The following is a 45,942-nucleotide window of genomic DNA, read 5'->3' as shown; positions in this document are numbered from 1 at the left end:
CATGCCTATCCTTATCGCCATCCTTACAACTATCTTTTGACATGGTGACCTCGTGACGAAACAATCCACGAGATCTTCCTAGCCGACCAGATCAGCCCTCAGTGCGTGGTCGCCGGATGACGCTCACCCTATCCCGGCGATTTCGCGCAGGCCCTGATCGCGCTCGATGCGAGCGTGGACATCACCGGCAAGTCCGGCACCCGGACTATTCCCTTTGCGCAATTGCACAAGGCGCCTGGCAACACGCCGCAGCTCGAGACCACGCTCGAGCCGGGTGAACTGATCTCCGGTTTCACCATCCCCGGCCGCTGGCCGCGCTCGGCCTATCTCAAGGTGCGGGACCGCCAGTCCTACGAATTCGCTTTGGCATCGGCTGCGATCGCGCTCGATGTTCAGGACGGCACGGTGCGAGATGCGCGCATCGCACTTGGCGGTGTCGCAACGCTGCCATGGCGGGCGCGCGACGCCGAAGCTGAGCTCAAAGGCCAGAAGTTCGACGATGCACTGGCAGAACGAGTGGCTGAAATCGCCTTCGAAGGCGCATCCGCGCGTAGCCATAATGAATTCAAGATCGAGCTCGGCAAGCGCGTCGTCGCCCGCGCGCTGCATCAGGCCATGACCATGGAGATCTGACGATGACGACAGCCGCTCCTGCTCCCAAGGCCAATATGGGCCAGCCGATCCCGCGCTATGATGCCGTCGCTAAGGTGACCGGGACGGCGCAATATGCTGCCGACATGCCACTGCGCGATCCGGCCTATGCCTATCTCGTCACCAGCGCGATCGCGAAGGGCCGTGTCGACAACTTCGACCTGTCCGAAGCGCAGAAGGTGCGCGGCGTTGTCGATATCGTGACGCATGAGAATGCGGAGCACCTCGAGCCCGCAAAGTTCTTTAGCAATGGCGGCTATGCGTCCACGACCAATCAGCCGCTGCGATCTCCTGACATTGCCGAGGAGGGCCAGATCATCGCGGTCGTGCTCGCGGATACCTATGAGGCGGCGCGCGAGGCTGCGCATCGGGTCAAGGTGAGCTATACGGCGGCGACGCCGACTGCGAGCTTTCATTCGCCCGGCACGGTCGCGGCCCGCGCCAAGGGCCAGCTTGCGATGTTCAAGGACGACCCGAAGGTCGGCGATTTCGACAAGGCGTTCGAGGAGGCGGAGGTGCAGATTTCCGCCGAGTATGAAACGCCGCCGCAGCACCACAATCCGATGGAGCTGTTCGCCACCAGCGTCGCCTGGAATGGCGACAGCCTGACCATCTACGAACCAAGCCAGTTCGTCCACGGCCTGAAGAACGGAGTTGCCACCCAGCTCGGCATTGATCCGGACCGGGTGCATGTGGTCAATCCCTATGTCGGCGGCGCCTTCGGCTCGAAGGGCTCGATGACCCCGCGCACCGCGATCATGGCAAGCATTTCCCGTCGCCTGCGCCGCCCGGTGAAGCTCGTCGCCACGCGCGACCAGGGCTTCAACGTCTCGACCTACCGCGCCGAGACGCGCCATCGCGTCGAACTCGGCGCGACGAGCGACGGCAAGCTGACGGCGTTGCGGCACGAGGGCTGGGAAATTTCATCGCGCGCGGACGCCTATTGCGTCGGCGGCACCAAGACCACGACACGGCTCTATGACTGCCCGAATGTCGACAGCCTGGTCTGGATCGTGCGTGCCGACCGCAACACGCCGGGCTTCATGCGCTCGCCGCCGGAAGTGCCCTACCTCTTCGCGCTGGAAAGCGCGATGGACGAATTGGCGTATCAGTTGAAGATGGACCCGATCGAGCTGCGGCGCGTCAACGACACGAACCGGGAGCCGATCGGCGGCAAGCCTTACACGTCTCGCTCGCTGATGGCCTGTTTCGATGAGGGGGCCAAGGCGTTCGGCTGGGCGGAGCGCAACCGCGAGCCCCGATCGATGGCGGACGGCGAGTGGCTGATCGGCTATGGCTGCGCCACCACCTGCTATCCGACCCAGATGGCGCCGGCCGCGGCCCGCGTGCGGCTGCGGCGCGATGGGCGCGTGCGCGTCGAGATCGCCGGTCACGAGATCGGCAATGGCGCCTACACCGTCATCGCGCAGGCGGCCGCCACGAGGCTCGAGGTTCCCGTCGAGAAGGTCACCGTCGTGATCGGCGACAGCGACTTGCCGCCGGCGCCGGTGGCCGGCGGCTCGAACTCGACCGCGAGCACCTGCTCCACCGTGATGATGGTGTGCGACCAGGTCAGGCAGCGGCTGCTCAAGGCCCTGATGCCGAACGAAGGGCAGACCGTCGGCCAGACGCCGTCAGGCGGAGCCTCGCGCAGTGACCAGCGGCTCGATCTCGATCGTGAGGCAGCGTTCGACGCGCTCGGCGTCAGCGTGATCGAGGAGTATGGCGAGTGGAAACCCGACGGCGCGCCGGCGGACTCATTCCGCGCCATGCATAACGGCCAGGTGCGCATGGTCGGCGGCCCGGAGTTCGGCGGCAGGATCGCCTACGCTTTCGGCGCCGACTTCGTCGAGGTGCGCGTCAACCGCTTCACGCATGAGATCCGGGTGCCGCGCGTGCTCGGCGCCTTTGCCGCCGGCCACATCATGAACCCGCGCACCGCGCGCAGCCAGCTGATGGGCGGCCTGATCTGGGGCGTGGCCTCCGCGCTGCATGAGGCGACCGAGCTCGACGAGCGCTATGCGCGCTACGTCAATGACAATCTCGCCGACTATCTCGTGCCGGTGAACGCCGATATTCCTGACGTTGAGGTGATCCTGCTCTCGGAGGAGGACACGCAGATCAATCCGGCCGGCGTGAAGGGGCTTGGCGAGCTCGGCAATGTCGGCACCAACGCGGCCGTCTGCAACGCGATCTTTCACGCCACCGGTCAGCGCATCCGGAGATTGCCGGTGCGTTTGGAAAAGATCGAGGTATAGCGCGTCGAAAAAGAGCTAGGGAAATCGCCTGCCTTGCGTTAGAGACGTGCCGCCCTACGTAAAGAAGGTAGTTGCGATGCGCTCCAGCCGACGTACCATCGTCAAGACCATCGCTGCCGTCGCGGCCGCGATCTCCGTTCCCGCCATGTCGAAGATGGCATTGGCCCAACCAGCAGGAAAGACCGTGACGACACCTTCAGGACTGCAGATCATCGATACCAAGGAGGGCACCGGTGCTTTCCCGAAACCCGGCCAGATTTGCGTCATGCACTACACCGGCTGGCTCTACGAGAACGGCCAGAAGGGCAAGAAATTCGACTCGTCGGTGGATCGCAACGAGCCGTTCGAATTTCCGATCGGCCAGCGCAAGGTAATCACCGGCTGGGACGAGGGCGTCGCCACGATGAAGGTCGGCGGCAAGCGCACCCTCATCATCCCGCCCAATCTGGGCTACGGCGCGCGCGGCGCCGGCGGCGTGATCCCGCCGAATGCAACGCTGATGTTCGACGTCGAATTGCTGGCCGTGAAGTAGAGGCCCAGCTCTCGCTCTCCGTCATGCCCGGGCTTGTCCCGGGCATCCACGTCTTGGCCGGTCGCCCGAAAGCGCGTGGATGGCCGGGACCCGGCTACGCCGAGGCTTCGCCGGGCACTCCAGTGTCAGTCCGGCGAAGCGATAGCGAAGACGGGCAAGCCCGGCCATGACGAGCTGTTTCATCTGGCCTATGACCGCGAGTTTCTATAGCGTTACCGCGATAGTCTTTTGAAGGCAGCAGAGATGAGCGGCACCCACGACCACTCGCATTCCCACGATCACGACGAACGCTGGAAGCATGACGGCGTTCGCGTCATTCCCGGCAACCAGCTCGATCCGAACGTGCCGTCGACAGCCGGCATGGACCGCAAGGCCGCGATCAACTTTGCCCGCGTCGGCGCGCAAAAACTCTGGGCCGGCACCGTCACCATCAAGCCCGACGCCAAGACCGGCGCGCACCATCACGGCCATCTCGAAAGCATCATCTATGTCGTGAAAGGCAAGGCGCGGATGCGCTGGGGTGAACACCTGCAATTCACGGCGGAAGCCGGCCCCGGCGATTTCATCTTCGTGCCGCCCTATGTGCCGCATCAGGAGATCAACGCCAGCCCGGACGAAGTGCTCGAATGCGTGCTGGTCCGCAGCGACGGCGAGGCGGTCGCGATCAACCTCGACATCGAGCCGGTGGAGAAGCCGGAGACGGTGCTGTGGGTCGATCCGGTGCACCGGCATCCGGATGAGAAGAAGTGACGGAGCGGTACTCTAGAATTGCCGCGATCGATACTGCTCGTACTCCCGCCGGCACGCTTTGCTGAACCCATGCAGGAGGTCGATGGTGTGGTCTTTGACCATGCCTCGCATCTCGACGAAGCTCTTGTCCGGCTCGGCATAGGTATCGAGGATTCTCTGCGCAACCCGTTCGGCCTCGTCAACGATCTCGGTGGATGACAACACCCGCATCCGCGAGATCTTGGCATAAAGCCCGACCAGATCCGGAACGTCGGGATTCTCATGCTGGAGCGCGTCGATGTAGCATTTTGACGCGATCTCGATGAATTCGCGATAGATGTCCTGCCGGCGCAGATTTTCGCCGGCAGACCATTGCGATTGCACCATGGCGCGCTGGGTGAACCAGGCGGCCGTTGCCGACGTCAGGCCTCCGATGGCGGCACCGGCGAGTGCCGCAAAACCCGAGATCAGCGATGCATCGATCATTCGACGATCATAGCTGGGCGGCGTGGTTTGAAAAGTCCAGCCTATCATTGCTGACGGCTCGGTCGGCTCAAGAAGTCCAGGAGGCGCTGATCTTCGGCGCCGCGGCGGGGCCAGTGTCAAGCCCGGTCTTCCAATGCAGGCATTTGGTGGTTCGCCCAATCCCGGGATTGAAGGCATTGCAGGGGTCGAGCGCCTTGTAGTGTTCTAGCAGCGCAGGCTTTGCGTGATAGAGATGGCCGACATTGTGCTCGGCCGGATATTCGGCGCCGCGCTGATCGAGCAGTTTCCACATCTGCTCCTCGATCGCCGGACAATCATGTCCTTTCGCCACGATGTAGTCCTGGTGGAAGACGTGGCAGAAGAAGTGGCCGTAATAGAGCTTGTGCAGAAGCTTTGCGTCGATGTCGGGCAGCAGGCTTTCACACCACTGCTCGTCGTTGCGGCGGAGCGCGACATCCAGGGCAACGATGTCCTCGACCTCGCGGCCGTGGACGGCGCGATAACGCACCGCAGCGCCTGCGGCGGCGAAGCGGTGGAGCATCGCCTTGGCGCCCTCGTCGTCGGTACAGGTGAAGAAGTCGCCGTTCTCTGAGGGAAAGATCGATTTCAAATATTGAGCCGCTTCCTCGATGCCGTCATCACCCATTTGCAGGATCAGGTGATGCTCGAAGCGATCGCGATACTCCATCATCCGTTTCGGCAGGTGACGCGGAAACAGCGAGCTTGCGAATTGCATGATGCGGTCGCTGAGGTGGCTCGGCAGGCAGGACAGGCGTTCGCAGATGCCGTCAAAGCGTCCCTTGATCGCGAACAGCAGCGGTAGCCAAGCGGTGCCGAGATAGTGGATCGCGAGAAAAGTATCCTTGCCGTATTTTTCCGCGATATCGAAGGCTGTGCGGTGCAGATATTCGCCGGAAATCGGCAGCGAGTTGAAGTTGGCCAGGATGTGCCGGCGGATCGTCTCGAGTTCGGAAGGATCGTTGGAGCCAATATAGAAGGCGCCGGTTCGCGCGGTCTTGGCGAAGGTATCGAGCCGCACCGCCATCAGCATCACCTTGCCGGCGCTGCCCGATGCCTCGAACAGCCGGTGCGGATCGGCATTGAAGCGAGCAGCGGTCGGCGCCTCGATGTCGCGGACATGCGTCGCATAATCATGGTCGGACGCCAGCCGGTTCGGATCGTTTGCGACGTCGGCTTCCGTGAAGGCTCCCTTCTCCAGCCTTTCCAGCATCGCCTCGGGATCATTGCCGAGATCGATGCCGAGATGGTTGACGAGATGAACGTCGCCGGCCTCATCCAGCCGGGCGAACAGGGCGAGCTGCGTGAAGGCAGGGCCGCGGTGGATCAGCGCGCCGCCTGAATTGTTGCAGATACCGCCGAACACGGAGGCACCGATGCAGGACGAGCCGATCACGGAATGAGGGTCCCGTCCCAGCGGCCGCAACCGGTCCTCGAGCTGGTAGAGCGTCGTACCGGGCATGCACACCACCTGCTTGCCTTCGTTGACAAGATGGATGCCGGTGATCCGCATGGTGTTGATCAGCACGATGCCGCGGTCATAGTCGTCGCCGTCGGGCGTCGAGCCACCGGTAAGGCCGGTATTGGCGGCCTGCATGATCACGATCTTGTTCGCGGCCGCGCAGGCCTTCAACACCCGCCACTGCTCCACGAGGGTGCCGGGACGGACCACCGCGACTACAGAACCATGTCCGAAACGGAAGCCCGTGCAGAATCTGCGGGTGCTCTCCATGCCGGTCAGCACATGGGATCTTCCGACGATACCGGAAAGACGCTTAAGGAGGGCGGCGTCATCCGTGACGCTCGTGCGGCCATCATTGATCGAGCCGGGTGACAGACGAACAGCAGGCTCCATGGCGAAGGGCTCCGACTATTTCAACACAGCCGTGGTCGTCTATTCGTAAGGCTGACTTCTCAGGAATGTCAAAAGCCAAGGGCCGGATTTTGCAACCTTGACGCAGGCGTGATGCAAGATCACCGTGCGAATAGACAAGTCATGATAACTCAAAGACGCCATGCGCTCTCCCGTCATTCCGGGGCTCGCGAAGCGAGAGCCCGGAATCTCGCGCCACAGCGTCGGAAGAGAGAGTCCTGAATAACAATTGCCCCGTCATTGCGAGGAGCCAACGGGTCCCGCCTCTGGCGGGCCCGATGACAGGCTCCGCGACGAAGCAATCCATGCCTCCGCAAGTGGTGAGATGGATTGCTTCGCTTGCGCTCGGAATGACGGTGAGCTTGAAGCTCACGCAAACACGCGGTGGTCAATCGTCCCGTTCGGCACCACGTAGCCGTAGCGCATGTTCGACGGCTCCACGCCGGCCTTCTCGTACTCGGATCGCATCATCGCGAAGCGGTCGCCCTTCAATTCCAGCATCGCGCGCTTGGGCTGGATGTCGTAGAGCCGCGCATTGTTGTCGCCGAAGATCGCGCGCTTCACCGGTCCGTCCGCGGGCCCGAGCGGCGGATAGCCGAAGTTCTTCTGCATCACCTCGGGGATCTCGAGTCGTCTCAAGCCCTCGATCTGCCATTGCGGTGCGCCGGTCCAGAGCGAGTCCGAGCCCCAGCAGACATGGTCGACGCCGAGTCCCTTGATCAGCGTACCCATGAGCGCGGCGCAGACATTCGGCTCCGCCACCAGCGTGGTGGCAAACAACTGTCCGACATCGCCATAGACATTGTTGACGCCATACTGCGCGGGGATGTCGGCGAGGTCGCTGGTCCAGGCGATGCGGCCGGTGCGCTCGAATTCGGCGAGCGCCACCTTGGGGTCGCCGCCGACATGGCGATAGGCGGAGTGATAGATGATGAAGTTGAGCTGCGGCCAGTCTTTCGCGGCTTGCCCGACATCGGCGACGTCGGCGAAGCCGCGCAGGTTCGGATATTGCTTCTCGATACCCGGCGGGAACAGTCCCTTGTGCACGCAGACATTCTTGATGCCCGCCTTCAACATCTTCTCGTAACCCTTGTAGGCGACCTTCTCGTCGTCCATCCGCCACGGATAGCGGCTGATCTCCTTGTGGGTGTTGTCGCCGATCGTGTAGCCCTTGCAGGACTCCGGCTTCAGCGCCAGCGCCGCATCGAGCTTGTCGAGCCAGCCGGGCTGGCCGGGCGTGAAGATCGCGTGACAGAACACCCGACGCGAGCCGGCCTCGTCGTTGATCTTCTTGCGCGCGTCCGCCATCTGCTCGTTGGTCAGGAACCAGTCCTGCTCGATGTCCGATGGCGCCGACGAGATCAGCGCGATCTTGGTGTCGGAATCGAGAAACATCTCCTTCTTGTAGTTGTTGAACTTCAGATCCTCGATGGTCTGCTCGTGGTCGCTGAGCTGCTTGTTCCAGCCGGCCTTGCCGACCGCCTTGCGCATCTCGACAAAGCCCATGATGCGGGTGTCGTCACGCAGGAAATGCGTGTGCATGTCCATGATGAACTGGTCTTTCAGCGCGTCCGCGCGTTCCTGCGCCATCGCCGGCGTCGCGGCTTCGGCCCTGCTCACCGCGAACAGCGGTCCATAGACCTCGTTCATCGCCACGAAGGAGGCCGCCATGCCCGCTGCGGTCTGGAAGAATCTCCGGCGGTCCATGCCTTGCTTGATGCCGATCTCATCGGCCATCGCGAGCAGCCGCGCCTCGACCTCGCGCTGCCGTTCGTTCTGCGGGTCGGGATAGAATTCGTCGCTGGAGACGATCTGGGTCGGGATCGGTGTCGGATATTGGCAAAGTTCCGACGGCATCAAAGCTGCAAGTTCTTCTTCGGTGAGATTGCTGCTCATGAAGTGCTCCCTGATTGCGCCGGGTTTTCTCCGGTCTGGCGGCGGCAAAGACTAGGCTCAGTTTTGCAAAGCGTCCGCGACTTCTTCCCGCGGCAATGTTCACAAACGCGTGCGTCGAGTTTTGCAACGCGTGCGTACAGCGCGATTATCTTCAGCTCTCTCGCAACGCCGCGCCAACGCTGCTAAAGTCGTGAGCAACGATCGGACGGAGAATCCGAAACCACCGGGGAGACAAGCGATGGCGCGTTCCGAACACAGGGTCCCACGGCGCACGGTCATCAAGGGCATCGGCGCCGGTATGGCCGTCGGCACAATCGGCGCGTCGCCGCTGCGGGCCGAGACGCCGGTTCCGCCGCAAGGCGAAGAGATCTGGAGCAGCGAATACTGGGCGAAGAAGGGCGATGTTCCGCTCTGGATGTACCGCAAGCGGATCGGCGCCCCGAAGGCCGGGGAGCCGTCGCGGCCAGTGGTGTTCTTCGTTCACGGCTCGTCGGTGACTTCGCGCGTGTTCGACGTCAGCGTGCCCGGCAAGGGCGAATACTCCGTGATGAATGAATTCGCCCGCTATGGTTTCGACTGCTGGACCATGGATCACGAGAATTACGGCAAGTCGGGTCGCACCTCGGGCAATTCCGATATCGCCAGCGGCGTCGAGGACCTGAAAGCCGCCGTCGAGGTCATCGCCGGTGCGACCGGCCGGCAGAAATACCATTTCATCGGCGAGTCCTCGGGCGCGCTGCGCGCCGGCGCCTACGCCATGGCCGCGCCCGAGCGCATCGATCGGCTGGTGTTTGCGGCCTTCACCTACAAGGGCGAGGGATCGCCGACGCTGACAAAGCGCGCCGAACAGCTCGACTATTTCCGCTCGCACAATATGCGCAAGCGCGACCGCGACATGATCCGCTCGATCGCGACCCGCGACAAGCCCGGCACCTCGGACCCCGCGGTGATGGAAGCGCTCGCGGATGCGGAATTGCAGTTCGGCGACCAGATCCCGACCGGCACCTATCTCGACATGACCGCCAACCTGCCGGTGGTGCATCCGGAAAAGGTGCTGGCGCCGGTGCTGCTGGTCCGCGGCGAATATGACGGCATTGCGACCGTCGCCGATCTCGAAGAATTCTTCAACCGGCTGCCGAACGGCGATCGCCAGTTCGTCATCCTCCCCGGGACCGCTCATTCGGTGGTGCTCGCGATCAACCGGCAGTTATTCTGGCATGTGACGCGCTCGTTCCTGACCATGCCGACGCCGATCGCGACGTAATGACGCGACTTTCTCCACCGTCATTGCGAGGAGCGCAGCGACGAAGCAATCCATGTCTTCGCAGGTGGCGAAATGGATTGCTTCGCTGCGCTCGCAATGACGGGTGGGGTTCCTGCCGCAAAAAATTTTGCACCCCCCTTGTCGGACTCCCGCCCGCCCATCCGTCCTTGGGCCGAACCCCATGCAAAGGAGCCCTTGATGTCCAAAATGATCTTCGTGAACCTGCCGGTCAGCGACCTCACCCGCGCGACCGCCTTCTACCAGGCGATCGGCGCCGCCAAGAATCCGCAGTTCTCCGACGATACCGCCTCCTGCATGGTGTTCTCCGACACCATTCACGTCATGCTGCTCACACATGACAAATTTCGGCAGTTCACGCCGAAGAAGATCGCTGACGCAAAAACGTCGAGCGAGGTCCTGATCTGCCTTTCCGCCGACGGCCGCGACGCCGTCGACGACATGGTTGGCAAGGCCACCGGCGCCGGCGGCAGTGCCGACCCCGGGCCGAAGCAGGATTTCGGCTTCATGTACGGCCGCAGCTTCGAAGATCCGGACGGCCACATCTGGGAAGTGATGTGGATGGATCTCGAAGCGGCCGCCAAAGCCGCGACCGCTGGCGCTTGATCGTCGATCGCGTAGAGGAGTTTCTCATGTCCAAGATTACCCCTTGCCTGTGGTTCGACGGCGAAGCCGAGGAAGCCGCCAAGCTCTACGTTTCGCTGTTGCCGGATTCCCGGATCGAGACGGTCCAGAAGAACATCATCGATGGTCCCGCCGGCAAAGCGGGTACAGTGCTGTTGGTGGAGTTCACATTGGCTGGTCAGCGCTTCATGGCGCTGAACGGCGGGATGAAAATGGAATACACCTACGCTGCCTCGTTTGTGATCGACTGCGCGGACCAGGCCGAGGTCGATCGGCTCTGGGACGCACTGCTCGCCAATGGCGGCAAGGCCGAGCAATGCGGCTGGCTCAGGGACCGCTTCGGCGTTCCCTGGCAGATCGTGCCGAGCGTCCTACCCAAATATCTTGGCGGCCCGGACAAGGCCGGCGCAGCGCGCGCGATGCAAGCCATGCTCGGCATGGTCAAGCTGGACATCGAAGGCTTGCGCCGCGCGTATGAGGGGAAGTCAGCGCCATAATCCGCGCAGATGCGTAGGGTGGGCAAAGCGCAGCGTGCCCACCTTTCTTGCACCGAACGTGGATGGTGGGCACGCTTCGCTTTGCCCACCCTACGCGTCTGAGTCCTACAACGCCGTTTCCTGGTGACGATCGGCGCGAAATACGTTCAATGCGATGGACAGAAGAATCGGCGGCGCTCACAATTGACATCCTTGCTGCACCACGATCGCCGAAGACATCGTGCCAAAATCACCTTCCATTTCGTCCGCGCGCACCGTTCTCACTGCGCTCATCATCTTCATCGTCGCGCATCTGTTGCTCCTGATCGGCGTCAGCGCGCCGGAAAAATTCTACTTCGACGAGGTGCATTACGTGCCGGCGGCGCGGCAAATGCTGGAGCCGGTGATACGAGAGCCGATGCTCAACCCGATGCATCCGCCGCTCGCCAAGCAGTTCATCGCGCTGTCGATCAGGACGTTCGGGGACAATCCGTTCGGTTGGCGCTATCCCGCCGCACTGTTCGGAGCGCTGGTGCTGGTTGGGGTCTATCTCGGCGGACTGGCCCTGTTCGCCCGGCAGTCGTCGGCGATCGCCGCAACGCTGCTCGCCGCATTCAACCAGATGCTGTTCGTGCAGTCGCGGATCGCGATGCTGGATATTTTCGCGCTCGCCTTCGGCCTGTTCGCGATTGCGGCGTTCGCCCACGGCTTCAGGCAGGCTCGGCCGCAGCTCTACTTTGCGCTTGCCGGGATCGCATCCGGCCTCTCTGCCGCCTGCAAATGGAGCGGCCTGTTCGTGCTAGCGACCTGCATCGCCATCGTCGCCGTAATTCGGCTGATGCAAGGCTCGCGCACGCGGTTCGCCGATCCCAAGCCGGAGGACTGGTACCAGCCCGACCTCTGGCCCGATTTTCGTCCCCATCACTTTGCCGCATGCTTCGCGCTGCTGCCCGCGATCGTCTATCTCGCGAGCTTTGTTCCGCTGTACGGATTTTCGTTTCCCGATATCCTGGAGGCGCAACGCCGCATCTTTGCCGACAACACTACGACCGCGATCGCCGGCCACACCTATATGAGCTCTTGGCCGTCCTGGCCGTTCCTGGTGCGTCCGGTCTGGTATCTCTTCGACAAGCTCGGCGACAACAGCATCGCCGCGGTGGTCCTCCTCGGCAATCCCCTGATTCTGTGGCCGGCGCTGGCCGCGCTCACCGTAGCCTTGCGCGACTGGATCGTGGTGCGGCGGGCGGACGCGTTCCTGGTGCTCGCGTTCTATTTTGGTCCCTATCTCGCCTGGGCATTGCTGCCGCGCACGCTCGGCTTCATCTATTACTACCTGCCGGCCGCGACCACCGCGAGTTTTGCCCTGGTCTACGCGCTGACCCGCGCCGGCACTCCGCGCTGGCTGTTATGGGCCTTCGTCGCCATCGGTGCGCTGGGCTTTGCGGTCATGCTGCCGATCTCGGCGGCCTTCATCGGCACCTCGACGGCGGCCTTCAATCACCTGATGCTGTTCCGAAGCTGGATCTGAGATGTCGCGGCAGGCTTGACGGGCCGTAACGGCTCATGGATTTTTGCATGCAAAGGTAGGTCCATCGATTTGCGTCAAGGGCAGTGGAACGACCATCATGCTGGAGCGTCTCTTCGATTCGTCAACGCTTTCCCCGCACGGAATGTGCCTGCTGTGCGAGCCTGGGCTGATCTGGCTCCACGTCATCTCCGACGCGGTGATTGCGGCGGCCTACTTCTCCATCCCCATAGCGCTGGTCATCTTCGTGTCGAAGCGGCGCGACGTCGCGTTCGGCTGGGTCTTCTGGGCTTTTGCGCTTTTCATCCTGTTCTGCGGCTTCACCCATGTGCTGTCGATCGTCACGCTCTGGGTGCCGATCTACGGCATCGAGGGCATCGCCAAATTGTTGACGGCCGCCGCCTCCATCGTCACCGCCGCCATGCTGTGGCCGCTGCTGCCGAAGCTCTTGGCGCTGCCCTCGCCGTCGCAGCTCCGCGAGGCCGAGGACTTGCTGCGACAGTCGCAGCAGGTGACCGGCGGCGTGGCGCACGATTTCAACAATCTGTTGACGGTCATCAGCGGCAACCTCGAAATCGCCGCGCGCAGCGTACAATCGGACGGCGGCGCCAAGCGCGACCGGCTGGCGCGCGTGATCGGCAATGCCTCCAACAGTGCACAGCGGGCGGCGGTGTTGACGCAGCAACTCCTCACCCATGCGCGGGGCGAGCCGCCCGATCTCAAGCCCGCCTACCAGCCGCCTCTTCCAACCGCCGTCCCCGTCAAGGAGGACGTCGTCCCGGTCGTCGGCAGCGCCGGCAATGAGACGATCCTGGTGGTCGAGGACGAGGCCAGCGTGAGGTCCTTCCTCGTGGAGACCCTGCAGGACCTCAACTACAAAGTCCGCGAGGCCGCCGATGGCTCGGCCGCGCTGGCGCTGTTCAAGGGCGGGCGGTTCCATGTCGACCTGCTGCTCACCGACATCATCATGCCCGGCCTGAATGGCCGCGAATTGGCCGATGAACTGCACCGTATCCAGCCTGACCTGAAGGTGCTGTTCATGACCGGCTATGCGGGCAACGCCGTCGGCGGCGAGGATCGGCCCGACGACGACGTATCGCTGTTGCAGAAGCCGCTGACGCAGACCGTGCTCGCGGCAAGGATCAGGGAAATGCTCGACAAGCCCGTGACGTAGCCCGGATGCAGCGAAGCGTAATCCGGGTTCATCTCGCCACGCAGCGAGCATCCCCGGGTTGCGCTGCGCTTCACCCGGGCTACGGCGAATGGATTTCGAGGGCGATCTGCAGCTCGGTCGCGGCGAGCTCGGCAATCTCCTGGCTCGTAGCAAATCGGCTCACGACCGCGACCGCTGGTCGCAGTTCGCCTTTGCTTCATCCCACTGCAATACAGGAAAAATAGCTTTCCGCCGGAAACGCGGCCGCGAGCCAATGCGTGCTGTATTGGCCGGTGTCACGCCGGTTTCATTCCAAGGGAGATTTTTCCGATGCGACGATTGATCCTGGCTGCTGCGTTCTCGGCTGTTGCCTTTGCGCCTGCCTTGGCCAAGCCGGTGGCCTGCACCACGGAGAACATGGCCAAATCGACGGCCTCGATGAACACGATGCCGGAAGGGCCCGGCAAGGCGGCGATGGCCAAGAGCATCAGCAAGGCCAATAGCGAGATGAGCAAGGGCAACATGCGCGGCGCCTGCAAGCACTACCTGGAGGCCCAGGCGGCCAAGTAAACAAGACCGACCACCGAGCTTGGGCCGCGCCACCTGGCGCGGCCTTTTCCTTGCCTGCGTCCCGTGGTCGGGAATCCATGATCATCGTCTTCGCGCAAACGCTTGGCTTTGGCAGGGCGGAAATCCAGTGTCCACTTTTCCGGATCATGCACTACATTGCGGGCAATGCCCCGCCCGATTCCATCCCATCCTCTGAGCAGGATCGACGCCCGCCGCATCTGGCTGCGCGCCCAAAGGCTCGACACGCCGGTGCCGTTTGGCGATGGGCCGGCCGCCGTGGCCGCCGCGGTTGAGCATCTCGGCTATGTGCAGATCGACACCATCAACGTGATCGAGCGTGCCCACCATCACATCCTCTATAGCCGCATCCCCGACTACCGCCGCGCCGATCTCCGTCACGCCCAGAGCGTCGACAGGAGCGTGTTCGAATACTGGACCCATGCTCTCTCTTATGTGCCGGCCGGGGATCTGCGCTACTTCCTGCCGGCGATGCGGCAGCACAGGCGCGAGGGCCACAAATGGTTCAACTCGGTTACGCCCGCCGACATGCGCAAGGTGATGCGCCTGATCCGCCAGGGACCGCTCACCATCCGCGACATCGACGACGACGTGCTGGCGGAAAAGGAGCATCTCTGGCAGAGCCGCAAGCCGTCAAAGCGTGCGCTGCAGCTCGCCTTTTACACCGGTGCCCTCACGATCAGCGAGCGCAACGGCATGCTGAAGACCTACGATCTGATGGCGCGGCATTTCGGCTGGGACAAGCCGCCGAAGCCGGCCTCGGCGCGCGAGATCACCGCCTATGTGCTCGACCGCGCGCTGCGGTCGCAGGGCGTGGTCAGCCTGGATTCGATCTGCCATCTCGATGCGCCCAGCAAGAAGCCGGTGCGGCGCCTGATCGAGACCCGCCTGCGGCGAGGCGAACTGGTGCCGGTCGCGCTCGAAGGCGCCGGCAAGCAGGAGCACTGGGCGCGCCCTGAGGCACTGCAGCCGGCGGGTGAGGGCGATCCAACCCTGGTCCACATCCTCTCGCCCTTCGATCCGCTCATCATCCAGCGCAAGCGCAGCGAACTGTTCTTCGGTTACGGCCACCGTTTCGAGGCCTATGTGCCGAAGGAAAAGCGCCTGTTCGGTTATTTTGCGCTGCCGGTCCTGGTCGGCGACGAGATCGTCGCCGCCATCGACCTGAAGACCGACCGGGCGAACAAGAAGCTCCTGATGCAGAAATGGAGCTGGGTCGGCAGCGCCGCCAAGCGAGGCGCCCGCAAGGAGCTCAAGCCCCGCATCGAGGAAGAACTGCATAGATTCGAGCGCTTCCAACTCGCCAACTGAGGACGCGCAGAGCGATTGGCGCGCAATAACGGATGGATTCCGTTCGCCACTTTCTCCGCTGTCATTCCGGGATGCGCCGCAAGGCGCAGGCCCGGAATCCATTGGGCCACGTGCGCCGGCGGAGCCATGGATTCCGGGCTCGATGCTGTGCATCGCCCCGGAATGACTACGGCGAGTAGCTAACCTAACTAACTAATCCGCCCTACATGGCTCCAAGTTTCGTCTCGGGAACCCGCGGCCTCCCGGCCGGTTAGTTTATTGCAACTAATTTCAGGGAGGCATTATGGGCAAGGATAAATCAATTCTCGACAAGATCACGGACACAGTGAAGGGCGTCGCCAGCACCGCCGGCGGCGCATTGAAGCCGGACGAAGAGGCCACGAAAGCTGACGAGCGCACGGCGACCTACGTCCCGCTCGCCGCCGACGGCCTCGTTTCCGATCCGATGGTGCCGCCGATGGCAACGGCCCCGCCGCGCAAGCGGCGCGCCGCACCCAAGCCGGCGCCAGCGAGCGCAAGACGGACGGCGGCCGCGGCAAAGAAGGCCGCGAGGAAACGGTCGGCCAGCAAAGCCGGCAAGAAATCCGCCAAGAAGCGCTCGGCCAAGGCGGCCAAGAAGACCGCGAAGAAGACCAAGGCCGCAAAGAAGACTCGGAAAGCACGGCGGTAGCGGTCGGCCTCGCGCCAACTCTCCCCGTCATTCCGGGATGCGCCGCCAGGCGCAGGCCCGGAATCCATCGCGCCACATGCCCAGGTGGCGCCATGGATTCCGGGTTCGATGCTGCGCATCGCCCCGGAATGACGAGAGCGGTGGCGGCGGATTACGCTTCGCTAGTCCGCCCTACGTAGCTTGATTGGCATCGCACAACGATCCAGCGCCACGCCGAGCAAAATCCCGGCGGCATAAGCGACGATATTCCATGCCGAGAAGATGCGGCCCAGCAACAGCGCGCCGGCGGTCGTCAGCCTGAAGGCATCGAGCCACGGCGTATGCACCAGCCGAAACAATTCCACGCCCACCGCAATCGCAAGCGCGATCAAGGGCACTGTGCGCCGCGCCCATCCCGGCGCGGCAATCGCGACCAGGAAGAACACCATCGTCCCCCACAATAGCGAGCCGCCATACTTCACGACGAATGCTGGGAGCCCCACGCCGAAGCCGAACCGGCGCAGCGCCAGCCCGGCAATGGTGACCGAAAGACAAAGCAGGACGCGGACAATCATGAGCGGGCAAGCCTGGTGGGAGACGGAGCTAAAGCTCAGGTCCGCGCCCGGCGCAAGTTCGCACCCGAGGCCGTGCGCGCCGCACCCCGCGGAGATCCTTGTCACAATTCCGATTGACAGCGTGCGCCTGATGCTCAAAACCCCCAGGCAATAGCAATAACAGCCCTCGGGGGGACACCCATGAGCCAGACCACCACGCTTGCCACCGCCGCGAGTGCGAAGAGCGAGATCGAGACCTCGACCATCCGCGCCATCTCGGCGCGCCTGATCCCGTTCCTGGTGCTGGCCTACTTCTTCTCCTATCTCGACCGCGTCAATCTCAGCTTCGCCGCGCTGACCATGAACGCGGACCTGAAGTTCTCGCCGCTGGTCTTTGCCTGGGGCGCCGGCATCTTCTTCATCGGCTATTTCATCTTCGAGGTGCCGAGCAATCTCGCGCTGGAGAGATTCGGCGCCAGCCGCTGGATCGCCCGTATCATGGTGACCTGGGGCGTGATCTCGGCGCTGATGGCGACGGTCAGCGGCGAGACGAGTTTTCTTGTGCTGCGCTTCCTGCTCGGCGTGGCGGAAGCCGGCTTCTTCCCCGGCATCATCCTTTATCTGACCTATTGGTATCCGGCCGAATACCGCGCCCGCTTCATGGCCGCGTTTGCGGTCGCCGTTCCCGTGTCCACGGTGATCGGCGCTCCGATCTCCGGGCTTCTGCTCGGGCTTGACGGCGTGATGGGGCTGAGGGGCTGGCAGTGGCTCTTCATCATCGAGGGCGTCCCCTCGGTCCTGCTCGGCATCGTCACCTGGTTCTATCTCACCGACAGGCCGGAGAAGGCGAACTGGCTGACCGCGGAGCAGAAGGCGTGGCTCAAGGCAAAGCTTGACGCCGAGGCCGCGGCCAAGCAGGCGGTCAGGCATTTCACGCTCGGCGAGGCGCTGTCCTCGCCCAAGGTGATCACGTTGAGCCTGATCTATTTTGGCTTCGTCGGCGCGCTTTATGGCATGCAGTTCTGGCTGCCGCAGATCGTGAAAGCCTTCGGCCTCACCAACGCGCAGACCGGCTTCGTCACCGCGATCCCCTATCTGTTCGGCACCATCGCAATGGTGCTGTGGGCGCGGCACTCCGACGCCAGGCGGGAGCGCGTCGCCCATGTCGGCGGGCCGCTGTTGCTCACGGCGCTCGCGCTCGGCGTCTCCAGCTACCTCACCGATCCCATCATCACCATGGTCGTCTTGACGATCGCGGCGATCGGGATCTTCTGCACCTTCGCGGTGTTCTGGACATTGCCGACCGCCTGGCTCTCCGGCACCGCGGCGGCCGGCGCCATCGCGCTGATCAATTCGATCGGCAATCTCGCCGGCTTCGGCGGCCCCTATCTGATCGGCTGGGTCAAGGACGCCACCGGCAACACCTCGACCGGCCTGCTTGTGCTGTCGCTATTGCCGCTCGCCGCCGGCCTCCTCACGTTCCTCGGCGGCCACGAGACCAAGACCGAATTCGCCAGCGCGAAGTAGCGCAGCTTCGCCATCGGACATGCCGTAGCCAGGATCGAGCGCAGCGCAATCCGGGGCTGGTCTATCCATACGGCCAGAACCCCGGATTGCGCTGCGCTCCATCCGGGCTACCCGCCATCGCGACCCCCTTTGCCCGCAGTCAATCGGCCATGCCCAAACTCACGATTTAGTGTTGATCACTGACGATTATTGACATTCGTCAGTGCTCAATCGATAGTCTTCATTAGACATCAGCCCGATGGAGAGACCGATGTTCGCCCGTTCTATTTTCGCAAATTATTACAAGCTTTTAGCTGGCGCGCTGCTGGCGGCGGCGGCGATTTCGCTGGCCGGCTGCGACGAGACGGTCGCCGAGAAAGCCGATCCCGGGCGTCCGGTCCTGGTCTCCATGGTGCATTATGAGGCCGAGACCCCCGAGCGCAGCTTTGTCGGCACGATCAAGCCGCGCATCGAGAGCGACATGGGCTTCCGGGTCGCTGGCAAGGTCGCAAAGCGCCTCGTCGAAGTCGGCCAGACCGTCGATATCGGCCAGCCGCTCGCCACCCTCGATGAAGTCGATCTGAAGCTGCAGGCCGAGCAGGCTGAAGCCGAACTGCGCGCCGCCACCGGCGTGCTGGCGCAGGCGGCGGCCGCCGAGAAGCGCGCCAAGGACCTGCGGGCCAAGGGCTGGACTACGGACGCGCAGTTGGACCAGAGCAGCGCCGCGGCGGATGAGGCCCGCGCCCGCCTCAACCGCGCCGAACGTTCGGTCGAACTGACTAAGAACTCTCTTTCCTATGCGACGCTCGTCGCCGACACCCGCGGTGTCGTCACCTCGACCCTGATTGAACCCGGCCAGGTCGTGGCCGCCGGCCAGACCTCAATCCGCGTTGCGCGGCTCGGCGAAAAGGAGGCGGTGGTCGCGATCCCCGAGACCTTGCTCGGCCGCGCCAAGACCGGCGTCGCCACCGTGACGCTGTGGTCGGAGGCCAATAAGAAGTACGCCGCAAAGCTCCGTGAGGTCGCGCCCTCGGCCGATCCGGCAACCCGCACCTATCTCGCCAAGTTCTCGCTGCCGGAAGCCGGCGACGACGTCTCGCTCGGCATGACGGCGACGCTGACGCTCGCCGATACCGATACCGAGCGCGTGGCGAAGCTGCCGCTGTCGGCGCTGTACAGCCAGGGCGGCGAGCCCTCGCTCTATGTCGTGGGCGACGCCGGCGAGATCACGCTGAAGCCGGTCAAGGTGAAGGCCTATGAGAGCAATTGCGTCGTGATCGCAGGCGGCGTGGAGGAGGGCGCGAAAGTGGTGGCGCTCGGGGTGCAGAAGCTCGACCCGGCCCAGAAGGTCCGCGTCGTGGCGTCGCTGTCGTTCTGATCCGTCGGCCGTAAACGGTTTTGGATATTGGAGGGTGACATGAAGCGCTTCAACCTGTCGGGCTGGGCGGTGAGCCATCCGACCCTGATCCTGTTCCTGATGATCGCGCTCGCCGCCGCCGGCTACTTCTCCTATCAGAAGCTTGGCCGCGCCGAGGATCCGTTCTTCACGGTGAAAGTGGTCAACGTCTCCGTGATGTGGCCGGGCGCCACTGCGAACGAGATGCAGACCCAGGTCGCCGATCCCATCGAGAAGAAGCTGCAGGAACTGCCGTATTTCGAGAAGGTGCAGACCTATTCCAAGCCGGCCTTTGTGGCGATGCAGGTGACGTTCCGCGATTCGACGCCGCCGAAGGACGTGCCCTATCTCTTCTATCTCCTGCGCAAGAAGCTGGTCGACGTGCAGGGCCAGTTGCCGCAGGGAATCCTCGGTCCCGTCGTCAATGACGAGTTCTCCGACGTCGATTCCATCCTCTATATGATGACCGGCGACGGCGCCGATTACGCGCAGTTGAAAAAGGCGGCCGAAGGCTTCCGCCAGCGGCTGCTGCGCGTGCCGGGGGTGACCAAGGTCGACTTCTACGGCACCCAGGACGAGCGCATCTATGTCGAGTTCTCCCACGCCAAGCTCGCTACGCTCGGCATCACCCCGCAGGCGCTGTTCGACTCGCTCGCCAAGCAGAACAATGTCACCCCGGCCGGCACGGTCGAGACGTCCTCGCAGCGCGTGCCGCTGCGCGTCACCGGCGCGCTCGACGGCGCCAAGGCGGTGGCTGAGACCCCGGTCGAGAGCAACGGCCGCGTGTTCCGGTTGGGCGATATCGCAACCGTCACCCACGGCTTCGTCGATCCGCCGACCTTCACCGTGCGCCAGGAAGGCAAGCCCGCGATCGGCATCGGCATCGTCACCGCCAAGGGCGCCAACATCCTCGAGCTCGGCAAGGACGTCGAGAAGGCGACCGCCGAATTCATGAAGGCGGTGCCGCAGGGCATCGAGGTCGAGCAGATCGCTGACCAGCCGAAGGTGGTCGAGCATGCGGTCAGCGAGTTCGTGCACTCCTTCGTCGAAGCGCTCGCGATCGTGCTGTTCGTCTCCTTCCTCGCGCTCGGCTGGCGCACCGGCATCGTGGTGGCGCTGTCGGTGCCCTTGGTGCTCGCGATCGTCTTCATCGTCATGAACGCGATGTCGCTCGACCTGCACCGCATCACCTTGGGCGCGCTGATCATCGCGCTCGGCCTCTTGGTCGACGATGCCATCATCGCGGTCGAAATGATGGTGGTGAAGATGGAGCAGGGCTGGGACCGCATGCGCGCCGCATCGTTCGCCTGGGAATCCACGGCGTTTCCGATGCTGACGGGCACGCTGGTCACCGCAGCCGGCTTCCTGCCGATCGGTTTTGCCAATTCGGCGGTTGGCGAATATGCCGGCGGCATCTTCTGGATCGTTGCGATCGCGCTGGTCGCGTCCTGGTTCGTCGCGGTGATCTTCACGCCCTATATCGGCGTGAAGCTGCTGCCCAACATCAAGGTGCATCATAACCACGATCCGCACGCGATCTACGAGACCCGGCTTTACCGCGGTTTGCGCGCGGTGGTGCAGTGGTGTGTCAATCACCGCATCACGGTGGTGGCGTCCACGGTCGGCGTGTTCGTCGCCTCGATCGTTGCCTTCGGCCACGTCCAGCAGCAGTTCTTCCCGCTCTCCGAGCGCCCCGAATTGTTCCTGCAGCTCCGCCTGCCGGAAGGCACCGCCTTCAACGTGACCGAGAAGGCCGTCAAGAAGGCCGAGGACCTGTTGAAGGGCGACAAGGATATTGCGACCTACACTGCCTATGTCGGCCAGGGCTCGCCGCGCTTCTGGCTCGGCCTCAACCCGCAACTGCCGAACGAGGCCTTTGCCGAGATCGTAATCCTGTCCAAGGACGTCGAGGCGCGCGAGCGCATCAAGGCCAAGATCGAGAATGCGGCGGCCAATGGCGCGCTGAACGAGGCGCGCGTGCGCGTCGACCGCTTCAATTTCGGCCCGCCCGTCGGCTTCCCCGTTCAGTTCCGCGTGATCGGTCCCGACGCCCAGAAGGTGCGCGATATCGCCTATCAGGTGCGCGACATCATGCGACAGAACCCGAACGTCAAGGACGTGCAGCTCGACTGGAACGAGCAGTCGCCCTACCTGAAGCTCGTCGTCGACCAGGACCGTGCCCGCGCGCTCGGGCTGACCCCGCAGGAGGTCTCGCAGGCGCTGTCGATGCTGATCTCGGGCGCGCCGGTCACGACCATCCGCGACGGCATCGAGAAGGTCGGCGTGGTCGCCCGTGCCGTGCCGTCCGAGCGGCTCGATCTGGGGCGCGTCGGCGATCTCACGATCACCTCACGCAATGGTGTCGCGGTGCCGCTGCAGCAGATTGCCAAAATCGAATATGCTCATGAGGAGCCAATCCTGTGGCGGCGTAACCGCGACATGGCGATCACCGTGCGCTCCGACGTCGTCGACGGCGTACAGGCACCCGATGTCACCAACCAGATCTCGCCCAAGCTCAAGGAGATCCAGAACCATCTCGAGCCGGCCTACCGGATCGAGCCGGGCGGCGCGTTCGAGGAATCGGCCAAGGGCAATGCCTCGATCTTCGTGCTCTTCCCGATGATGGTGCTGGTGATGCTGACGCTGCTGATGATCCAGCTCCAGAGCTTCTCGCGCCTGATCCTGGTGTTCCTGACGGCGCCGCTCGGCATCGTCGGCGCTTCGCTGGGCCTGAACGTCGCCAACCAGCCGTTCGGCTTCGTGGCGCTGCTCGGCCTGATCGCGCTCGCCGGCATGATCATGCGCAACACCGTGATCCTGGTCGATCAGATCGAGACCGATGTTGCCCACGGCCTGACACGCAAGGAGGCGATCGTGGAGGCCACGGTCCGCCGCGCCCGCCCGGTGGTGTTGACCGCACTGGCCGCGATCCTGGCGATGATCCCGCTGTCGCGGTCGGCGTTCTGGGGCCCGATGGCGATCACCATCATGGGCGGCCTGTTCGTCGCGACCTTCCTGACGCTCTTGTACCTGCCGGGCCTTTATGCCCTATGGTTCCGCAAGAGCCTGGAGGAGAGCGGCGCGGGCGAGGAAGCCGCTTCGGCGGCGCAGCATGACGGCAATGCACGCCCGGCAATTCCGCTTGCTGAAGCCGCTGAATAGTTGAACAGTGAACACATAATTGAGTCCTCACAGATGACGCTGGTTTCGGAACATATCGAGAGTGACACTCGGGAGCGGATTCTCGTGGTGGCCGAACGGCTGTTCCGTCAGATCGGCTATCAGAAGACCACCGTCGCCGACATCGCCAAGGAGCTCCGGATGAGCCCTGCCAACGTGTATCGCTTCTTCGATTCGAAGAAGGCGATTCACGAGGGCGTGGCGCGGACGCTGATGGGCGAGGTCGAAATCGAGGCGCAGCGGATCGCGCAGGCACAGGGGCCGGCGGCTACACGCCTGCGCGACCTGATGAAGACCGTCAACCGCATGAACACCGAGCGCTATGTTGGCGACTCCAAGCTGCACGAGATGGTCGAAATCGCGATGCAGGAGGACTGGGGCGTCTGCGTGGCCCATATGGAAATGATCGCCTCCACCATCGGCCTGGTGATCGGGCAGGGAGCGGCTTCCGGCGAGTTCGAGGCTCCGGACGTGCAGCTCGCCTCGCTGTGCGCCTGCACCGCGATGATACGCTTCTTCCACCCGCAGATGATCGCCCAATGCGCCACCAAGCCGGGCCCGACCATCGACCAGATGATCGATTTTGTGATCGCGGGTCTCTCGCCGCGTGGTAAGTAAGCTGGGCTACAGACAACAGAGAGAGCCCAGCGTGACCGCGAAAGACCTGCATTATTACGAGCCGAAGAACGGCCACGGCCTCAAGCACGATCCCTTCAACGCCATCATCGCCCCGCGCCCGATCGGCTGGATCTCCTCGCGCGACACCAAGGGCCACGTCAATCTCGCGCCCTACAGCTTCTTCAACGGCTTCTGCTACGTCCCGCCGATCATCGGCTTTTCCTCGACGTCCTGGAAGGACAGCGTTGCCAACATCCAGGAGACGAAGGAGTTCGTCTGGAATCTCGCCACCATGGATCTGGCGAAGCAGATGAACGAGACCGCCGCCCACGTCGCCCGTGATGTCAGCGAGTTCACGATCGCCGGCTTGACAGCGGCGCCCAGCAAGATCGTCAACGTGCCGCGGGTGGCGGAGAGTCCCGTGTCCTTCGAGTGCAAGCTGACCCAGATCGTCCAGCTTGAGGGCGCCAATGGCGAGAAGGCGCAGGCCTGGCTCACGCTCGGCGAAGTCGTCGCCGTCCACATCGACAAGGCCATGATCAAGGACGGCGTCTACCAGACCGCCGCCGCGCGCCCCATCGTCCGCGCCGGCCGCCGCGGCGACTATTTCGAGATCCGGCCTGAGGCCATGTTCGAGATGGTCCGCCCGGATTAGGTGGGACGCGTAGATGCGTAGTCCGGGTGAAGCGCAGCGCAACCCGGGATAATCGAATCCGTTTGCGAGATAACCCCGGATTGCGCTGCGCTCCATCCGGGCTACGAAGCTCATCCCGGGAACTGGCACCGCGCTTCGGTCGTTATATCGACCGCGTCAATTCGCGCCAATTTGCCAGCGAAGTGTTCACTTCTGTCGGCCACTTTCCGCTAAAATATGCTGGAACGCGCCGCCGATCATGAGGATACCGCCATGAGTTTCCGTCGCGACTTCGTCACCAAGCCGATCTTTGGGTTCGCCCGCGGCGTGATGCCGACCATGTCGGACACCGAGCGCGAGGCGCTGGAAGCCGGCGATGTCTGGTGGGATGCCGACCTCTTTAGTGGCAATCCCGATTGGTCGAAGCTGCTCGCCTATCCCCAAGCCGAACTCACGGACGAGGAAAAGGCCTTCTTGAGCGGCCCCGTCAACGAGCTCTGCAGGATGCTCGACGAATGGAAGATCTTCTGGGAGTGGCGCGACCTGCCGCGCGAGGTCTGGGACTTCATCAAGCGCGAAAAATTTTTCGGCATGATCATCCCGAAGGAATTCGGCGGCCTCGGCTTCTCGCCTTATGCGCATTCCGAGGTGGTGCGAAAACTCTCCTCGCGCTCGCTGACCGCCGCCGTCACCGTGATGGTGCCGAACTCGCTCGGCCCCGGCGAGCTGCTGATGCGCTTTGGCACCAAAGAGCAGCAGGAGAAATGGCTGCCGCGTCTGGCCTCGGGCCACGACATCCCGTGCTTCGGCCTCACCAGCCCGGAAGCAGGATCGGATGCGGCCTCGATGGTCGACACCGGCATCATCTGCAAAGGCAATTTCGAGGGCGTTGAGGTGATCGGCCTGCGCCTCAACTGGCACAAGCGCTACATCACGCTCGGACCGGTCGCCACGTTGCTCGGCCTCGCCTTCAAGGCTTACGATCCCGATCATCTCCTCAGTGACCAGGAAGAGCTCGGCATCACGGTCGCGCTGATCCCGACCCATCTGCCCGGCGTTACGATCGGCCACCGCCATCTGCCGGCGATGCAGGTGTTCCAGAACGGCCCGAACCGGGGCCACGACGTTTTCATCCCGCTCGACTACATCATCGGCGGCAAGGAGCGCCTTGGACAAGGCTGGAAGATGCTGATGACGGCGCTCGCCGCCGGCCGCGGCATCTCGCTGCCGTCATTGTCGGCGGCCGGCGCCGCCTATGCCGCGCGCACCACCGGCGCCTATGCCCGCATCCGCGAACAGTTCGGCATCTCAATCTCCAAGTTCGAAGGCGTCGAGGAGCCGCTCGCCCGCATCGTCGGTACCGCCTATCTGCTCGACGCCGCGCGGCGATTGACCTGCGCCGCGCTGAACGCGGGCCATCATCCCGCTGTCATCTCCGGCATCATGAAACTGCACGCCACCGAGCGGATGCGGATCGCGATCGACGACGCCATGGACATCCATGGCGGCAAGGCCGTGATCGACGGCCCGCAAAACTATCTCGGCAATCTGCATCGCGCGGTGCCGGTCGGCATCACCGTGGAAGGCGCCAATATCCTCACCCGCAATCTGATCGTGTTCGGCCAGGGCGCGATCCGCGCCCATCCTTATCTGCTCGAGGAGATGGCCGCGCTTGGCGAAGCCGACCGTGCCAAGGGCCTGGACGCCTTCGACAAGGCGCTATGGAAGCATATCGGCCATACCTTCAAGACCATGTTCCGCGCGATGGGGCGAAGCTGGACCTTCGGCCTGTTCGCACCGGCTCCCGATGCGGGCGACGCCACGAAATTCTACCGCCAGCTCTCGCGCTACTCTTCGGCCTTTGCGATTTGCGCCGACATGGCGCTGCTCACGCTCGGCGGCGCGCTCAAGCGCAAGGAGATGCTCTCGGCCCGTTTCGGCGACATCCTCTCCGAGCTCTATCTGCTCTCCGCCGCGCTCAAGCGCTGGCAGGATGAAGGCCGACAGAAGGAAGATTTCGCCGCGCTCGAATGGTGCATGGCGAGCGGCTTCAAGACCATCGAGAACCGTTTTGCGGAGATCCTCGCCAACCTGCCGAACCGCTTCATTGCAGGCTTCCTGAAGCTCTTGATCCAGCCGTTCGGGGCGCGCGTGCTCGGGCCTTCCGACCGCGTCGTGCATCAATGCGCCGCGCTGGTGCTGGAGCCGTCGGCCGCGCGCGATCGCATCACGCCCGATCTGGCCTTCGTCGAAGACGACGGCGGTGTGGCGCGGCTGGAGAAGGCCTTCCGCCTGTTCACCGCGACCGAGGATATCGCCAGGCACATGCGCGCCGCGCGCCTGCGCGATCCACACGAAGCGGTGAGGAAGGGCGTCATCACCCAATCCGATGCCGACAAGCTCATAGCCGCCCGCGCGGCGGTCGCCGCGGTGATCGAGGTCGACGATTTCGCGCCCGAGGCGCTGTCGCCGATTTACAGGAAGGGTGCCGACGTGCATCAGTTCTTCCAGGAATTGGGAGAGCAGAGGGCTGCGAGCTGATGGCGCGACCGGTCTTTATCGTCGACGGCAGCCGCACGCCGTTCCTGAAGGCGCGCTCCGGTCCAGGACCGTTCACGCCTGTTGACCTTGCCGTGCAATGCGGCCGGCCGCTATTGGCGCGGCAGCCGTTCGCGCCCGATGCCTTCGATCAGGTGATCCTCGGCTGCGTCAATGTCATTGCCGACGAGATGAACCCGGCGCGTGTCGCCGCGCTCCGGCTCGGCATGGGCGAGAAGATGGTCGCCTTCACCGTGCAGATCAATTGCGGCTCCGGCATGCAGTCGATCGACACCGGTTATCGCTATATCCGCGAAGGCACAGCCGATCTCATCCTCGCCGGCGGCGCCGAGGCGCTTAGCCACGCGCCTCTGGTCTGGTCGAACGCCGGCGTGCGCTGGTTCGCTGGCCTCGCCGGCGCCAAGGGCATGGGTGCGAAGATCGCCGCCTTCTTCAAGCTCCGCCCCGGCTATTTCAAGCCGATCATCGGCCTGGAGCGCGGGCTGACCGATCCCATCACCGAGCTCAACATGGGGCAAACAGCCGAGGTCGTCGGCCATCTCTTCGGCATCACCCGCGCACAATCGGATGCCTACGCCGCAGAGAGTCACCGCCGTCTGGCGAAAGCGCAAGCCGAAGGCTGGCTGAAGGGCGAAGTCGAGACCTCGTTCTCGCGCGACGGCAGGTTCTACGATCACGACGACGGCGTCCGCCCGGACTCGACGCCGGAGACCTTGGCAAAACTCAAGCCGGTGTTCGAGCGCCCATGGGGCCAGGTCACCGCGGGCAATTCCTCGCAGATCACCGACGGCGCTTCCTGGGTGATCCTCGCTTCCGAGGAGGCGGTGGCCAAGCACGGGCTGAAGCCTAAGGCCGTCATCCTCGACAGCCAGTGGGCCGCGCTCGATCCTAGCATCATGGGGCTCGGACCCGTGCTCTCGGTGACCGCGCTCTTGAAGCGCAATGACTTGAGCTTGCAGGACGTCGAGACCTGGGAGTTGAACGAGGCCTTTGCGACGCAGGTGCTCGGCTGCCTTGCGGCCTGGAACGATGAAAAATTCTGTCGCGAGATCCTCGGTCTCGACGGCGCGGCGGGCGAAATTGATCGTGCGAAGCTCAACGTCGATGGCGGCGCGATCAGCCTTGGCCATCCCGTCGGCACCAGCGGCAACCGCATCGTGCTGCATCTCGTCAACGCCATGAAGCGGCTCGGCACGCGGCGCGGCATCGCCACCGAATGCATCGGCGGCGGGCAGGGCGGCGCCATGCTGATAGAGACGGTGTGATCATGGATTCGCAGATCATGAACGTCCTTGCCGGCCGCGTGCTCGAACTCGGGCCCGCGCCGGAAGCCGGTCCCTACAAGCATTTCAAGCTGACGCGCGATGGCGACGGGATCGCCTGGCTCCTGTTCGACCATGAAGGCGCCAGCGCCAACACGCTGAACGCCGAAGTGCTCAAGGAATTCGATGCGGTGCTGGCCGCGCTCGAAAGCCAGCGGCCGACCGGCCTCGTCATCCGCTCGGCGAAGACAAGCGGCTTCATCGCCGGCGCCGATGTCAACGAATTCCGGGGCGCCAGCGATGCGCGTCTGGTCCAAGCCGAGATCGGCCGAGCGCATGCGGTGATCGACCGGCTCGAAGCGCTGCGCGTGCCGACGGTCGCCGTGATCCACGGCTTCTGCCTCGGCGGCGGCTTAGAAGTCGCGCTGGCCTGCCAGTCGCGGATTGCCATCGATGGCGCGCGGTTCGGCTTTCCCGAGGTGATGCTCGGCCTGCACCCCGGCTTAGGTGGCACTGCGCGCTTCACGCAGCTCGTCAACCCGATGCAGGCGATGAGCCTGATGCTGACGGGCAAGACCATCGATGCGCGCCGCGCCAAATCGCTCGGCCTGGTCGATGCGGTAACGCAGGAGCGTCATGTCAGGAACGCGGTGAAGGACGCCGTGTTCGGCCGCATGAAGCGCGCCAGGCCCGGGCCGGTCAACACGCTCTTGAATTTCGGCCCGGTGCGCGGCTTTCTCGCCTCCCGCATGCGCAGCGAGGCCGCCAAGGCCGCGCCGCAGGCGCATTATCCCGCGCCCTACGCGCTGATCGACCTATGGGAAAAATACGGCAGCGAAAAGCAGGCGATGCTTGCGGCCGAGAAGCGTTCCTTCGCCGAATTGATGGTGACGCCGATAGCGCAGAGCCTGATCCGCGTCTTCTTCCTGCGCGAGCAGATGAAGAAGCTCGCAGGAGGCGGCAACAGGATCGCGCATGTTCACGTCATCGGCGCCGGTGCCATGGGGGGCGATATCGCGGCATGGTGCGCAGGGCAGGATCTGCGCGTCACGCTGTCGGACATGAAGCCGGAGCCGATCGCAAGCGCGATCAAACGCGCCAATGATCTCTATGGGAAGATCATCCGCAAGCGCACGGAGGTGCGCGACGCGCATGATCGGCTGATCCCGGATATGGACGGCGAGGGCGTGCGTAATGCCGATCTCATCATCGAGGCGGTGCCGGAAAAGCTCGAGCTGAAGCAGAAGGTCTATGCCGGCATCGAGCCGAAGATGAAACCGGGCGCAATTCTTGCGACCAACACCTCCAGCATCCCGCTGCAGGATCTGCGCGCGACGCTGGAAAAGCCCGCGCGCTTGCTCGGTCTGCACTTTTTCAATCCGGTCTCGCGATTGCAGCTCGTCGAGGTCGTCAGCCATGACGGCACCGACGCCGAGCTGTTGAAGCAGGCGCTCGCTTTCGTCGGCGCCATCGACCGCCTGCCGCTGCCCGTGAAGAGCTCGCCGGGTTTCCTCGTCAACCGCGCGCTGACGCCCTACATGCTGGAAGCGATGCTGCTGCTGGACGAGAAGGTCGACAAATCAGTCATCGATGCGGCGGCAAAGAAGTTCGGCATGCCGATGGGCCCGATCGAGCTTGCAGACCAGGTCGGCCTCGACATCTGCCTCGATGTCGGCGACATGCTGCGCTCGAAATTCGGCGACCTCTTGCCGCCGACACCGGCGTGGCTGCGCGAGAAGGTCGCCAAGGGCGAGCTCGGCCGCAAGACCGGCAAGGGCTTTTACGTCTGGAAGGACGGCAAGCGGGAGCAAACAGCTCCGGCATTGGCCACCGAACCGACACAGGAAATGATCGATCGTCTCGTGCTGCCGATGTCGAACGTCTGCGTCGCCTGCCTGCGCGAGGGGATCGTCGAGAATGCCGACGTGGTCGACGGCGCCATGATCTTCGGCACCGGCTATGCGCCGTTCCGCGGCGGTCCGCTGAACTACGCCCGCACGCGCGGTGTCGAGAATGTGGTGTCTGCCTTGCAGGCACTCGAGCAAAAATTCGGCGGCCGTTTTGCGCCCGACGCCGGCTGGGAGAGTTTCAAGTGACTGACACCAAAGTTCCGCTGGCACAAAACGAGCCGCAAGGCGATCTCTGCATCCGCACGCTGGCGATGCCGGCGGATACCAACGCCAATGGCGACATCTTCGGCGGCTGGCTGCTGAGCCAGATGGATCTCGGTGGCGGCGTGTTCGCCTCGAAGGTCGCGCGATCGCGCACCGTGACGGTCGCGATCGAGGCGATGAATTTTCGTAAAGCCGTCTATGTCGGCGATCTCGTCTCGGTGCACGCCAACCTTGTGCGGATCGGTCGCACCTCGATCGCCGTCCATCTCGAAGCCTGGGTGCTGCGACGGAAAGAGCGGCAATCGATCCTGGTGACCGACGGCAATTTTACCTACGTCTCGATTGACGACCACGGCAATCCGCAGCCGATCCAGCGCGATGGCGCGACGCTTGCGACGTAGAGCATGGTCCGGAAAAGTGGCAGCCGGTTTTCCCTGCGACAAACGCGGAGCGTTTGCGCGGAGATCATGCTCAAACAAAGATAAGATCACGATCCGATCTCAAATCGGATTGTGATCTGGACGTCTCATCGCTTACACATGATTGTTATCAGCCGCTCGTATCCCACCTCTCGCGAAAGCAGGTGATTCGGTGCTCGGAGGGCCGAGCAAGTGCGGTCATTTCGTGGCGCCAAGCATCGGTTTTCGCATGACACGGCGGCGAGGCCTGAGGAACAATCAGGCTCTCTTCCCGTTATTGGCCCGCACTTCAATCGGGACTGGGAATGTCTGATACCTACATAATCGAAGTCGGCTCCAATCCGGCCGGAATCGTCGTACGCGATGAGCGTGGCTATCGCTTCTTCGCAGCCAGTCATCAGTTCAACCGGCTCGAAGGCCAGGTCTTCCGCAACGCCCGCGAAGCCGAACGCGCCGCCCGCCGCCTCGCCGACGGCGAGTTGAAGCTGGCATCATAGATTCCAGGACGGTCTCTCCGTCTTCCCTTGCGAAAGCAGGGACCCATAACCACAATCGTGTGTGTGTGGCATGAGCAAGTAGTTGCAGCGGAGCACACTACATAGGCCTGTGGTTATGGGTCCCGGCTCAAGGCCGGGACGACGCCTGGAGACAATGACGCCTTAATCGGCGACGTCTCCTGCGTTGACCTTGGCGCCAAACCGCCGCAGCATGCGGCTTTCGATGCCGCAAGGTGCCGCCGTGCCCGTATTGACCCATCGCCAGACCGAAATCCTCAACCTCGCGCGCGCCTTTGGCCGCGTGATGGTGGAGGACTTGGCAAAACGTTTCGAAGTCTCCGCGCAGACCATCCGCAAGGACCTCAACGATCTCTGCGACCGCCGTTCGCTGACGCGCATCCATGGCGGCGCGATCATCGCGTCCGGCGTGGAAAATCTTGCCTATGAGGCGCGGCGCTTCGTCGCCGCCGAGGAGAAGAAGGCGATCGGGACAGCGGCTGCGGCGCGCATTCCGAACGGCTGCTCGCTCTTCATCAACATCGGCACCACGACGGAGGAGGTCGCGAGCGCGCTGACCTCGCATGAGGGTCTGCTCGTCATCACCAACAACCTCAATGTCGCGATGCTGCTCTATCGCCATCCCCGCATCGAGGTAGTGGTGGCAGGCGGCACCGTGCGCCGTGCCGACGGCGCCGTGGTCGGCTCCACCGCGACGCAACTGATCGGCCAGTTCAAGGTCGACTACGCGATCATCGGCGCGTCGGCGATCGACGAGGAGGGTGCGCTTTTGGATTTCGACTATCGCGAAGTCCAGGTCGCCCAGGCCATCATCGCCAACGCCCGCAACGTGATGCTGGTGGCGGACTCAACAAAACTCCGCCGCAGCGCCCCGGTCCGCATCGCCCATATCAGCCAGATCCAGACTTTTATTACCGACACCGAATTGCCGGCGGGACTCGCCAACATCTGCCACAGCAGAGGCATCGAGGTGGTCGTGGCGATGGATAAGCCGGCCGCCGATATCGACGACACCGCGCCTGAGCCCGCACCGGTGACACTGCGAAGCGTCTAGCACCGCCGGTGGCCTCGCCCTTCGAGACGCCTGCTTCGCAGGCTCCTCAGGCTGAGGAGATAGATGCGAGCGCGCCGCTCTCTCCCCGGTCATTGCGAGCGCAGCGAAGCAATCCATCCCGCCACTTGCTGCGGCATGGATTGCTTCGTCGCTATCGCTCCTCGCAATGACGGCCCTGGCACAGCCGTCTGCCCCTCATCCTGAGGGGCGCGGAACGCGCGTCTCGAAGGATGAGGCCCCGCTGCAGAACCCGTTATCCTTCATCCCCAAGTCGTAGACCCGGTTCCCCATTTTCGGTTTGCTTTCGTTTTCCTTTGTGATCTAATCAAATCCGAAAGCGAAATCGCCGAAAGCGAACGCGTGCGGCCGGGGAAGCGTCTGTTGGATCGGATTTTCGACCTCGCAATCATTGGGGGCGGCATTAACGGCTGCGGCATCGCGCGCGACGCGGTGGGCCGGGGTAATTCCGTGTTCCTCTGCGAAATGAATGACTTAGCGAGCGGGACATCGTCCTGGTCGACCAAGCTCGTGCATGGCGGGCTGCGCTACCTCGAATATTACGAGTTCCGCCTGGTCCGCGAAGCCCTGATCGAGCGCGAGATTCTCTGGCAGATCGCGCCCCACATCATCCGCCCCCTGCGTTTCGTTTTGCCGCACCACGCCGGCCTGCGCCCGGCCTGGCTGCTCCGGCTCGGGCTGTTCCTTTACGATCACATCGGCGGCCGGCACCTGCTGCCGCCGACACGGACGGTGGATCTCACCCGCGACGAGGTCGGCAAGCCCCTGATCAAGAATCGCTACGTCAAAGGGTTCGAGTATTCGGACTGCTTCGTCGACGACGCGCGGCTGGTCGTGCTGACCGCGCGCGATGCGGCCGATCGCGGGGCAGAGATTTGCACGCGCACCCGTGCCGTCGAGATCAGGCAGGCCGACGGCCTCTGGAATGTCACGGTCGAGGACGACGGCAGCGGCGCGCGGCGGACGGTGCGGGCGCGGGCGCTGGTCAATGCCGGCGGTCCCTGGGTCGAGGAGGTGCTTGCTTCGGGCGCCGGCGTCAACGCGCGCGCAAAAGTGCGGCTTGTGCAGGGCTCTCATATCGTCGTGAAGAAGCTTTACGACCACGACCGCGCTTACATCTTCCAGAACGCGGATGGCCGCATCGTCTTCGTGATTCCTTACCAGGGTGAGTTCTCGCTGATCGGCACCACCGACCGCGACTACGACGGCGACCCCGCCAAGGTGAAGGCGACGGAGGAGGAGATCAGCTATCTCTGCGCCTCCGTCAGCGAGTATCTGGCGAGGCCGGTGAAGCCGGAGGATGTGGTCTGGACCTATTCCGGTGTGCGCCCGCTCTATGATGACGGCGCGAGCGAGGCAAAGGCCGCGACGCGCGACTACGTGTTCGAGCTCGATACGCCCGGCGGCGTGCCGCTGCTCTCGATCTATGGCGGCAAGATCACGACCTACCGGCGATTGGCCGAAGAAGCGCTGGAGCGGCTTGCGCCCTACTTGCCCAGTGCAAAAGCCAGTGAGGGCTGGACCGGCAAGGCGCCGCTGCCCGGTGGCGAGATGGATGTCTCCGCGGTCGACGCGCTCGCTGCGGAACTGGTGCGCGACTATCCGTTCCTGTCGGCGGCGCATGCGAGCCGGCTCGCGCATGCCTACGGCACGCGTGCGACAAAAGTACTCGGCAGCGCGGAATCGATCGGCGATCTCGGAAAGTCCTTCGGCGCCACCTTGACGGAAAGCGAAGTCAGGTACCTGATGGCGAACGAATGGGCGTTGACCGCCGAAGACATCGTCTGGCGCCGCTCCAAATTGGGTTTGAGGATGTCGGCCGCCGAGATATCGGCGCTCGACGAATGGATCGCCGCTCATGGCCTGTCCGGCGAACGTCCGCTACGCGAAGCGGGAGGACGGCCATGAGTGTCTCGCTCGACCACGTCACGCGCACCGTGGACGGCATCCCGGCCATCCACGATGTCTCGCTGACGCTCGAGCGCGGCACGCTCAGCGTGCTGCTCGGCCCGACGCTATCGGGCAAGACCTCGATCATGCGGTTGCTCGCCGGCCTCGACAAGCCGACCACCGGCCGCGTGCTGGTCGACGGCAAGGATGTCACCGGCATCGACGTGCGCCGGCGCTCGGTCGCGATGGTCTATCAGCAGTTCATCAATTATCCCTCGCTTTCGGTCTATGAGAACATCGCCTCGCCCTTGCGTGTGCAGGGGCGGCCGCGCGAGGAGATCGACAAGCGCGTGGCGGATGCCGCAAAGCTGTTGCGGCTTGAACCGTTCCTGAAGCGCACGCCGCTGCAATTGTCCGGCGGTCAGCAGCAGCGCACTGCGATTGCACGCGCACTGGTCAAGGGCGCCGACCTCGTGCTGCTTGACGAGCCGCTCGCCAATCTCGATTACAAGCTGCGCGAGGAATTGCGCACCGAACTGCCGCGCATCTTCGAGGCGTCAGGCGCGATCTTCATCTACGCCACCACCGAGCCTTCGGAAGCGCTGCTGCTCGGCGGCGACACCATCTGCATGTGGCAAGGCCGCGTGCTGCAGGCCGGCGCCAGCTGGAAGGTGTATCGGCAGCCCGAGACGCTGCGCGTCGCCCAAGTCTATTCCGATCCGCCGCTCAACATCGTCAATATCGAAAAGAAGAACGGCGCTGTGCACTATCCCGGCGGCATGCAGGCGCCAACGGCCGGACTCTATCTGGGCCTTGCCGATGGCGCCTATCGCGTCGGTTTCCGTGCGCACCAGCTCGAAGTCGGCCGCCACGCCACCGGCCGCCATACCTTCCGGGCGACCGTCACGGTGACCGAGATCACCGGCTCCGAGAGCTTTGTCCACCTGCAGCACGGCTCCGCCAACTGGGTCGCGGTGCTGCACGGCGTACATGAATATGAGCCCGGGCAGGCGCTCAACGCGGCGCTCAATCCGGACGATATCTTCGTGTTCGACTTGGCCGACCGCCTGGTCGCAGCCCCTGGCCGGAATTGAGGGAGATGGCGCATGGCCCGCATTGACCTCGTCGATCTCGCGCACTCCTACAGCGGCAATGACGCGCCGCCGGAATCCTTCGCGCTGAAGCCGGTGACGATGACCTGGCGGCAGGGCGGCGCCTATGCGCTGCTCGGCCCCTCCGGCTGCGGCAAGACCACGCTGCTGAATCTCATTTCAGGCATCGTGACGCCGTCGCGCGGACAGATCCTGTTCGACGGCAAGGACATCACGCCGCTGTCGACGCAGAAGCGCAACATCGCGCAGGTGTTCCAGTTCCCGGTCATCTACGACACCATGACGGTCGGCGAGAATCTGGCTTTTCCGCTGAAGAACCGCGGCGTGCCGAAGGCGGAGATATCAGCGCGCGTGAAGCGGATCGCGGAGCTGCTCGACCTTGCGCCCTACCTTAACCGCAAGGCGACGCGGCTCACCGCCGATGCCAAGCAGAAGATCTCGCTCGGCCGCGGATTGGTGCGATCCGACGTCGCCGCGATCCTATTCGACGAGCCGCTGACCGTCATCGACCCCGAATTGAAATGGCAGTTGCGTTCGAAATTGAAGGCGCTGCACCGCGAGCTCGATCTCACGATGATCTATGTCACCCACGACCAGACGGAGGCACTGACCTTCGCTGACACCGTCGTCGTCATGCATGACGGCCGCGTGGTGCAGAGCGGCTCGCCGGCCGAACTGTTCGATAAGCCCGCGCACACCTTTGTCGGCTATTTCATCGGCTCGCCCGGCATGAACATCGTGCCGGCTCACGTCGATGGGCGCGAAGCGCGGATCGATGGCCACACCATCGGCCTGCACCGCAATTACGGCGTGCTGCCCGCGGACGCGAAAATCGAGATCGGGGTGCGGCCGGAATTCGTCGACATCGCGCCGCCCGCCTCCGGCCTGCTCGCGGCGACGATCGAGCGGATCGACGATCCGCTTTGCGCGGGTGCGCGTCGGCGATTCCAAATTCGCGGCACGTGTGCCGCCGGGATTTTCGGTGCCCGACAACATGGCCGGGCTCGTGTTCGATCCCGCGCATGTGCACGTCTATGCCGACAGCCGCCTGGTCGAGGGGGTTGCGTGATGGACAAGACGGTCAACCAGAAAGCCTGGTTCCTGGTGCTGCCGGTGTTCCTGGTGGTGGCGTTCTCCGCGATCATCCCGCTGATGACGGTGGTGAACTATTCGATGCAGGACACGTTCGGCAACAACCAGTTCTTCTGGAACGGCGTCGGCTGGTTCAAGGAATTGCTCGATCCCACGACCGACCTCGGCGAGCGCTTCTTCGCCTCGCTGTGGCGCAACCTGATCTTCTCAGCGATCATCCTCGCGATCGAGATCCCGCTTGGCATCGTGGTCGCGCTGTCGATGCCGCGCGAGGGCTGGACCGTCGCGGTCTGCCTCGTGATCCTGGCGCTGCCGCTGCTGATCCCGTTTAACGTGGTCGGCACCATCTGGCAGATCTTCGGCCGTCCCGACATCGGCCTGCTCGGCTACACGCTGAACAGCCTGGGTATCCCTTACAACTACGTCTCCAACGAGTTCGACGCCTGGGCGACCGTGATCGTGATGGACGTCTGGCACTGGACCAGCCTGGTGGCGCTGCTCTGCTACGCCGGCCTGAAGTCGATTCCCGATGCGTATTACCAGGCCGCCCAGATCGACGGCGCATCGCGCTGGGCGGTGTTCCGCGCGATCCAGTTGCCGAAGATGAACCGCGTGCTCCTGATCGCGGTGCTGCTCCGCTTCATGGACAGTTTCATGATCTATACCGAGCCGTTCGTCGTCACCGGCGGCGGGCCGGGCAATTCGACCACCTTCATCTCGATCGAGCTGGTCAAGATCGCGCTCGGCCAGTTCGATCTCGGCAAGGCCGCCGCGCTGTCGCTGGTCTACAACCTCATCATCCTGATCGTCTGCTGGGTATTCTACACCGTCATGACCAATGCCGGCGCCGAGCGCCCGCAAAAAGAGGGAGCTGTGTGATGGGCACGATTCCCGGGCGCCGCCTCATCATCTCGCTGTTCCTGATCTTCCTGTTGTTGCCGATCTACTGGCTCATCAACATGAGCTTCAAGACCAACGGCGAGATCGTCTCGACCATGACGCTGTGGCCGCACCAGCCGACGATCGAGAACTACATGCGCATCTTCACCGACGAAAGCTGGTATTCCGGCTACATCAACTCGCTGAAATATGTGATCATCAACACCGTGATCTCGATCTCGGTGGCGCTGCCCGCGGCTTACGCGTTCTCGCGCTATCGCTTCCTCGGCGACAAGCACCTGTTCTTCTGGCTGCTGTCGAACCGCATGGCGCCGGCCGCGGTCTTTGCGCTGCCGTTCTTCAATCTCTATTCGGCGATCGGCCTGTTCGATACGCCCTGGGCGGTGGCGCTGGCGCATTGCATCTTCAACGTTCCGCTCGCGGTCTGGATCCTCGAAGGCTTCGTCTCCAGCGTGCCGCGCGAGATCGACGAGACCGCGTTCCTCGACGGCTATTCCTTTCCGCGCTTCTTCATCAAGATCCTGGTGCCCTTGATCGCAAGCGGCATCGGCGTGGCCGCCTTCTTCTGCTTCATGTTCTCCTGGGTCGAGCTGCTGCTCGCGCGCACGCTCACCTCTGTCTATGCCAAGCCGATCTCCGCGGTGATGACGCGCACGGTTTCCGCTGCCGGCATGGATTGGGGCCTCTTGGCGGCCGCCGGCGCGCTCACCATCATCCCGGGCGCGCTCGTGATTTGGTTCGTCCGCAACTATATCGCGCGCGGCTTCGCGCTCGGCCGCGTGTAGGAGGCGCCCGATGGAAAGTATCGCATGGATGGCCTGGACGCTGCCGACGGCGATCTTCTTTGCGCTGCTCGGCATGACGCTGGCGCTGATGACCTGGCTCGCGGTCGCCTATCCCGAAGCCGAGCGCGTCGGCGTGCTCAGGATTCCGACCACGCGCGGCGATCGTCTCTTCATCTCGCTGGTGCTCGCCGCTGTCATCCATCTCGTCTGGATCGGGCTCGTCGGCGCCGACTCCATCTACACGCTGCCCATTGGGGAGGAGGGCGTCGAGGTTTCGAGCCTGTGGCTCGCCACACTGATTTCGCTTGCCACGGCCGTTGTGATTTTCCGCACCGTCTGAGGAAGTGAAGAAGAGCAGATCCGGGATCAACCCGGACCTGGATTTTAATTTGTCGCCATAACCGGAGGAACCGCCATGCGACACTTGAGAGGAAGGAACCTGACCAGGAGCCGTTGGCTCGCGATGACCAGCGCCGCCGCGCTGCTTGTGGCTGCCGCGGGCGTTGCCGCACCGGCGCGCGCCGACGACGCCGTCAACCAGAAATGGATCGACAGCGAATTCCAGCCTTCGACGATCTCGAAGGACGACCAGATGAAGGAGCTGCAGTGGTTCGCGAAGGCGGCCGAGCCCTTCAAGGGCATGGAAATCAACATCGTCTCGGAAACCATTACGACGCATGAATATGAGGCGAAGACGCTCGCCAAGGCATTCAGCGAGATCACGGGCATCAAGCTCAAGCACGACACCATCCAGGAAGGCGACGTGGTCGAGAAGCTGCAGACCCAGATGCAGTCCGGCAAGAACGTCTATGACGGCTGGATCAATGATAGCGACCTGATCGGCACGCATTTCCGCTACGGCCAGACCATCGTGCTGTCGGACTACATGACCGGCGAGGGCAAGGACGTCACCGATCCCTATCTCGACGTCAACGACTTCATCGGCAAGTCGTTCACGACGGCGCCGGACGGCAAGCTCTATCAGTTGCCCGACCAGCAGTTCGCCAACGTCTATTGGTTCCGCTACGACTGGTTCACCAACCCCGACTACAAGGCCAAGTTCAAGGCCAAGTATGGCTACGAGCTCGGCGTGCCCGTGAACTGGTCGGCGTATGAAGATATCGCCGAGTTCTTCACCAACGACATCAAGGAGATCAACGGCGTCAAGGTCTACGGCCATATGGACTATGGCAAGAAGGACCCCTCGCTCGGCTGGCGCTTCACCGACGCCTGGCTGTCGATGGCGGGCAATGGCGACAGGGGCATCCCGAACGGTCTGCCGGTCGACGAGTGGGGCATCCGCATGGAAGGCTGCCGCCCCGTTGGTTCGTCGGTCGAGCGCGGCGGCGACACCAATGGTCCGGCCGCCGTCTACTCGATCACCAAATATCTCGAGTGGCTCAAGAAGTACGCCCCGCCGCAGGCGCAGGGCATGACCTTCTCCGAATCGGGCCCGGTGCCGGCGCAGGGCAACATCGCCCAGCAGATCTTCTGGTACACCGCGTTCACCGCCGACATGGTGAAACCAGGCATTCCCGTCATGAACGCAGACGGCACGCCGAAATGGCGCATGGCCCCGTCGCCGCACGGCGCGTACTGGAAGGAAGGCATGAAGCTCGGCTATCAGGACGCCGGCTCGCTGACGCTGTTGAAGTCGACGCCGGCGGACCGCCGCAAGGCAGCCTGGCTCTATCTGCAGTTCATCGTCTCCAAGACGGTGTCGTTGAAGAAGAGCCATGTCGGTCTCACCTTCATCCGCGAGTCCGATATCTGGGACAAGTCGTTCACCGAGCGCGCGCCCCAGCTCGGCGGCTTGATCGAGTTCTACCGCTCGCCCGCGCGCGTGCAGTGGACCCCGACCGGCAACAACGTGCCTGACTATCCGAAGCTCGCCCAGCTCTGGTGGCAGAACATCGGCGATGCGTCGTCGGGTGCGAAGACGCCGCAACAGGCGATGGACGCGCTCGCCGCGGCCCAGGATTCGGTGATGGAGCGGCTCGAGAAATCAGGCGTGCAGGGCGCCTGCGGCCCGAAGCTGAACAAGAAGGAGAAGCCGGAATACTGGTTCGCCAAGGCCGAGAAAGATGGCACCATCGCGCCCCAGCGCAAGCTCGCCAACGAGAAGCCGAAGGGCGAGACGGTCGACTACGACACCCTGATCAAGTCGTGGCCCGCCACTCCGCCGAAGCGCGCCGAGGCGAAGTGATCTCTTGCAACGCCGTCATGGCCGGGCTTGTCCCGGCCATCCACGCGTCGCCGCGCGTGTGGGAAGACGTGGATGCCCGGGACAAGCCCGGGCATGACGGAGAGAGACAAAAGGCCGGGAGCAATCCCGGCCTTTCGTCATTCCGGGGCGCGCGAAGCGCGAGCTATGATGTGCAAGTGCACATCAGAGAATCCATCGTGCTGCAGAGGATGCCGTGAAATGGATTCCGGGCTCGGCCCTGCGGGCCGCCCCGGAATGATGGTGGGAGAGAGATGTCGTCCTTTTCTCCCGTCATTGCGAGCGAAGCGAAGCAATCCATCTCTCCGCTTGCGGAAGTATGGATTGCTTCGTCGCTTCGCTCCTCGCAATGACGGCGGTGTTCGCGGCTACTGCGCCGCTTCCGCGGCCTCCAGCGTCGGATAGTCCGTGTATCCCTTCGCGCCGCCGCCGTAGAACGTGGCCTTGTCCCATTCGTTCAGCGCTGCGCCACTCTTCAGGCGCTCGACCAGGTCGGGATTGGAGATGAACAGCTTGCCGAACGCGATCAGGTCGGCGGCACCGGATTCCAGCACCTTGTTCGCCAGCGCGAAATCATAGCCGTTGTTGGCCACATATGCCTGCTTGAAGCGCTTGCGCAGCGACGCATAGTCGAACGGTGCGACATCTCGCGGCCCGCCGGTCGCGCCTTCGATGACGTGGATATAGACCAGCTTCAGCGCATTGAGTCCGTCGACGATGTGATCGAACAGCGGCTGCGGGTTGGAGTCCGAGACGTCATTGGCCGGCGTCACCGGCGAGATGCGGATGCCGGTGCGCTCGGCGCCAACTTCCGCGGCAACCGCCTTGGAGACTTCCAGCATCAGGCGCGCGCGGTTCTCGATCGATCCGCCATAGGCATCGGTGCGCTTGTTGGTGCCATCCTTGGCGAACTGGTCGAGCAGATAACCGTTGGCGCCGTGGATCTCGACGCCGTCAAAACCGGCTTCGATCGCGTTCGCTGCGCCGCGCCGGAAGTCTTCGATGATTCCAGGTATTTCGGAAAACTCGAGTGCCCGCGGTTCGGACACGTCGGTAAAGCTGCCGCCCACGAAGGTCTTGGTCTTGGCGCGGATCGCGGATGGCGCAACCGGCGCGCCGCCGTTCGGCTGCAACAAGGTGTGGGAGATGCGGCCGACATGCCAGAGTTGGATGACAATGCGTCCGCCGCGCGCATGCACGGCGTCGGTAACCTTGCGCCATCCCGCAATCTGTTCCTTCGAATAGATGCCGGGCGTGTCCTGGTAGCCCTGGCCCTGCTGCGAGACCTGGCTCGCCTCGGTGATTAGAAGGCCGGCGGAGGCGCGCTGCGCGTAATAGTCGACCGCAAGCGGGCTCGGAACGAAGCTCGACGGTGCCGCGCGGTTGCGCGTCAACGGCGCCATCACCGCCCGATTGGGCAGCGTCAGCGGACCAAGCTTGAAGGGCTCGAACAGTTTGGAGGATTGGCTCATGCGAAGGTTTCCAGAAATGAACGATAGGCAAGAGTTGTGCATTGCGGCGATGGACGCAATGCCCCAGTAGAATTTGTTCCAAATCCGGATGTGAGCAGCAAGAACGACCTCTTGAACAAGTCTGTCACAGAGGCGTCATTTCCCGAAGCGGACTTCCGTCCTAGCGAACGGACGGCATCGCCGCTTCGGTCGGCTGGGTCCGCCCGCGCATCCGTGCCAGCAGTTCCGCTGATGGCCAGGAATCCGCCGGCAATCCATATTTGATCTGCATCGCCTTCACGGCGCTGCGGCTCGCCTGTCCGAGCACGCCGTCGACCTTGCCGACATTGAAGCCGGCGCGCACCAGGAGCTGCTGCAATTCCTTCATCTCATTGAACGGCAATTGGGCCACGGGTCCCGAAGGCCGCAGCATCGGCGGGCTGCCTGCGATGCGGGACGCAAGATAGCCGGCGGTGGTCGAATAGATCAGCGAATTATTCCATTCGGTGTAGGCGGCGAAATTTGCATAGGCCAGGAACGCCGGTCCCATTCGTCCCATCGGCAACAGCAGCGATGCCGGCATGTCATCATTCGGCAGCGGCCTTCCATCAGGATAGGCTATTCCCAGTTGAGCCCATTTCGAGCGGGGCAGCTTGGTCGTGAGATCGGCCTGGTCCCACGGAAAGCCGGATGCGGTCACGCGCACTTCCTGCAGCCACGGCTCGCCGCGCCGCCACTTCAATCCGTTGGCGATGTAGTTGGCGGTCGAGCCGATCACGTCGGGCCCGCTGCTCAAGAGGTTGCGATGGCCGTCACCGTCATAGTCGACGGCATAGTTGAAATAGTGCGTCGGCAGGAATTGCGTCTGCCCGAGCTCGCCGGCCCAGGAGCCGACCATCTCATCGGCCGAAAGGTCGCCGCGGTCGATGATCTTCAAGGCCGCGATGGTCTCGTTCTGGAACATCTCCGAGCGCCGGCAATCATAGGCAAGCGACACCAGCGAGGGCAGCGTCGGCAGATTGCCCATGTTGGCGCCGAAGTCGCTCTCCAATCCCCAGAACGCGGCGATCACCGCCGGCGGCACGCCGTATTCCTTCTCGGCGCGCGCGAACGCCGCCGCATAGGTCTTGATGCGCTGCTGTCCCTGCTGCATCCGATAGGGCGCGGCCATTCGCCCTGCAAACTCGGTGAAGATCTGGCCGAACACGCGCTGCCCGCGGTCGCGGTTGACGATGCCTTGGTTGTAGACGAGGTAGGGCGAGGCTTCCGCGATCGCCTGCTGCGACACCCCTTCGGACACCGCGCGCTGCTTGAGATCGGCAAGGAAGCGCTCGAAGCTCTGGCCATTATGGCAAGCCGCCGCGCGCGAGGAGGGCACTGTGGCAGGCCGCGCAGCCGTCGGAGGCTGACGTGTGGGTGCCGGCAACAACTGCTGCGCGGAGGCCGCAGATGCCGCAATCATCGTGACGGCCGCGATCGCAAATCGGGTCTTGAACATCAGAACTCGCCGCAGGAGGGGTGGATTCGAAAGAGAGCGCTGATTTTACGTGAAGCTTCGCGCGCGGGCTATCCCTCACTCCACCGTCGTCCCGGGCTTGACCCGGGACCCATAGCCACAGGAAGTTGTTGTGGCGCGAGCAAGCGGTTGCGGCGAAGCACATTACAAAATCCTGTGGTTGGGTCCCGGCGTTCGCCGGGACGACGCGGGGGAGATACCTCCCGCGTCGCCCCGACGCACCTTGCGCCCCTTGCGGTACCTATGGGAAAATCCCTACCTAAGCTGCGCCTGCAACAGTGGTTTTTCCGCAACGACGCAGGGGAAACGGCGATGAATTATTTCAAGACAGCCCTTCTGCTGGCCGGCCTCACCGCCCTGTTCATGGGGATCGGCTATCTCATCGGCGGCGCCAGCGGTGCGATGATCGCGCTGGTGGTTGCGGCCGCGACAAACCTGTTCACCTACTGGAATTCCGACCGCATGGTGCTCAGGATGTACGGCGCTCATGAGGTCGATGCGCGCACCGCGCCCGAACTCGTCGGCCTCGTCGCCGAGCTCGCGAGCCGTGCCGGCCTGCCGATGCCGCGCGTGTTCGTGATGGACGAGGCGCAACCCAACGCGTTTGCCACCGGCCGCAATCCGCAGAATGCCGCGGTTGCCGTCTCCGCTGGCATCATGCAGCAGCTCAGCCGCGAGGAGCTCGCCGGCGTGATCGCGCATGAGCTTGCGCATATCAAGAACCACGACACGCTCTTGATGACGATCACCGCCACCATCGCCGGCGCGATCTCGATGCTGGCGCAGTTCGGCATGTTCTTCGGCGGCCACCGCAACAGCAACAGCGGTCCAGGCGTCGTCGGCTCGATCGCGCTGATGATCCTGGGGCCGCTGGGAGCCATGCTGGTGCAGACGGCGATCAGCCGCACCCGGGAATATGCCGCCGACAATCTCGGCGCGCGTATAGTCGGCCAGCCGATGTGGCTCGCTTCCGCGCTGATGAAGATCGAGAATGCCGCGCACCAGGTGCCGAACTTCGAGGCCGAGCGCAATCCGGCGACCGCGCATATGTTCATCATCAATCCGTTGTCGGGCCATGGCGTCGACAATCTCTTCTCCACCCACCCGTCGACCGAGAACCGCGTCGCGGCGCTGCAGCAGCTCGCCGCCGAGCTCGGCGGCGGTGCTGCACCTACCGCCGGCGCGCGCTATCCTTCCCGCAGCCCATGGGGCGGCGCATCCACCTCGCGTGGACCGTGGGGCTAGTCGAGAATTTGTAGGGCAGGTTAGCGAAGCGTAACCTGCCATCGCGTAGCGCGCCGGCGCAAGACGTAACCCGCCCTACGAATTGGAGGTGCCGGATGCAGCGCGCGCTGATCATCCTCGGACTCCTGCTCCTCGCCGCCGGGCTGCTGTGGCCGGTGATCGGCAAGCTTGGGCTCGGCCGGTTGCCTGGTGACATCCATGTCGAGGGATCAAACTATTCGTTCTATTTTCCACTGATGACGTCGCTATTGCTCAGCGTCGTGCTGAGCGTGATCATCTGGCTCGTCAATCGCTAGAGCGTTTTCGAGCGAAGTGGACACCGGTTCGCGTTAAGAAAACGCGTCAAAACAAGAATCTAGAGCGAAGGTTCCCTTGGATCCTGCCGCCCGCGGCCCCGTTTCTGCCGAAAATACGGCGGATTGGCGCAGTGCAATCGGCCGCGCTGGTGCTACACTCGTAAAAGCAGAGGATCACGCTGGAAACAAGCATGGCCTTGTTTGGTTGGGGCAGAGAGGTGCCGTCAGAAGAGGTCCTGGACGCCAGGGCCGGCGCGGATGCGTTGTTGCGGGCGCTGGACAAGGTGGTCGCGACATATCTCGAAAAGGCCGATCACGGCGATCTCGTCTATCCCGCCTGTAAGCGCAAATCGAATGATGCGAGCGCCAGCCCGCGCGAAATCTGGCGCCACACGCGGCTGGAAGGGATGCGCTATCTGACCATGATTCCGGGACGCGACTCCGCGCTGCTGACGGAGCCATCGCGCCAGGCCGAGACGATCGACGGCTTCCTGCGCCAGCAGCCGCACGAGGACACGGTGATCGATTTCACCGGACGCGCGGTCGACGATGTCGCGATTGCGATCGTCGCCGGGCTGAACTGGCTGAACCATTGCGCGCAGCTCGCCAAGGTCGATCGCGCGAAGTCGTCGGGCACCTTGCGCAACTTCCGCAAAGTCGTGACGGTCGCCCAGCAATGGTGGGGCATGGAAGGCGCCGAGGCCCGCTGCAGGAACATGCAGCAGGCGCGCGAACTGCCGCCCTTGATGCTCAATCTGGTCTGGCTCGAATGCACCCATCTCGCCAAGGACATCACCGCCGCTGCGGTGTTTGGTGCGGCCGGCGAAGCAAGCGATGCATCGACGCGCTTCGAGGCTGCACTCGATCCGGATGAGCCGGCCGGGTGAGGGGCGACGCGGCGCCCTGCTGCGACAATCTCCGTCGTCATTCCGGGGCGCGCGCAGCGCGAGCCCGGAATCAATCGAGCCGCGAGCGCATGTGAAGAAATGGATTCTCTGATGTGCAATTGCACATCATAGCTCGATGCTTCGCATCGCCCCGGAATGACGGCCCCCCGTCATTGCGAGCAGAGCGAAGCAATCCATGCCTCCGCTTGTGGCGCTATGGATTGCTTCGCTCTGCTCGCAATGACGATGTGGCTGCTTTCGGTGCGACATAACGACCCGTCGGGCAAATCAGTCGAAAGTCTGTCCATCCCTCGCACAAAAAACATTCCGCTTTCGCCGTCGGGCAAATCAGTGATTTAACTCCGCGCGTCTCACGCGAATGAGGGGCGGGTCGCGATCGTCACGAACGTTGCGGTGGGATGCGGTGGACGCGGGTGTTGCGACTGACGAGCGTGACATCAGCGGACGGCGAAGTCGTGTGGTCCTGGCGCCCCGACGCTGGCGCTAAGTCCTGGGGGATGGAAACATCCCTTAAGGGTGACGGTGGCAAAAGAGCCCGGTGACCGGCTATCTAATGCACACATCTTTGTTGCGAAGATCGGCGAAGACTGATTCCCTGGCGGGAGGCGGTCTTGTGGAGAGCGGTCGTATGTCGATGGAGGTG

The 45,942-nt window shown here is 63.6% G+C and carries 39 protein-coding genes and 2 pseudogenes; 35 read left to right on the top strand and 6 right to left on the bottom strand.

Features of this window, described 5'->3' with window-relative positions; genetic code table 11:
• Positions 1 to 144: 144 nt before the first annotated feature.
• From ACZIRK_RS37740 to ACZIRK_RS37720, 5 genes and pseudogenes are all read left to right on the top strand, one after another.
• Positions 145 to 291: pseudogene (locus ACZIRK_RS37740) on the top strand (FAD binding domain-containing protein); the annotation flags it as partial.
• Positions 292 to 333: 42 nt separating this feature from the next.
• On the top strand, positions 334 to 633 hold the full coding sequence (locus ACZIRK_RS37735) for an FAD binding domain-containing protein (protein ID WP_474419235.1): 300 nt from the start codon (positions 334 to 336) through the stop codon (positions 631 to 633).
• A gap of 2 nt (positions 634 to 635) precedes the next feature.
• On the top strand, positions 636 to 2,909 hold the full coding sequence (locus tag ACZIRK_RS37730; protein WP_474419234.1) for a xanthine dehydrogenase family protein molybdopterin-binding subunit: 2,274 nt from the start codon (positions 636 to 638) through the stop codon (positions 2,907 to 2,909).
• 145 nt (positions 2,910 to 3,054) lie between these two features.
• A complete protein-coding gene (locus ACZIRK_RS37725) occupies positions 3,055 to 3,441 on the top strand; it encodes an FKBP-type peptidyl-prolyl cis-trans isomerase (protein WP_409334764.1) in 387 nt (128 codons plus the stop codon).
• A 243-nt stretch (positions 3,442 to 3,684) separates the two neighbouring features.
• Positions 3,685 to 4,191, top strand: coding sequence for a cupin domain-containing protein (locus ACZIRK_RS37720; RefSeq protein WP_028162586.1), 507 nt, complete (start codon positions 3,685 to 3,687; stop codon positions 4,189 to 4,191).
• Between the two features lie 12 nt (positions 4,192 to 4,203).
• Here the strand turns inward: ACZIRK_RS37720 and ACZIRK_RS37715 are convergent, their stop codons facing one another.
• From ACZIRK_RS37715 to ACZIRK_RS37705, 3 genes are all read right to left on the bottom strand, one after another.
• Entirely contained in the window at positions 4,204 to 4,656 is a 453-nt protein-coding gene (locus tag ACZIRK_RS37715; RefSeq protein WP_130224965.1) for a hypothetical protein, read from the bottom strand.
• 67 nt (positions 4,657 to 4,723) lie between these two features.
• Complete coding sequence (gene dld, locus ACZIRK_RS37710) at positions 4,724 to 6,529, bottom strand: D-lactate dehydrogenase (protein WP_474419233.1); 1,806 nt, start codon at positions 6,527 to 6,529, stop codon at positions 4,724 to 4,726.
• Between the two features lie 387 nt (positions 6,530 to 6,916).
• On the bottom strand, positions 6,917 to 8,443 hold the full coding sequence (locus ACZIRK_RS37705) for an amidohydrolase family protein (protein WP_130224963.1): 1,527 nt from the start codon (positions 8,441 to 8,443) through the stop codon (positions 6,917 to 6,919).
• A gap of 238 nt (positions 8,444 to 8,681) precedes the next feature.
• On the opposite strand from ACZIRK_RS37705, the gene ACZIRK_RS37700 reads away from it, so the two are divergent.
• From ACZIRK_RS37700 to ACZIRK_RS37660, 9 genes are all read left to right on the top strand, one after another.
• On the top strand, positions 8,682 to 9,707 hold the full coding sequence (locus ACZIRK_RS37700) for an alpha/beta hydrolase (RefSeq protein ID WP_130224962.1): 1,026 nt from the start codon (positions 8,682 to 8,684) through the stop codon (positions 9,705 to 9,707).
• Between the two features lie 198 nt (positions 9,708 to 9,905).
• Positions 9,906 to 10,331 carry a VOC family protein gene (locus tag ACZIRK_RS37695; RefSeq protein ID WP_130224961.1) on the top strand — a complete coding sequence of 142 codons (426 nt, stop codon included), beginning with the start codon at positions 9,906 to 9,908 and terminating at the stop codon, positions 10,329 to 10,331.
• A gap of 26 nt (positions 10,332 to 10,357) precedes the next feature.
• Entirely contained in the window at positions 10,358 to 10,846 is a 489-nt protein-coding gene (locus ACZIRK_RS37690) for a VOC family protein (RefSeq protein ID WP_130224960.1), read from the top strand.
• A gap of 220 nt (positions 10,847 to 11,066) precedes the next feature.
• Positions 11,067 to 12,353 (top strand): phospholipid carrier-dependent glycosyltransferase, encoded by a 1,287-nt coding sequence (locus ACZIRK_RS37685; RefSeq protein WP_245474616.1) that lies wholly within the window; start codon positions 11,067 to 11,069, stop codon positions 12,351 to 12,353.
• Positions 12,354 to 12,450: 97 nt separating this feature from the next.
• Entirely contained in the window at positions 12,451 to 13,524 is a 1,074-nt protein-coding gene (locus ACZIRK_RS37680) for a response regulator (protein WP_130224958.1), read from the top strand.
• Between the two features lie 88 nt (positions 13,525 to 13,612).
• Positions 13,613 to 13,846: a hypothetical protein gene (locus ACZIRK_RS37675; RefSeq protein ID WP_130224957.1), complete on the top strand. Its 234-nt coding sequence runs from the start codon at positions 13,613 to 13,615 to the stop codon at positions 13,844 to 13,846.
• A complete protein-coding gene (locus tag ACZIRK_RS37670; protein ID WP_028162577.1) occupies positions 13,834 to 14,073 on the top strand; it encodes a hypothetical protein in 240 nt (79 codons plus the stop codon). Before ACZIRK_RS37675 ends, ACZIRK_RS37670 begins: the two co-directional genes overlap by 13 nt.
• A 165-nt stretch (positions 14,074 to 14,238) precedes the next feature.
• Positions 14,239 to 15,402, top strand: a complete 1,164-nt coding sequence (locus ACZIRK_RS37665; protein ID WP_165435120.1) for a winged helix-turn-helix domain-containing protein — start codon at positions 14,239 to 14,241, stop codon at positions 15,400 to 15,402.
• A 283-nt stretch (positions 15,403 to 15,685) separates the two neighbouring features.
• Positions 15,686 to 16,072 carry a hypothetical protein gene (locus tag ACZIRK_RS37660; protein WP_207230985.1) on the top strand — a complete coding sequence of 129 codons (387 nt, stop codon included), beginning with the start codon at positions 15,686 to 15,688 and terminating at the stop codon, positions 16,070 to 16,072.
• A 161-nt stretch (positions 16,073 to 16,233) separates the two neighbouring features.
• Here ACZIRK_RS37660 and ACZIRK_RS37655 read toward each other — a convergent pair whose 3' ends face one another.
• Positions 16,234 to 16,626: a ribosomal maturation YjgA family protein gene (locus ACZIRK_RS37655; protein WP_130224955.1), complete on the bottom strand. Its 393-nt coding sequence runs from the start codon at positions 16,624 to 16,626 to the stop codon at positions 16,234 to 16,236.
• Positions 16,627 to 16,806: 180 nt separating this feature from the next.
• Between ACZIRK_RS37655 and ACZIRK_RS37650 the strand changes: the two genes are divergently transcribed.
• The 18 genes and pseudogenes from ACZIRK_RS37650 to ACZIRK_RS37565 all read left to right on the top strand — a co-directional run bounded on the left by ACZIRK_RS37650 (position 16,807) and on the right by ACZIRK_RS37565 (position 39,865).
• On the top strand, positions 16,807 to 18,132 hold the full coding sequence (locus ACZIRK_RS37650; RefSeq protein ID WP_130224954.1) for an MFS transporter: 1,326 nt from the start codon (positions 16,807 to 16,809) through the stop codon (positions 18,130 to 18,132).
• A 250-nt stretch (positions 18,133 to 18,382) separates the two neighbouring features.
• A complete protein-coding gene (locus ACZIRK_RS37645; RefSeq protein WP_474419232.1) occupies positions 18,383 to 19,489 on the top strand; it encodes an efflux RND transporter periplasmic adaptor subunit in 1,107 nt (368 codons plus the stop codon).
• A 39-nt stretch (positions 19,490 to 19,528) separates the two neighbouring features.
• Positions 19,529 to 22,669: an efflux RND transporter permease subunit gene (locus ACZIRK_RS37640; protein WP_130224952.1), complete on the top strand. Its 3,141-nt coding sequence runs from the start codon at positions 19,529 to 19,531 to the stop codon at positions 22,667 to 22,669.
• Positions 22,670 to 22,702: 33 nt separating this feature from the next.
• On the top strand, positions 22,703 to 23,305 hold the full coding sequence (locus tag ACZIRK_RS37635) for a TetR/AcrR family transcriptional regulator (protein WP_130224951.1): 603 nt from the start codon (positions 22,703 to 22,705) through the stop codon (positions 23,303 to 23,305).
• Between the two features lie 31 nt (positions 23,306 to 23,336).
• Complete coding sequence (locus ACZIRK_RS37630; RefSeq protein ID WP_130224950.1) at positions 23,337 to 23,960, top strand: flavin reductase family protein; 624 nt, start codon at positions 23,337 to 23,339, stop codon at positions 23,958 to 23,960.
• A gap of 252 nt (positions 23,961 to 24,212) precedes the next feature.
• Complete coding sequence (locus ACZIRK_RS37625; protein WP_130224949.1) at positions 24,213 to 26,480, top strand: acyl-CoA dehydrogenase; 2,268 nt, start codon at positions 24,213 to 24,215, stop codon at positions 26,478 to 26,480.
• A complete protein-coding gene (locus ACZIRK_RS37620) occupies positions 26,480 to 27,763 on the top strand; it encodes an acetyl-CoA C-acetyltransferase (protein WP_130224948.1) in 1,284 nt (427 codons plus the stop codon). Before ACZIRK_RS37625 ends, ACZIRK_RS37620 begins: the two co-directional genes overlap by 1 nt.
• 2 nt (positions 27,764 to 27,765) lie before the next feature.
• Positions 27,766 to 29,856 (top strand): 3-hydroxyacyl-CoA dehydrogenase NAD-binding domain-containing protein, encoded by a 2,091-nt coding sequence (locus ACZIRK_RS37615; protein ID WP_165435119.1) that lies wholly within the window; start codon positions 27,766 to 27,768, stop codon positions 29,854 to 29,856.
• Between the two features lie 65 nt (positions 29,857 to 29,921).
• Positions 29,922 to 30,275 (top strand): acyl-CoA thioesterase, encoded by a 354-nt coding sequence (locus tag ACZIRK_RS37610; RefSeq protein ID WP_207230986.1) that lies wholly within the window; start codon positions 29,922 to 29,924, stop codon positions 30,273 to 30,275.
• A gap of 323 nt (positions 30,276 to 30,598) precedes the next feature.
• A complete protein-coding gene (locus ACZIRK_RS37605; RefSeq protein WP_130224945.1) occupies positions 30,599 to 30,790 on the top strand; it encodes a hypothetical protein in 192 nt (63 codons plus the stop codon).
• A 241-nt stretch (positions 30,791 to 31,031) separates the two neighbouring features.
• Positions 31,032 to 31,862, top strand: coding sequence for a DeoR/GlpR family DNA-binding transcription regulator (locus tag ACZIRK_RS37600; RefSeq protein WP_130224998.1), 831 nt, complete (start codon positions 31,032 to 31,034; stop codon positions 31,860 to 31,862).
• Positions 31,863 to 32,243: 381 nt separating this feature from the next.
• Complete coding sequence (gene glpD, locus ACZIRK_RS37595; protein ID WP_130224944.1) at positions 32,244 to 33,788, top strand: glycerol-3-phosphate dehydrogenase; 1,545 nt, start codon at positions 32,244 to 32,246, stop codon at positions 33,786 to 33,788.
• Complete coding sequence (locus tag ACZIRK_RS37590; RefSeq protein ID WP_130224943.1) at positions 33,785 to 34,864, top strand: ABC transporter ATP-binding protein; 1,080 nt, start codon at positions 33,785 to 33,787, stop codon at positions 34,862 to 34,864. Before glpD ends, ACZIRK_RS37590 begins: the two co-directional genes overlap by 4 nt.
• Before the next feature lie 12 nt (positions 34,865 to 34,876).
• Positions 34,877 to 35,951, top strand: a pseudogene (locus ACZIRK_RS37585) (ABC transporter ATP-binding protein).
• Complete coding sequence (locus ACZIRK_RS37580) at positions 35,951 to 36,853, top strand: carbohydrate ABC transporter permease (RefSeq protein WP_208821636.1); 903 nt, start codon at positions 35,951 to 35,953, stop codon at positions 36,851 to 36,853. The pseudogene ACZIRK_RS37585 and the gene ACZIRK_RS37580 overlap by 1 nt, the downstream one beginning before the upstream one ends.
• Positions 36,853 to 37,659: a carbohydrate ABC transporter permease gene (locus ACZIRK_RS37575; protein ID WP_130224939.1), complete on the top strand. Its 807-nt coding sequence runs from the start codon at positions 36,853 to 36,855 to the stop codon at positions 37,657 to 37,659. Before ACZIRK_RS37580 ends, ACZIRK_RS37575 begins: the two co-directional genes overlap by 1 nt.
• 10 nt (positions 37,660 to 37,669) lie before the next feature.
• On the top strand, positions 37,670 to 37,999 hold the full coding sequence (locus tag ACZIRK_RS37570; protein WP_130224937.1) for a DUF2160 domain-containing protein: 330 nt from the start codon (positions 37,670 to 37,672) through the stop codon (positions 37,997 to 37,999).
• A gap of 123 nt (positions 38,000 to 38,122) precedes the next feature.
• Positions 38,123 to 39,865, top strand: coding sequence for an ABC transporter substrate-binding protein (locus ACZIRK_RS37565; protein ID WP_207230984.1), 1,743 nt, complete (start codon positions 38,123 to 38,125; stop codon positions 39,863 to 39,865).
• 386 nt (positions 39,866 to 40,251) lie between these two features.
• Here the strand turns inward: ACZIRK_RS37565 and ACZIRK_RS37560 are convergent, their stop codons facing one another.
• Both ACZIRK_RS37560 and ACZIRK_RS37555 read right to left on the bottom strand, forming a co-directional pair.
• A complete protein-coding gene (locus ACZIRK_RS37560; protein ID WP_130224933.1) occupies positions 40,252 to 41,355 on the bottom strand; it encodes an alkene reductase in 1,104 nt (367 codons plus the stop codon).
• A 160-nt stretch (positions 41,356 to 41,515) separates the two neighbouring features.
• Positions 41,516 to 42,832, bottom strand: a complete 1,317-nt coding sequence (locus ACZIRK_RS37555) for a lytic murein transglycosylase (RefSeq protein WP_130224931.1) — start codon at positions 42,830 to 42,832, stop codon at positions 41,516 to 41,518.
• Between the two features lie 330 nt (positions 42,833 to 43,162).
• On the opposite strand from ACZIRK_RS37555, the gene htpX reads away from it, so the two are divergent.
• The 3 genes from htpX to ACZIRK_RS37540 all read left to right on the top strand — a co-directional run bounded on the left by htpX (position 43,163) and on the right by ACZIRK_RS37540 (position 45,278).
• The gene (gene htpX, locus ACZIRK_RS37550; RefSeq protein ID WP_474419231.1) at positions 43,163 to 44,095 is read left to right on the top strand and encodes a zinc metalloprotease HtpX; all 933 of its coding nucleotides are present in this window, start codon (positions 43,163 to 43,165) and stop codon (positions 44,093 to 44,095) included.
• A 95-nt stretch (positions 44,096 to 44,190) separates the two neighbouring features.
• Positions 44,191 to 44,391, top strand: coding sequence for a DUF2905 domain-containing protein (locus ACZIRK_RS37545; RefSeq protein WP_130224927.1), 201 nt, complete (start codon positions 44,191 to 44,193; stop codon positions 44,389 to 44,391).
• Between the two features lie 191 nt (positions 44,392 to 44,582).
• A complete protein-coding gene (locus tag ACZIRK_RS37540; protein WP_130224925.1) occupies positions 44,583 to 45,278 on the top strand; it encodes a hypothetical protein in 696 nt (231 codons plus the stop codon).
• Positions 45,279 to 45,942: the final 664 nt, after the last annotated feature.

It is taken from the genome of Bradyrhizobium sp. Leo114 (genome assembly GCF_055229415.2).
This window is presented reverse-complemented; position numbering and strand designations above follow the sequence as displayed.

What these genes read in the sequence shown, in the direction of transcription:
- ACZIRK_RS37730 (WP_474419234.1), top strand. Translation starts at nt 636, where the DNA reads ATGACGACAGCCGCTCCTGCTCCCAAGGCCAATATGGGCCAGCCGATC.
- ACZIRK_RS37725 (WP_409334764.1), top strand. Translation starts at nt 3,055, where the DNA reads ATGTCGAAGATGGCATTGGCCCAACCAGCAGGAAAGACCGTGACGACA.
- ACZIRK_RS37720 (WP_028162586.1), top strand. Translation starts at nt 3,685, where the DNA reads ATGAGCGGCACCCACGACCACTCGCATTCCCACGATCACGACGAACGC.
- ACZIRK_RS37715 (WP_130224965.1), bottom strand. Translation starts at nt 4,656, where the DNA reads ATGATCGATGCATCGCTGATCTCGGGTTTTGCGGCACTCGCCGGTGCC.
- dld (WP_474419233.1), bottom strand. Translation starts at nt 6,529, where the DNA reads ATGGAGCCTGCTGTTCGTCTGTCACCCGGCTCGATCAATGATGGCCGC.
- ACZIRK_RS37705 (WP_130224963.1), bottom strand. Translation starts at nt 8,443, where the DNA reads ATGAGCAGCAATCTCACCGAAGAAGAACTTGCAGCTTTGATGCCGTCG.
- ACZIRK_RS37700 (WP_130224962.1), top strand. Translation starts at nt 8,682, where the DNA reads ATGGCGCGTTCCGAACACAGGGTCCCACGGCGCACGGTCATCAAGGGC.
- ACZIRK_RS37695 (WP_130224961.1), top strand. Translation starts at nt 9,906, where the DNA reads ATGTCCAAAATGATCTTCGTGAACCTGCCGGTCAGCGACCTCACCCGC.
- ACZIRK_RS37690 (WP_130224960.1), top strand. Translation starts at nt 10,358, where the DNA reads ATGTCCAAGATTACCCCTTGCCTGTGGTTCGACGGCGAAGCCGAGGAA.
- ACZIRK_RS37680 (WP_130224958.1), top strand. Translation starts at nt 12,451, where the DNA reads ATGCTGGAGCGTCTCTTCGATTCGTCAACGCTTTCCCCGCACGGAATG.
- ACZIRK_RS37675 (WP_130224957.1), top strand. Translation starts at nt 13,613, where the DNA reads ATGGATTTCGAGGGCGATCTGCAGCTCGGTCGCGGCGAGCTCGGCAAT.
- ACZIRK_RS37670 (WP_028162577.1), top strand. Translation starts at nt 13,834, where the DNA reads ATGCGACGATTGATCCTGGCTGCTGCGTTCTCGGCTGTTGCCTTTGCG.
- ACZIRK_RS37665 (WP_165435120.1), top strand. Translation starts at nt 14,239, where the DNA reads ATGCCCCGCCCGATTCCATCCCATCCTCTGAGCAGGATCGACGCCCGC.
- ACZIRK_RS37660 (WP_207230985.1), top strand. Translation starts at nt 15,686, where the DNA reads ATGGGCAAGGATAAATCAATTCTCGACAAGATCACGGACACAGTGAAG.
- ACZIRK_RS37655 (WP_130224955.1), bottom strand. Translation starts at nt 16,626, where the DNA reads ATGATTGTCCGCGTCCTGCTTTGTCTTTCGGTCACCATTGCCGGGCTG.
- ACZIRK_RS37650 (WP_130224954.1), top strand. Translation starts at nt 16,807, where the DNA reads ATGAGCCAGACCACCACGCTTGCCACCGCCGCGAGTGCGAAGAGCGAG.
- ACZIRK_RS37645 (WP_474419232.1), top strand. Translation starts at nt 18,383, where the DNA reads ATGTTCGCCCGTTCTATTTTCGCAAATTATTACAAGCTTTTAGCTGGC.
- ACZIRK_RS37640 (WP_130224952.1), top strand. Translation starts at nt 19,529, where the DNA reads ATGAAGCGCTTCAACCTGTCGGGCTGGGCGGTGAGCCATCCGACCCTG.
- ACZIRK_RS37635 (WP_130224951.1), top strand. Translation starts at nt 22,703, where the DNA reads ATGACGCTGGTTTCGGAACATATCGAGAGTGACACTCGGGAGCGGATT.
- ACZIRK_RS37625 (WP_130224949.1), top strand. Translation starts at nt 24,213, where the DNA reads ATGAGTTTCCGTCGCGACTTCGTCACCAAGCCGATCTTTGGGTTCGCC.
- ACZIRK_RS37620 (WP_130224948.1), top strand. Translation starts at nt 26,480, where the DNA reads ATGGCGCGACCGGTCTTTATCGTCGACGGCAGCCGCACGCCGTTCCTG.
- ACZIRK_RS37615 (WP_165435119.1), top strand. Translation starts at nt 27,766, where the DNA reads ATGGATTCGCAGATCATGAACGTCCTTGCCGGCCGCGTGCTCGAACTC.
- ACZIRK_RS37610 (WP_207230986.1), top strand. Translation starts at nt 29,922, where the DNA reads ATGCCGGCGGATACCAACGCCAATGGCGACATCTTCGGCGGCTGGCTG.
- ACZIRK_RS37605 (WP_130224945.1), top strand. Translation starts at nt 30,599, where the DNA reads ATGTCTGATACCTACATAATCGAAGTCGGCTCCAATCCGGCCGGAATC.
- ACZIRK_RS37590 (WP_130224943.1), top strand. Translation starts at nt 33,785, where the DNA reads ATGAGTGTCTCGCTCGACCACGTCACGCGCACCGTGGACGGCATCCCG.
- ACZIRK_RS37580 (WP_208821636.1), top strand. Translation starts at nt 35,951, where the DNA reads ATGGACAAGACGGTCAACCAGAAAGCCTGGTTCCTGGTGCTGCCGGTG.
- ACZIRK_RS37575 (WP_130224939.1), top strand. Translation starts at nt 36,853, where the DNA reads ATGGGCACGATTCCCGGGCGCCGCCTCATCATCTCGCTGTTCCTGATC.
- ACZIRK_RS37570 (WP_130224937.1), top strand. Translation starts at nt 37,670, where the DNA reads ATGGAAAGTATCGCATGGATGGCCTGGACGCTGCCGACGGCGATCTTC.
- ACZIRK_RS37565 (WP_207230984.1), top strand. Translation starts at nt 38,123, where the DNA reads ATGACCAGCGCCGCCGCGCTGCTTGTGGCTGCCGCGGGCGTTGCCGCA.
- ACZIRK_RS37560 (WP_130224933.1), bottom strand. Translation starts at nt 41,355, where the DNA reads ATGAGCCAATCCTCCAAACTGTTCGAGCCCTTCAAGCTTGGTCCGCTG.
- ACZIRK_RS37555 (WP_130224931.1), bottom strand. Translation starts at nt 42,832, where the DNA reads ATGTTCAAGACCCGATTTGCGATCGCGGCCGTCACGATGATTGCGGCA.
- htpX (WP_474419231.1), top strand. Translation starts at nt 43,163, where the DNA reads ATGAATTATTTCAAGACAGCCCTTCTGCTGGCCGGCCTCACCGCCCTG.
- ACZIRK_RS37545 (WP_130224927.1), top strand. Translation starts at nt 44,191, where the DNA reads ATGCAGCGCGCGCTGATCATCCTCGGACTCCTGCTCCTCGCCGCCGGG.
- ACZIRK_RS37540 (WP_130224925.1), top strand. Translation starts at nt 44,583, where the DNA reads ATGGCCTTGTTTGGTTGGGGCAGAGAGGTGCCGTCAGAAGAGGTCCTG.